This window comes from Nocardia vaccinii NBRC 15922, from assembly GCF_001613305.1.
Lineage (GTDB): Bacteria > Actinomycetota > Actinomycetes > Mycobacteriales > Mycobacteriaceae > Nocardia > Nocardia vaccinii.
The window spans coordinates 56,488-104,300 of the sequence record NZ_BDCC01000050.1 but is presented as its reverse complement, the minus strand read 5'-3'; the positions used below and the strand labels follow the sequence as shown (position 1 = coordinate 104,300).

The 47,813-nt window shown below is 66.5% G+C and carries 44 protein-coding genes, 1 tRNA gene and 3 pseudogenes; 25 read left to right on the top strand and 23 right to left on the bottom strand.

Annotated elements, in window-relative coordinates; all coding sequences use genetic code 11:
- Positions 1-429: 429 nt before the first annotated feature.
- Both NV1_RS28410 and NV1_RS28405 read left to right on the top strand, forming a co-directional pair.
- Positions 430-1,659 carry a fatty acid desaturase family protein gene (locus NV1_RS28410; protein ID WP_067897987.1) on the top strand — a complete coding sequence of 410 codons (1,230 nt, stop codon included), beginning with the start codon at positions 430-432 and terminating at the stop codon, positions 1,657-1,659.
- Between the two features lie 264 nt (positions 1,660-1,923).
- Positions 1,924-2,385: a DUF5994 family protein gene (locus NV1_RS28405; protein ID WP_067897984.1), complete on the top strand. Its 462-nt coding sequence runs from the start codon at positions 1,924-1,926 to the stop codon at positions 2,383-2,385.
- Positions 2,386-2,764: 379 nt separating this feature from the next.
- Here NV1_RS28405 and NV1_RS28400 read toward each other — a convergent pair.
- The 3 genes and pseudogenes from NV1_RS28400 to NV1_RS28395 all read right to left on the bottom strand — a co-directional run.
- A pseudogene (locus NV1_RS28400) lies at positions 2,765-2,959 on the bottom strand (transposase); the annotation flags it as partial.
- 201 nt (positions 2,960-3,160) lie between these two features.
- The gene (locus NV1_RS45190) at positions 3,161-3,322 is read right to left on the bottom strand and encodes a hypothetical protein (RefSeq protein WP_218027226.1); all 162 of its coding nucleotides are present in this window, start codon (positions 3,320-3,322) and stop codon (positions 3,161-3,163) included.
- A 19-nt stretch (positions 3,323-3,341) separates the two neighbouring features.
- Complete coding sequence (locus NV1_RS28395) at positions 3,342-3,668, bottom strand: DUF3467 domain-containing protein (protein ID WP_169813422.1); 327 nt, start codon at positions 3,666-3,668, stop codon at positions 3,342-3,344.
- A 53-nt stretch (positions 3,669-3,721) separates the two neighbouring features.
- Here NV1_RS28395 and NV1_RS43895 point away from each other — a divergent pair, with 53 nt between their 5' ends.
- On the top strand, positions 3,722-4,297 hold the full coding sequence (locus NV1_RS43895; protein ID WP_157117423.1) for a hypothetical protein: 576 nt from the start codon (positions 3,722-3,724) through the stop codon (positions 4,295-4,297).
- Positions 4,298-4,831: 534 nt separating this feature from the next.
- Positions 4,832-5,041, top strand: coding sequence for a hypothetical protein (locus NV1_RS28380; RefSeq protein ID WP_245713969.1), 210 nt, complete (start codon positions 4,832-4,834; stop codon positions 5,039-5,041).
- Between the two features lie 27 nt (positions 5,042-5,068).
- Here the strand turns inward: NV1_RS28380 and NV1_RS28375 are convergent, their stop codons facing one another.
- Entirely contained in the window at positions 5,069-5,314 is a 246-nt protein-coding gene (locus NV1_RS28375) for a diguanylate cyclase domain-containing protein (RefSeq protein WP_373864664.1), read from the bottom strand.
- 115 nt (positions 5,315-5,429) lie between these two features.
- Here NV1_RS28375 and NV1_RS28370 point away from each other — a divergent pair.
- A pseudogene (locus NV1_RS28370) lies at positions 5,430-5,722 on the top strand (transposase); the annotation flags it as partial.
- Here NV1_RS28370 and NV1_RS44670 read toward each other — a convergent pair.
- Both NV1_RS44670 and NV1_RS42525 read right to left on the bottom strand, forming a co-directional pair.
- Positions 5,692-6,108 carry a transposase gene (locus NV1_RS44670; RefSeq protein ID WP_067897966.1) on the bottom strand — a complete coding sequence of 139 codons (417 nt, stop codon included), beginning with the start codon at positions 6,106-6,108 and terminating at the stop codon, positions 5,692-5,694. The pseudogene NV1_RS28370 and the gene NV1_RS44670 sit on opposite strands and share 31 nt — an antisense overlap.
- A gap of 91 nt (positions 6,109-6,199) precedes the next feature.
- Positions 6,200-6,766, bottom strand: a pseudogene (locus NV1_RS42525) (helix-turn-helix domain-containing protein); the annotation flags it as partial.
- A gap of 83 nt (positions 6,767-6,849) precedes the next feature.
- Between NV1_RS42525 and NV1_RS42520 the strand changes: the two are divergent.
- The 4 genes from NV1_RS42520 to NV1_RS28350 all read left to right on the top strand — a co-directional run bounded on the left by NV1_RS42520 (position 6,850) and on the right by NV1_RS28350 (position 12,361).
- A complete protein-coding gene (locus NV1_RS42520) occupies positions 6,850-7,098 on the top strand; it encodes an integrase core domain-containing protein (protein WP_084525855.1) in 249 nt (82 codons plus the stop codon).
- Positions 7,099-8,166: 1,068 nt separating this feature from the next.
- A complete protein-coding gene (locus NV1_RS28360; RefSeq protein WP_218027225.1) occupies positions 8,167-10,209 on the top strand; it encodes a putative bifunctional diguanylate cyclase/phosphodiesterase in 2,043 nt (680 codons plus the stop codon).
- A 268-nt stretch (positions 10,210-10,477) separates the two neighbouring features.
- Complete coding sequence (locus NV1_RS28355) at positions 10,478-10,642, top strand: hypothetical protein (protein WP_157117421.1); 165 nt, start codon at positions 10,478-10,480, stop codon at positions 10,640-10,642.
- Between the two features lie 444 nt (positions 10,643-11,086).
- Positions 11,087-12,361 (top strand): cytochrome P450 family protein, encoded by a 1,275-nt coding sequence (locus tag NV1_RS28350; RefSeq protein WP_169813421.1) that lies wholly within the window; start codon positions 11,087-11,089, stop codon positions 12,359-12,361.
- Here NV1_RS28350 and NV1_RS28345 read toward each other — a convergent pair.
- The 5 genes from NV1_RS28345 to NV1_RS28325 all read right to left on the bottom strand — a co-directional run bounded on the left by NV1_RS28345 (position 12,309) and on the right by NV1_RS28325 (position 15,766).
- Entirely contained in the window at positions 12,309-13,304 is a 996-nt protein-coding gene (locus tag NV1_RS28345) for a helix-turn-helix transcriptional regulator (protein ID WP_067897953.1), read from the bottom strand. The two genes, NV1_RS28350 and NV1_RS28345, sit on opposite strands and share 53 nt — an antisense overlap.
- 425 nt (positions 13,305-13,729) lie before the next feature.
- Positions 13,730-13,963, bottom strand: a complete 234-nt coding sequence (locus tag NV1_RS28340) for a metallothionein (RefSeq protein ID WP_067897948.1) — start codon at positions 13,961-13,963, stop codon at positions 13,730-13,732.
- A 370-nt stretch (positions 13,964-14,333) separates the two neighbouring features.
- A complete protein-coding gene (locus tag NV1_RS28335; protein ID WP_067897946.1) occupies positions 14,334-14,834 on the bottom strand; it encodes a lipocalin family protein in 501 nt (166 codons plus the stop codon).
- Positions 14,835-14,890: 56 nt separating this feature from the next.
- A complete protein-coding gene (locus NV1_RS28330; RefSeq protein WP_067898020.1) occupies positions 14,891-15,220 on the bottom strand; it encodes a hypothetical protein in 330 nt (109 codons plus the stop codon).
- A 141-nt stretch (positions 15,221-15,361) separates the two neighbouring features.
- A complete protein-coding gene (locus NV1_RS28325; protein WP_067897943.1) occupies positions 15,362-15,766 on the bottom strand; it encodes a DUF7144 family membrane protein in 405 nt (134 codons plus the stop codon).
- Positions 15,767-15,982: 216 nt separating this feature from the next.
- Here NV1_RS28325 and NV1_RS28320 point away from each other — a divergent pair, with 216 nt between their 5' ends.
- A complete protein-coding gene (locus NV1_RS28320; protein WP_067897941.1) occupies positions 15,983-16,198 on the top strand; it encodes a DUF8691 family protein in 216 nt (71 codons plus the stop codon).
- A 236-nt stretch (positions 16,199-16,434) separates the two neighbouring features.
- Positions 16,435-19,071: a winged helix-turn-helix domain-containing protein gene (locus NV1_RS28315; protein WP_067897938.1), complete on the top strand. Its 2,637-nt coding sequence runs from the start codon at positions 16,435-16,437 to the stop codon at positions 19,069-19,071.
- Between the two features lie 33 nt (positions 19,072-19,104).
- Here the strand turns inward: NV1_RS28315 and NV1_RS28310 are convergent, their stop codons facing one another.
- From NV1_RS28310 to NV1_RS28300, 3 genes are all read right to left on the bottom strand, one after another.
- A complete protein-coding gene (locus tag NV1_RS28310) occupies positions 19,105-19,722 on the bottom strand; it encodes a hypothetical protein (RefSeq protein ID WP_067897935.1) in 618 nt (205 codons plus the stop codon).
- Complete coding sequence (locus NV1_RS28305; protein WP_157117420.1) at positions 19,719-20,081, bottom strand: hypothetical protein; 363 nt, start codon at positions 20,079-20,081, stop codon at positions 19,719-19,721. Before NV1_RS28305 ends, NV1_RS28310 begins: the two co-directional genes overlap by 4 nt.
- A 503-nt stretch (positions 20,082-20,584) precedes the next feature.
- Positions 20,585-21,157 carry a hypothetical protein gene (locus NV1_RS28300; protein ID WP_067897929.1) on the bottom strand — a complete coding sequence of 191 codons (573 nt, stop codon included), beginning with the start codon at positions 21,155-21,157 and terminating at the stop codon, positions 20,585-20,587.
- 251 nt (positions 21,158-21,408) lie between these two features.
- Between NV1_RS28300 and NV1_RS28295 the strand changes: the two genes are divergently transcribed.
- Entirely contained in the window at positions 21,409-22,425 is a 1,017-nt protein-coding gene (locus NV1_RS28295) for a TIGR03617 family F420-dependent LLM class oxidoreductase (protein WP_067897926.1), read from the top strand.
- 495 nt (positions 22,426-22,920) lie between these two features.
- The gene (locus NV1_RS28285) at positions 22,921-23,823 is read left to right on the top strand and encodes an NADP-dependent oxidoreductase (protein WP_067898018.1); all 903 of its coding nucleotides are present in this window, start codon (positions 22,921-22,923) and stop codon (positions 23,821-23,823) included.
- A 22-nt stretch (positions 23,824-23,845) separates the two neighbouring features.
- On the opposite strand, the gene leuS is transcribed toward NV1_RS28285, so the two are convergent.
- Complete coding sequence (gene leuS, locus NV1_RS28280; RefSeq protein ID WP_067897920.1) at positions 23,846-26,335, bottom strand: leucine--tRNA ligase; 2,490 nt, start codon at positions 26,333-26,335, stop codon at positions 23,846-23,848.
- A 308-nt stretch (positions 26,336-26,643) separates the two neighbouring features.
- On the opposite strand from leuS, the gene NV1_RS28275 reads away from it, so the two are divergent.
- Complete coding sequence (locus NV1_RS28275) at positions 26,644-27,750, top strand: NADH:flavin oxidoreductase (RefSeq protein ID WP_067897916.1); 1,107 nt, start codon at positions 26,644-26,646, stop codon at positions 27,748-27,750.
- Positions 27,751-28,028: 278 nt separating this feature from the next.
- Here NV1_RS28275 and NV1_RS28270 read toward each other — a convergent pair whose 3' ends face one another.
- Positions 28,029-28,505 carry a guanyl-specific ribonuclease gene (locus NV1_RS28270; RefSeq protein WP_157117419.1) on the bottom strand — a complete coding sequence of 159 codons (477 nt, stop codon included), beginning with the start codon at positions 28,503-28,505 and terminating at the stop codon, positions 28,029-28,031.
- 229 nt (positions 28,506-28,734) lie between these two features.
- Positions 28,735-28,929, bottom strand: a complete 195-nt coding sequence (locus tag NV1_RS43885; protein WP_157117418.1) for a hypothetical protein — start codon at positions 28,927-28,929, stop codon at positions 28,735-28,737.
- 56 nt (positions 28,930-28,985) lie between these two features.
- On the opposite strand from NV1_RS43885, the gene NV1_RS28265 reads away from it, so the two are divergent.
- Complete coding sequence (locus NV1_RS28265; RefSeq protein ID WP_067898015.1) at positions 28,986-30,218, top strand: FAD-dependent oxidoreductase; 1,233 nt, start codon at positions 28,986-28,988, stop codon at positions 30,216-30,218.
- 67 nt (positions 30,219-30,285) lie between these two features.
- Here NV1_RS28265 and NV1_RS28260 read toward each other — a convergent pair whose 3' ends face one another.
- Positions 30,286-31,290 (bottom strand): LacI family DNA-binding transcriptional regulator, encoded by a 1,005-nt coding sequence (locus tag NV1_RS28260; protein WP_067897911.1) that lies wholly within the window; start codon positions 31,288-31,290, stop codon positions 30,286-30,288.
- A 169-nt stretch (positions 31,291-31,459) separates the two neighbouring features.
- Here NV1_RS28260 and NV1_RS28255 point away from each other — a divergent pair, with 169 nt between their 5' ends.
- The 8 genes from NV1_RS28255 to NV1_RS28220 all read left to right on the top strand — a co-directional run bounded on the left by NV1_RS28255 (position 31,460) and on the right by NV1_RS28220 (position 38,371).
- Entirely contained in the window at positions 31,460-32,452 is a 993-nt protein-coding gene (locus NV1_RS28255) for a sugar ABC transporter substrate-binding protein (RefSeq protein WP_245713966.1), read from the top strand.
- Positions 32,449-33,444: an ABC transporter permease gene (locus NV1_RS28250; protein WP_067897905.1), complete on the top strand. Its 996-nt coding sequence runs from the start codon at positions 32,449-32,451 to the stop codon at positions 33,442-33,444. Before NV1_RS28255 ends, NV1_RS28250 begins: the two co-directional genes overlap by 4 nt.
- 9 nt (positions 33,445-33,453) lie before the next feature.
- Positions 33,454-34,269 (top strand): ATP-binding cassette domain-containing protein, encoded by an 816-nt coding sequence (locus NV1_RS28245; protein WP_067897902.1) that lies wholly within the window; start codon positions 33,454-33,456, stop codon positions 34,267-34,269.
- Positions 34,266-35,213 (top strand): ribokinase, encoded by a 948-nt coding sequence (locus tag NV1_RS28240; RefSeq protein ID WP_067897899.1) that lies wholly within the window; start codon positions 34,266-34,268, stop codon positions 35,211-35,213. Before NV1_RS28245 ends, NV1_RS28240 begins: the two co-directional genes overlap by 4 nt.
- A gap of 32 nt (positions 35,214-35,245) precedes the next feature.
- Positions 35,246-35,635, top strand: coding sequence for a D-ribose pyranase (rbsD, locus tag NV1_RS28235; protein WP_067897896.1), 390 nt, complete (start codon positions 35,246-35,248; stop codon positions 35,633-35,635).
- Between the two features lie 71 nt (positions 35,636-35,706).
- Positions 35,707-36,471, top strand: coding sequence for an enoyl-CoA hydratase (locus tag NV1_RS28230; RefSeq protein ID WP_067897893.1), 765 nt, complete (start codon positions 35,707-35,709; stop codon positions 36,469-36,471).
- Positions 36,472-36,616: 145 nt separating this feature from the next.
- Entirely contained in the window at positions 36,617-37,051 is a 435-nt protein-coding gene (locus NV1_RS28225) for a nuclear transport factor 2 family protein (RefSeq protein ID WP_067897890.1), read from the top strand.
- A 105-nt stretch (positions 37,052-37,156) separates the two neighbouring features.
- Positions 37,157-38,371, top strand: coding sequence for a DUF445 family protein (locus NV1_RS28220; RefSeq protein ID WP_067897887.1), 1,215 nt, complete (start codon positions 37,157-37,159; stop codon positions 38,369-38,371).
- Positions 38,372-38,499: 128 nt separating this feature from the next.
- On the opposite strand, the gene NV1_RS28215 is transcribed toward NV1_RS28220, so the two are convergent.
- The gene (locus tag NV1_RS28215; RefSeq protein ID WP_245713965.1) at positions 38,500-39,462 is read right to left on the bottom strand and encodes an alpha/beta hydrolase; all 963 of its coding nucleotides are present in this window, start codon (positions 39,460-39,462) and stop codon (positions 38,500-38,502) included.
- 228 nt (positions 39,463-39,690) lie between these two features.
- On the bottom strand, positions 39,691-41,724 hold the full coding sequence (locus tag NV1_RS28210; protein WP_067897881.1) for an ArnT family glycosyltransferase: 2,034 nt from the start codon (positions 41,722-41,724) through the stop codon (positions 39,691-39,693).
- 189 nt (positions 41,725-41,913) lie between these two features.
- Between NV1_RS28210 and NV1_RS28205 the strand changes: the two genes are divergently transcribed.
- Positions 41,914-41,986 (top strand) — tRNA-Gly (locus NV1_RS28205).
- 128 nt (positions 41,987-42,114) lie between these two features.
- On the opposite strand, the gene NV1_RS28200 is transcribed toward NV1_RS28205, so the two are convergent.
- The 3 genes from NV1_RS28200 to NV1_RS28190 all read right to left on the bottom strand — a co-directional run bounded on the left by NV1_RS28200 (position 42,115) and on the right by NV1_RS28190 (position 46,752).
- On the bottom strand, positions 42,115-44,139 hold the full coding sequence (locus NV1_RS28200; RefSeq protein WP_084525853.1) for an ArnT family glycosyltransferase: 2,025 nt from the start codon (positions 44,137-44,139) through the stop codon (positions 42,115-42,117).
- A gap of 86 nt (positions 44,140-44,225) precedes the next feature.
- A complete protein-coding gene (locus NV1_RS28195; RefSeq protein ID WP_084525852.1) occupies positions 44,226-46,070 on the bottom strand; it encodes a sensor histidine kinase in 1,845 nt (614 codons plus the stop codon).
- Positions 46,048-46,752, bottom strand: coding sequence for a response regulator transcription factor (locus NV1_RS28190; RefSeq protein ID WP_169813424.1), 705 nt, complete (start codon positions 46,750-46,752; stop codon positions 46,048-46,050). The genes NV1_RS28195 and NV1_RS28190 overlap by 23 nt, the downstream gene beginning before the upstream one ends.
- Positions 46,753-47,006: 254 nt before the next feature.
- On the opposite strand from NV1_RS28190, the gene NV1_RS28185 reads away from it, so the two are divergent.
- Complete coding sequence (locus NV1_RS28185) at positions 47,007-47,660, top strand: DUF5666 domain-containing protein (RefSeq protein ID WP_067897871.1); 654 nt, start codon at positions 47,007-47,009, stop codon at positions 47,658-47,660.
- Positions 47,661-47,813 lie beyond the last annotated feature (153 nt).

Sequence of the window (47,813 nt, the reverse complement as noted above, 5' to 3'; positions counted from 1 at the left end):
CGACGGTGCTGGCGGATTACGACGGCGCCGCCGAACTCGAACGGGGCCTCGACATCCTGCTCACCGGCCTGGCCACGGACTCGTCCGAGGGTGGCGCTTCCCAGCAACGATGACCTCGAAAGACATACGTCAACGGCGTAACTCTACGATGTAGACAGGCTGGATTGCCGAAGCTACGCTGAGGTGATAGCCGGTGCATGCGTCGAACGGTCGGCCGACTCGGCTGCCGTGGCCGAACCGCACATCCGGGGACGGGAATCTTTCCGATGACCCAGAACAAGATCGCGCACCGAATCCGGACTTCCAAGGAAGGCCTCGGGAGAAGCCTCCGCAACGTCGGTACCCGGGCCCCCACCGAAGGCCGGGTCGGGGGCCATGGCCCCTTCGACTGGCTGGAGCACAATCTGAGGGGCGTGTTCAAGCGCTGATATGGCCATTACACAGGTCGCTGTCTACGCACATTTGAGCACGGCCGACATCGAGGCGCTGGGACATGAGCTCGACGCAATCCGCCAGGACATCGAGGATCAGCGCGGAACGCGGGATGCGAACTACATCCGCCGCACCATCACATTCCAGCGCACTCTGGACGCCGCAGCCCGACTGACGATCGCGGTGAGCCGCGGCAGACTCGGGTGGATTCTGGGGGTTACCGGCTTGGCGGTGGCCAAGAGTGTCGAGAACATGGAGATCGGCCACAACGTCTGCCACGGTCAATGGGACTGGATGAACGATCCGGAAATCCATTCCACCACCTGGGAATGGGATATGGCGGGCCTGTCGTCGCAGTGGCGTCATGGCCACAACTATCGCCACCATGTGTTCACCAACGTCCTCGGCTTCGACGACGATGTCGGCTTCGGCGTGATGCGCGTGACGCGCGACCAGCGCTGGCGTCCGTACATGCTGGTGCAGCCGTTGCAGAATCTGGTGTTGGCGGCCACGTTCGAATGGGGCATCGCCATCCACGGTCTGGACGCCGCATGGGCCCGCGCGACCTCCACAGCGGAGAAACTCAGCCAGGCTCGCGCGTTGATCCGGAAGATCGCCCGGCAGGCCGGCAAGGACTACCTGCTATTCCCGATACTGAGCGGCCGACGGTGGCGACGCACCCTGATGGCGAACCTGGCGGCGAACATGCTCCGCAACCTCTGGGCCTATCTGGTGATCTTCTGCGGACATTTCCCCGACGGCGCCGAGAAATTCACCGCCACGGTGATCGAAGACGAGACCGCGCCCGAGTGGTATCTGCGGCAGATGCTGGGCACCGCGAACTTCGACGCCGGGCCGGTGCTGGCCTTCCTGAGCGGAAACCTGTGCTACCAGATCGAGCACCATCTGTTTCCCGACCTCCCCAGCAACCGCTATGCCGAAATCGCCGGACGGGTGCGGGCGCTGTGCGACAAGTACGACCTGCCCTATACGAGCGGCCCGTTACTGCGCCAATATCTGCTCACGCTGCGTACCATCCACAAACTGGCTCTTCCCGACCGCTTCCTGACCGCCACCTGCGACGACGCCCCCGAAACCGCATCAGAACGAAAGTTCAACGGCCACAACTTATCCCATGCCGATGAAGCGGACCGGTCACCCCGGCGACGCGGCCTGCGCACAGCGCTGCGCGTGCTGGCGGCTCCGAAGCAGGGGCGTTGGCAATGATTCGACAGCAGAGCCGACTCGGCATCGAGCCACCCCGAGTTCGCGCATCACGAGCGCGGCTGAATGTTCACCCACTGGAAGCCGGGTATGCCGACAGTAGGTGGTGGCCCCACAGCGCCTACCCCACCGGCGCGGACACGAATTTACCTTTGGCCGATCGCGGACGGCCGACACCCGAGAACACCCCGACCGCACCAGCAGAGCCGCCGCGCTGCGGCGACGGCGGATGAATTCGGCCCTCGCGCCGAGACGGGAGCATCGATCATGACCTCACAGCAGCCCCGATACGCTCCGACCAATTCCGCACATTCGCTTCGGCTGCTGGTCGACACCCAACCACCACACACCGGATGGGTCGACGGAGCATGGTGGCCGCACGGCCATGACCTCACCGCCGAGTTGCCGGCACTGCTCACGGTGCTGGCGGCCCGGCTCGGCCTCGTACACCGCGTGATCTACCACCTCGGCGATTGGGATCACGCACCGGACAGATTCACCGTCGGTGCCAGCTGGGTACGGCTCGGCGGCTACTACCGCAAACCGCCGCACACCCTCGACGTTGTCGGTCTCGCCGGTGCCAGGATCGCGCTACTGATCATCCCGCCGCGCACCACTATCGACTCCGCGCGCGTCACGATGACCGCCGCGGCCGCCAGGGGCAATGCATCCACCGTCACCGATCTGCTCAGGGCCGTGCGCAACGCCCCGGACGACGTTCCGACATGACCGCTGGACCTGCGCCAGCGGTGGCGAGCGCGCGGCCGCGAGCGCCACGGTTGGTGCTGCGCGAAGAAGACACCGCCACCGGATCAATCGACGGTGCCTGGTGGCCGCGAACCGGGGACCCGACGGTAGGTGTCCAGTATTCCGTCCAGGTATCCGCTGTGGCCCTCACCGAGGATCTCGGCCTCGGTCATGGCCGCCGCCAGGGTTGTCGCGGTGGCTAACTGACAGCCGCAATGGGTGCCTTCTGGGAGAGTAGTTCGAACTCGATCGGGGTGCGGTAGCCCAGGGACGAGTGGCGGCGTTGGCGGTTGTAGAAGATCTCGATGTAGGCATGGCGGATGATCGCGAGCTCGGTTTCGAATTCTCGTATCCGGCGGCGAGCCCCACGCAATTCCGCCGACTCCGCCGCCGGTTTACCGGGACGTAGTCCGTGGTCGATGTCATCCTGGCGCAACCATTTCGACGACGTGACCGGATGGATGCCCAGCTCGACCGCTGTCTGCTTGGCGGGTTCGCCTGCCCGGACCAGAGCGATCGCCCGGGTCCGTAACTCGGTGCGATAGGCGCGTGGCACGCGGGTCAGCCTTTCGGTAAGGCTGTCAGTTAACAACCTGAGTTGGAACCCAACCGGTGGGGCAGGTCACAGTGTCACCCACCCCTGCAGCAGCCCCGAATCCACCGCGCCGAGTCAGTGAGTACGGTTGCGGGGTTGGTCTGGCCGCTGGTGCGGTTCTCGGTCCAGGATCCTGTCCTTGCCTGTGGAGCAGGATGGGGTTTATTCGGTGGGTTCGGGTTGTGGGTGTGGTGCGATGGGGGTGACGAGGTAGTGGCGGCCGGGGATCGGGTCGGGCCGGTACCGGACGGCTGGATCGGAGATGACGAGGCGGTCGCGTGGGCAGGCGATGAGGGTGATGGGGCCTGATTTGGCGGTTTGCATGTTCTGTCTCCGGGCGGGGTTATTCACCGAGGTGGGTGATGGGGCCGAATTGTCGTTCGTAGTTGTTCATGCTGTCGTTGAGTGTCTGCATGAGCCGGAAGATCAGCGCGGGTGGGAACTTCACCCGGGAGGTGACCTGCACCGGTTGTCGCATCGCCGCTTGGCCGGTCTCGTTCACCCCGCCGGGTTCGCTGGGGAGATAGACCAGGAAATCGAGAGTGAAGTCCGTGCGGTTGTACCAGCAGGTGAACCCGTTGGCATACACCCCGGCACCGACTATCTCCGGCACGATGACCTCGACATGGACATCGGGTTCGTCTGCGGGAGGCGGAACTGGGGCGCTCACCGCGGATCCCCCATACGGCAGGCTTGGCGAACCGGCCATACCAGGTATCGGGTATGGCCGGTCGCCAGCGCTGCGATCACTGCGTCATCCTCGCCGGGTCAGCGGCCCTGTTGGAGGCGGGCCTGCTGGCGGATCTGGTGGAGTTGCATCTCCCACTGCCCGGCTCGGTCCTGGGCCCGACTGGCCTGGTCCTCGGCTTGCTGCGCCAGTTGGGTGGCCTGGTCGGCTTGATCCTGGGCGCTGCCGGCCCGCTGCTGGGACTGGTTGGCTTCACCTTGAGCCTGCTGGGCCTGGCTTTGGGCCCGGTCGGCTTCGCTCTGGGCTTGCTGGGCCTGGTTGGTGGCCAGGATCGCCTGCTGACGGGCCTGCTGGGCCTGCTGGTTGGCTTGGTTGGCGTCCTGCTGCGCATGCTGGGCCTGATGCTGCACCTGCCGGGCCTGTGCCTGCGCCTGGCGCGCGAGACCCGCTGCCTGCATCGCGTACTGGCGGGCGTTCTGCGTCTCTTGCCGGGCCTCGTCCAGCCGCAGCCGGAGCATTTCCACTTCTGCCTCTACGTCGATTTCCCGGCCTTGGGTCGTCGTACCGCTGCTTTCCTGTACTGCCATGGTCGAACTTCCTTCCAACGATGAGTGTGTGGATTGACACGGAGGTTGGTGCTGGAAGAACTGGCGTGCCGAAGCCATTCTCATCGAAGCACTACCAATGCGCAGCAACCGTGTCGCAACCGTTAGGAAATATTGGCGTAACGGGCGCACCTGGTCTCGGCCAGGCATTTGCGCAGACGCGGAGCGTGTTCCCCAGTTACCTGCCGATGCGCGCTTGGCTCGATGGCGAAGAAGATCACGACACCCTCCCGGCAGCGCCGACGAGGTGTTCGTCCAGCGCGCCCATACCGACTGAGCCACCGAGACGCTTCACCTTCGGGATGGCGTCACCGAAATGTTCACACCGCAGGATGTCCACTCTCGACCGCGACCCGCGCGCCCCCGGCCACGATCTCATCTGCCTGGACTGTGCCCTGGCGCCCCCGCGAACCCCGTGACAGACGCCGGACATCGGGCGGATATACCACAATCGGTTGGGAGAGAGCAGGTTCTGACATCGCGGCGGTGGGTTGGCCCTTAAAGTTGAACGAGCCGTGATCGACCGTTTCCTTCGAGCGAGTGGAGATCAGCGTGTTGGATACCGCGGAAGCCGCGACTGCGTACGTGATCGCCGAGCTGGAGGCCAAGGGCACGGCCACCCGCGAGGATTTCGACGTCGCCGCTATCGTCGCCGCCTCACACGCCACCAGCGAGAGCTGGGACTTCCGAGCGATCGGCCGCACCATGTTCGGGTGCCTCGCCGCCGGCAATCTCAAGCTCCAGGCATAAAACCGCCCGGGGGTTGCCGAACGCGGGTTACCGGGTCAGCGTTATCGCTCGGGCCCTTCCGATGCCCGGTGGCTGACCGGGACCGGTGTCGAGGATACCCAGGACCCAGCGGTCCTTGCTGCGGGTCTTGGCCTGATACAGCTCGCGGTCCGCAGCCTCGAGCAAGGCTACGGCGTCGGTGTCCGACGCGGTCGCGATGATCGCCCCGATACTGGCCGACACCCGCAACCTGCGCTCGTCCACGGTGACCGGGTAGGCCAGCGCCGAGAGCATCCGGTCCGGCAACCGCGGCCACGCGCCCGTCGTCGACCGGCGGTGCAAGCAGGGCCACGAATTCATCACCACCGATGCGAGCAAGCGTGCAGTCCAGCCCGGCCAGTATCGCGCGGTCGAGGTGAACACCCCACGCGACCGTAACGGCAGTTTCGAACCGAAGATCGTTCCGAAGCATGCGCGCCGGCTGGCCGGGTTCAACGAGCAGATCCTGTCACTGTATGCCCGCGGGATGTCGGTGCGCGATATCCGCTCTCACCTGCAGCAGATGTATGGGGTCGAGGTGTCCGGGGACGTGACCTCCCGGGTCACCGACGCGGTGACCGAGGAGATCACGATCTGAGGAGAACCGTCCTCTGGATCCGGTGGCCGATCGTCTATATCGATGCGCTGTGGGTGAAGATCCGGGCTTTGTCGCACTCTTCCTGATGCTCAGTTCTGTTGTAGCAGTGTGCGTTTGCGAAGCAGGTCGAGTTGGCTCGGCCGAACATCTGTCGTTTGAGCATGATGCGGTTGACGTGTCCTTCGACGGGACCGGAACTGTAGAGCAGGGTGCGGCCGTTGCGGACGGCGTCGATGTCGCGGCGGAGGTTGCAGGCGAAGGAGGCGACCGCGGTCAGGGTGTCCTTTTCGACCGTGCTGATCCAGGAGTCGAGGCGGTGGCCCTCGAGTCGGGTCATCATGACTGCGAAGTCTTCGACGTGGCGGGTGAGCCGGTTCAGGTCCTTGCTGGTCTTGTGGATCGTGGCCAGGGGGGTGGAGTGTTTCGGTTCGAGATTGTCCGGATCGGTCATGATCCAGCGGGTGATGTCGCGGACCGAGGGTGGCCGTGGTGGAGGCACGGTGATTTGGCTTGTGCTGGTGCGGAATCGCCGCAGGTAGCGTGTTGCGTCCCTTCCACTCCGGACCGACAGGACCGGCCACCACACGCCCGCTGGCATCCCGCACGACCCCGGAAAGCTTGTCCTGCACGTATTCACGCAGCCGTTCGTTGTCGACCAGTTTGGCGGTCTTGGGGCGCCTGGCACGGCGTTCGGCATGCCACTGCGCTGTCGAGGCTTTGTAGTCCAGCCAGTACGAACGGGTCGAGGCGTTGCGACGCAGCTCCCGCGAGATCGTCGACGGACTACGACCGAGCCGGCGAGCTATCTCACGGACCCCCGCGCCTTGGGCACGCCACAACGCGATGTCCTCCCGCTCCGATGACGAGAGATACCGGCCCGAAACAGTCTGGGACAAACGAGAATTCACGCCGCCAGCATGCCGGAACCAGCGGAAACCGACCGGCGAGGACACCCCCGCCTGGACCGCTGCGTCCTCGGTCATCACCCCACGCGCGATCGCCGCCCAGAACCGGACCCGATCCTCACGCCACGCCACCGTCGGACGGCCGGGTGACGGGATCTGCCCCCGACTCACGAACTTTCTTCCGGCCAGGACCAATGCCCACAACCACCTCCACGATCAGAGGTGTTGCGACGACCAGTTGAATCCGGCACTACACCAGCTACGATTTCGGCAAGAAGCTGAGGAGGATGGACCTTCGAAAATCCATCGGCCGTACCCGAGTATGCTGGGAAAACTGCATGGCGGAATCTTTCTTCGACGCCCTGAAGAATGAGTGGCTACACCGCATGACATTCCTCACCCGCAGCCAGGCACGGCGCGCAGTTGTAAAAGACCTCGAGACAACTTACAAGCAGAAACGAATCCACTCGGGGATAAACTACAAGACCCCGACACAGGTTCATGTCGATTATCTGAATCGGCAGGCAGCAGCATGAAACAACCCTTCAGGACACTGTCCGGAATCCGCCGAGTCCGTCACATTGAGCTGAACCCTTCTCTCCAAAGCCGGGATTCGGACAATCAGGCAGTTCAGAGAATGGTCGATCCTGCCAGGGCGATGGGTTTGGGCCGACTTGAAAGACCTCGGATGGGTGACAGACCCACTTCCGAACCTGGACCCGATCAAACCGAACGCCACTCTCGCCGTGCTCAAGCTTTTCCGGGCGCTATCATCCTTCGACCATCGGGGATCACATCCGCTGGTGAACAGTAGCCGAACCTGCCCTAGCCTGCGACGATCAGGCCGCAACCTGCTCAGCCAGCTCCGCTCTGGACGCTCCACACCCGGCGGGCGCTGCCCCTCTGCCGGCGCCCGCCCCCTCCAACGCAGAAATACCATCTGCAATCTCTCGAGAACGAACCCTCGGGCGCGGCGCCCCGAGCCAATCACGCACACCCGACAGCCCCGCCCCTAATCGAGTGAATGGGGTGAATCTGACTTCCTATAGACGAATCATGCTTCAATCGTCAGCGTTCCCCACGAAAACCGCTGTTCAGCGCCGGTCCCATCCCTATAGCGCCCTGCCGGGGGCACCAGCCTGCGACACCGTTTCCGCAGGCCAACGCGCTCCGCCACGTCGCAGGCACAAAACGGCTTCAGCGTTTTCGCAGGTCACACGTCGCTGGTTCGCACTCTCGGGGGTTGCTCACAGCTGACACCACAGGTCACACGCCGACCGAAAAATAGCCACGCGCGGTGCGCACCGAATATGGCCGATCACAGCCTACATTTCCGAGTACTCACTCAATGCCGCTCGACACGCGCCCGGCCGGAGCGCATTCTTATGCCGATCGATCACATTGCAGTACAGTAAGGTCGGCCTTTCCGGAGGACCGGAGGCTTCGTCTCGGCCAGGCATCGTCACAATAGGATCTCTAGCCTCTATGGCCCTCGATCGAAACTGCGATGATGAGGCTCGCAAGACCGAACATGTTGGGGTTACATGGAAAACGACCGTGATACCGGCTTCGTGCCCAGGGGAGGGCACGGCGGGATCGCGCGGTTGCAGTCGAAGACTGAGGCGCGACTTGGTCTGCTGGCTGCGGGGATGCGTGAGTACGCGATCTTCGTGCTCGATGCGGCTGGCCGTGTGGAGAGCTGGGATGACGGGGCAGAACTCATCACGGGCTATCGCGGCGAGGAGATCATCGGGAAACATATCTCGGTGTTTGCCCCGGCGGAACCCGGCACTGCCGGCCACGCGGACTGGCAGCTGGCTCAGGCCGCCGAGTTCGGCAGGCATGTGGACGAGGGCTGGTGCCTGCGCCGCGACGGCACCCGGTTCTGGGCCCATGTCGTGATCACTGCGCAGAAGTCGCTGGAGGGCAGGGTCCGTGGTTTCATCCAGGTCACCCGTGATGAAGCCGAAGCCGGCATCCGGCAGCAGCGGTCGAGTCGGCGGTTCACCGACCTGTTCGACCTCGTCCCGGCCGGTATTGCGTTGTTCGACGAAGCCGGCAAAGTACTGGACGCCAACGAGGCGCTGTGTAGCCTGCTGGGCTACCGGCTGCCTGAACTCAACGCCATGCCCGCCGCAGGCCTGCTGCATCCGGACGATCGTGGCCAGAGCCTCATCGCGGATGCGGCATCAGCGGAGGCGACGTTGAACCGATCCCGGGTGCATCAGCGGACGCTGCGGCGCTCGGATGGCCAGCCGGTGCCCTGCGATGTGCACAGCACGGCGTCGGTGGACGACGACGGAAGCCGATTCTGGGTGATGGTGTTCCAAGACATCACCGACCGTTTGCGGCAGACCGAAACATTGCGCTTCCAGGCCACCCACGACGATCTGACCGGGCTGCTCAACCGCTCCGGCCTCAACGAGCTGCTCGGCAGCCTACTGCACGGTGGCGCTGCACGGGTCGCCGTGCTGTTCTGCGACATCGACAACTTCAAACGGGTCAACGATGCGCTGGGCCACGACGGCGGCGACGAACTGCTGAAGGCGCTGGCATGGCGCCTGGCGAACGGGTTGCCGCCAGGCTGCACCCCGGCCCGGCTCTCGGGTGACGAGTATCTGATCATCTGTCCAGATGTTGACGCCGTCGGCGGCCTGGAGCCCTTCACGACCTGGGTGGCGGGACTGCTGTCCACGACCGTGCCCGTGCGCGGGCGGCCGGTGGTCGTGTCGGCTTCGGTCGGCGCCGCGATGCTCGACCAGCACACCGTCGGCTCGGATCTGCTGCGTTACGCCGACGCGGCGATGTTCCATGCGAAAAGCCTGGGACCCGGCCGCGTGTCGCTGGCCACCCCCGCCCTGATCGCCACTGTGGAGGCACAACTCGGCCTGGAAGAGCAACTGCACGCGGCAATAGACACCGACTCCCTCGTCCTGCACTACCAACCGATCATGACTCGCGACCATTCCGTCGCGATGGCCGAGGCGCTGGTGCGCTGGCCGCATCCCGAACGCGGCCTACTCTCACCAGAGGTGATCCTGCGTGTGGCCGAGCAAGGGAACATGCTGCGCGCATTGGACCTCTGGGTGCTGCGCACCGCCTTACACGAGGCATCCAGCTGGCCCGCGTCGGACGGGCACCCCGTGGCCATCGCGGTCAACCTGTCCGATCTGCTGCCCCACGATCCTGAATTCGTCGACACGATCACCGCGGCCATCACCGAATGTGGCATCGATTCGCACCGGTTGGTCCTGGAAATGGTAGAAACATCCCTGGTCGAACTGCCCACAAGGTCCCGGGAAGCCATGGTCGAGCTGGCCGAACGTGGCGTGCGCTTCGCCCTGGACGACTTCGGCACCGGCTATTCCTCGCTGGCCCGTCTCAAAGACCTACCTACACAGATCATCAAACTGGACCGCCAGTTCGTCGCCGGCGTGGAAACCGATGCCGGCGACCTCGCCATCGCCCAAGCCATGACCGGCATCGGCCGCGCGATGGGACGCAGCTGTGTCGCCGAAGGCGTCGAAACCACCGGCCAGTTCCAGGCCCTCGACCGACTCGGAATCGACCTCTACCAGGGCTGGCTGTTCTCCTACCCACTCCCAGCCAACCGGCTCCGCGCCTTCCTCGAAAACCCACGGGGATAGAACACACCAGCACACACCGTATGCGGAATGCGGACCCGCTTCGGTGCGACCGCGATCAGCTCGCTGCCAGCTGCAGGCACTGTGTCTGCATGGCCGCACCGCCGTCGCTACCGCCACCTGCGGGTACCAGCAGACACCGCGCCCGAACAAGCCACCACCCGGATGCGGTGGGCGACCGGACAGCCTCTCTCGAACGACCGATACCCCAGGCAAGCGCAGCACGAACATACGCGAAGTGGACGACTGCCTTCAGCGCCCGGAGCGGCAGATGCCGGAAGTGAGTGAAAAGGACTACCTGGAACCGATGCGCGATCTCGCCGCGCTCCGCAGAACACGAGCCGCCACAACCGATCCCGCGATCCACCGCCGACTCGACCACACCATCGAGGAACACGACGGGGAGATACGCAAGCGGGATCGACACGGACACTGACCGTTTCCTCTGCGCACCGCACAGCACTACTCGACGAAAACACCAACCAACCTCGGCAGAGGTAACAATCATTCAGCATTCCAGCAAACGCTGGTCACGCCGATTCCATCCTTATCGGCCTCCGCCGGGGCACTGTCAACACGGAAACGATCGACGGACCGCGTACGCCCGTTACAGCCCTATGTTGGATACGAACCGACGATGACCAGACGTTTCCCGGTTGCCCATGTTTTACGTGTCCTGCCGGGGGCGCTGGTCCGGGGCCGCTTCTTACCGACGGTCCCGACCCTGTACCCGTAAACGTCGTGAGTCGACGAAGCTCACGCCGTCGTTGCCGGGATGGGGTCCTTCCGGCGCTGCTTCCGCACCCGGCGTTATGTTCCGAAGACTGCGGAATTCCGTTGCGAGGCAGAGAAATGGACTCGTTCCGCCACGGTTGCGGTGGTGATCGACACTGAGCGAGTACGGACCGGAAAGGTCCGGCTCTCGTTCGATCAGACCATGGGAGACACCATGACGGATTCGGTCATCCAGCTACCCACCGCTGGAGAAACAGTCCTCGAGACCTACGAGCGGATCGCTCGGCGCGGACCGCTGGTTCCAGTCCAGCTGACCGGCGGTGTCGCGGCCTGGACAGCGGTGAGCTATCAAGCCGTGAGCGAAGTGCTCGCGGGCGACGGCACCGTTTTCAGCAAGAACGCTCAGAAGTGTCCGGCCCTGCACGACGGCACCATTCCCGCCGATTGGCCGATGCGCGCGTTCACCGACATCGACCATATGTTGAACAAAGACGGCGAAGACCATCGACGGCTACGCAGGACGATCAGCGCCGCGTTCACGCCCGCCCGGGTCGCCGCGCTCGAGCCGCAGATTCAACGGATCGCCGTGGAACTCATCGACGGCTTCGCCGACGAGCAGGGCGAAGTGGATCTCATTCAGCGTTTCACGCTTCCGTTTCCGGTGCGGGTGATCTGCGAACTGTACGGGGTCCAGGACGCGGATCAGTCGCGGTTGCGCGATTGGGCTGCCATCCTCATGTCGCACACCAGCACCGCTGAGCAGATGCAGGCGGCCATGGGAGAGATGCTGGCGTTCCTGGGAGATTTCCTCGAGGCCAAACGGCGCGAACCGGGCGACGACCTGACTTCGGCCATGCTGGCGGCCAACACCGACAACCTCACCACCGACGATATGGTCAACATGTTGTGGCTGGTGATCATGGCCGGACACGAGACAACCGTGCACCTGCTGGCCAACGCGATCACCGCGCTGAGCGACAATCCCGAACAACTGGACAAGGCGCTGACCGAGGACCGCTGGGCGGATGTGGTGGAGGAGGCGCTGCGCTACCGGTCGCCGGTGTACAGCGCCAATCTCCGGTACGCGCAGCAGGATGTCACGATCGCGGGTGTCGACCTGCCGAGGGGGGCCATCGTCATCTGGAACGGCAACGTCGGACGGGACCCGGAACATTATCCGAAGGCCGATGTTTTCGATATCGATCATGACCACCGTGGTCAGCTGGCCTTCGGGCGTGGCCCGCACGTCTGCCTGGGTGCTCCGCTGGCCCGGCTGGAGGCGCGTATCGCGTTGTCGGCCCTGTTCAACCGCTTCCCGCTGCTGCGCCTGGCACAGGAGTCGGCACTGCTTGCGATCAGTCCGCAGATCATGACCGCGGGCCCACTCGCCTTGCCGGTGCGGCTGTATCCGGCTGACTGACCGGCGGCGCCGGCCGGCCGGGCACCTCGGCGAGCCGGCGCTTACGGAATTCTCGTGGTGTTTCGCCGTATCGCACCTTGAACGCGGCCGAGAACCAGGTGACAGTGAATCCGCTGCGCACTGCGATCTCACCGATAGTCATTGTCGTATCCAGGTTTTCGAGCAAATCGCGCGCGACGCGCAGTGATTCGTCCTGGCGCACTTCACGATACGTGGTCCCGGCTTGCTGCAGGGCAATGCGTAACTGTCGTGGCGACCAGCCGAGCGCCTGCGCCACCGCAGGCATCCGCAGGTCCGCGATTCCGACATTGGCGCGCACGTACCGGCGCACGGTCTCGGCAATCTCCGCCAGATGGGCCGATCGCAGGCCGTTATCGCCCACGGCCATCATGCACACCAGTTCGGTGATCCGATCGCAGACCGCGTTGAATTGACGGCTGGTGAGCCGCGAGCGTTCGGCCTGCAGGTCGCGGATCATGCCGTGCACAATCCGGCCCAGACCGGAGCTCAGATCGAAATGCGGCCGCCGCGTTCCGATCGGCGAGATCGCGTGGTCGACATCGGTGCGCGGGATCTGCATGGCATAGGCCATCGAGCCCGGCACCCGCAGCCGACAGGCTCGGTCCAATCCCAGCAGCAGCGCCTGCCCCGGTGCGATGCTATTGATTTCGTCGTCATCACCGACGGAGAACCCACCGCGTTCCGGGACGACCAGCCAGTAGAAGTCCTCGGCAGGCACCCGGCGAATATGCGAGGGCGTGCGGAAAGCGACACGGTCGCCCGGTTGATCCCAGCGCAGCAGGCTGTAGGTAGCCGACCATTGCATGATCAGATCGACCTGCCACTGATCCCGGTCCCGGTATCGGTGATCCATCGGGACGATACTGTTGGCCAGCTCGGTCCACTCGACGGCACCGGTCACATGCCATTCGTCGTAGTTCAATGCGAAACCCCGATCGGCTCAGCAGATTCGGATGAACACGGATACTGCGCTGATTATTTTGCCCGACACCCGGATTCACGCATTACCGGTGCTGGAACGACGTGTTTCCGTCCTGGCAGAGCCAATCGGCGAACAACAGCCCGGAGTCGGCAGCGGAGAACGCCGCCGAAGTCTTGGCAGCCAATCCATTTGCCGCCTCGGCGCAGCCAGCCGATCGGCGCTCAGCGGCAACAGCGCTCGCGCCGGCGACGGGCGTTCCATGGCGACGGTCGAAGCCAGCACAGCCTCGCCGTGTCAGCGACCGCGGTCAGCCGCGACAGCTGGTCAGGGAACCCGCGATGTCGGTATACGAGCCGATGGCACCCTGTTCGCGGAACAGGGTGCGAAGCTCCAGCGACGGACCGAACGCTGTTGGCCGTCAGCCGTCAAATATGGTCGACCAAACCCTTCGCGCCTTCGGACAACGCGCAGTGCGCGCAGCAGAAGAAGCGCCCGTCCGCCTCCACACCGTGGCCGATGATCCGGCACTGACAGTGCTCGCAGATAGGTGCCAGCCTATGAATGGCGCATTCGAAGCAGTCGAATACGTGCCGGGCGCCCTGCGCCTCGACCGTGAATGCCATCGAGTACTCGTTGCCGCAAACCTCACATTGGGCCATTCAGCAATGATATGCGCCAGCTACCGCTCCGCGATCGAAAACGACGTGCCCGTTCACGATTCTCGTCGGATACCGGCCGGACCGGGGAGTAATATCACGACGTCCGAAACCGACAGAAACTCTCGCCTTCCCATAAAGCGCCACCGCCCAGATTCTGTCGTCATCGGCAGTTGCCCCGCGGCGCGCACCAGATTGTCGAACGGCGCTTGGCTCTCATGCGTTGCGCTTTCGCTGCGCACCACAGCAACTGTCACAACCTCGCTGAAAGCTACCTGTGGGCAAACTCGCTTCCTGTCCGCTCGCAACTGGTCGGCCGGTACGGTCCCCGGTATGAGCAAGGTGGTCGTGAAGCTGTCCCTTTCACCATCGGTCAGCGCAGAGCCCTTCCCCGGCCCGACTGCCTCGTTTTGATCCACATTTCGAGATCGAACCCCTGCCTGGCCGCTTCGGCGAGGTAGGCCGCTTCCGTGTCGTGGTCGATGTGCGGTTCGCGGGCCAGAAGCCACAGGTTCTTGTGATCGGGCGTACCGACGAGGGAAACCGTGTAAGCGCCATCGATCTTCAGCACCCAATAGTCACCTTTCGTGAACGGGATCCACCGCAGGAATTTCGGCAGGAACGAAACCTGCAACCGTCCCGCTCGGCCGTGCACCAGCGTTGCACGGCCGATCGACTGCGACGGCGCGCCATTCTTGTCGATGCACCGGTTGTCGACACGCACACTTCCGCCGTCCTCTGGCGTGTATTCGGCGGTGACGTCCGCGGCGGCGTCCTCCCATTTGAACGGGAGCCTGCCGATCTCATACCACAGGCCGCTGTAGCGGTCGAGGTCGAAAGATCCTACGGAAGTGACAGCGGACTGTTGATTCATCGTGACCTTCTCCTGTCAGCAATCCACCGATCGCCCCCCAGGGAGGGGCAGCGCGACTAATCATCACCTCGCTTTGCGTCGTCCTGCTTTTTCAGCGTCTCGCTCGCGCTGCGGACGACCTTCCGGATGAACTCGTATTGCGTCTCGACGAGCTTGTCCGCCATATCCAGGGCGGCATCGACAATGGCATTGCGTCTCGACGGATGGTCGTCGCCGTGCGCCGGCATCGACTCGTCGACGGCACCGACGAACTTGCGCACGGCATCGATCGCGGTCCGCTGTCCGGACTCGACCGACTCGAGCACATCGTCGGACAGCCCTGCTACTCGTTCCGTCAGGTCTGACACTCGTCCCGACCCCGTCTTCTTCTCGGTAGTCTCCACCACGATCACTCCTCGACCGGTTGTTGAATGGCTCGCATCAAGATTGCGCTCAGACCTCGGGGTTCTATAGGGCCGATGGTCCTGGCCGGTCCCGATGATCACGGCACGGCCTGGCCGCGCCCGCGCCACATCCGAGCGCTCGGGTCAGACTTGCGGCCGCCAGGTGGCCACCGCCCAGATCACCACGATGTCCAGGGCGATGACCAGAATCGACCACAGCGGGTAGTACGGCAGCCACAGGAAGTTCCCCAGCAGCGACAGCGCCGCGATGATGATCGCCGTGACCCTGGCCCACGTCGCGCCGGTCATCAGACCCAATGCGCTCAAAATCAGCAGGATGCCGAGCACGATGTGGATCCATCCCCACGCGGTGATGTTGAATTCGTAGGTGTAGTTCACCCCGACCACGAACAGGTTGTCCTTCACCGCCGCCGAAATGCCCTGAAGCAGCGACAGCAGACCGACGGTGAGCAGCAGGATCGCCGCGCCGAACGATGCGCCCGCCGCCACCCCCTGCCGTACCGGATGGTTTCCCCGCGAGGTTGTCATATCCGACTCCTTTCGTGCACGGACTGTGCGACGACGGTTCCGCATCCGGCGCGAATTCACCTCACCCACCGGGGGTGAGCGCACCCGTGACATCCGGCGAGCGAACTCACCCCGAGCGGATGACGTGCCGTCACGATCGGCGAGCGAATCTGGATGCCGACAATGTCCGGGTCGGCCCGCGACGAGACGCATCAGCCCACGAGAAGGTGAGGGTGCATGGCGACTGCCGTTCGGTACCGGTTCGTCATCGAGGGCGATCTGTCCGAACGCGCACAGGCCGCCTTCCCCGAACTGACGCGCAGCGACCGCTCCACGCCGGGCACCACCACCCTGTACGGCACCGTGCCGGACAGCACCGCGCTCCGCAGCGTACTGGCCCGCATCGACACACTCGGCCTCACTCTGCTGGAGATGTCCCGCCTGCCGGACTGACGCCTCGGCCGCCCACCGCGAACGAGCGACCCGCGCCGCCGCCGAACGCCGTATCGCCGACCAGCGCGCTCACCCAGCGCAGGAGTCTCCGTGTGTGCCTCGCCCTTTCGAGATGAATTCGATCCGGTCAAGAGATCAGCTACCCCCTCGTATCCAGCAAATCGCTGGTATACGTTCGAATCCAGACAGATCAGACCCTCGACAGCGGCTCGGACGGACAAGCTCACGGAGGCGTTATGGTCGCACCCGAACTATCCCCTCTGCTCACCAGTGGAAACCGGTACCGCTCGACCAATGCGGCGGCTTCGGCGCACACACCGCCGATCCTGTCGTTCACCCCGCTGCGGATGACTGACGCACAGGCTCGGATGAACCAGGCCAGACAAGCGGCCAACGGCCACACGATACTGATGTGCGCCCCGGCGGGAACCGGCAAGACCGTCCTGGCGGCCGACTGGGTCCGGCGACAGCTCTCCCCGGCCGCTCTCGCGTGGGTCGGCCTCGCGGAACTCGGCGAAACCCAACTGTGGCCCGCCGTCGCCGCGGCCCTGGGCCTGCCGTCGAGCACCGGCGGCGGCTCCGTCCCGGACACGCCGAACGACGAGGCCGCGGCACTGGTATCCGCGATCGGTGACGCGGCCACCGATACGGTGCTGGTCCTCGACGACGCTCACCTGATCACCGATCCGCTGGCGCTTTCGGGCCTGGAATACTTCCTCGAACACGCCCCGCCCACGCTGACCATCGTCGTCGTCGGCCGCTACGAACCACCCGTTCGGTGGCACACCCTGCAGATGACAGGTCGGCTGACCCGCATCGGCGCCCGCGACCTCGACTTCGACATCGAGCACACCGCGGCGCTGCTGGCCCAGCACGACTGCCGGCTCACCGAATCCGAGCTGGCCGCCTTCCACGAACTCACCCGCGGCTGGGCGGGCCTGGTCCGAATCGGCGCGATCCACCTGGCCTCGCACACCCGCGACCGCGCCACCGCGCTCGCCGCGCTCGAACACGGTTCCCACGCGGTGGCGGATTTCCTGGTCGGTGAGCTGTTGTCGGCGCTGAAACCCGAGATGCTGGATTTCCTGCTCGCCACCGCCATACCGGACTCCTTCTCGGTGGATCTGGCCGAAACGCTGGCGGGGCGAACCGCGGCCCGAACACTGGAATCGCTGTTGCGCGGCAACTTTCCGCTCGAGGCGGCCGCCCGGCGCGGCAGCCTCTGGTACACATACCACCCGATGCTGCGCACCCATCTCCTCGCGGAGATCGCGCGGACCGAGCCGGACCGCGCCCCCGCACTGCACGATGCCTGTGCGCGCTGGTTCATCGCCGCCGGGATGCTGCCCGAAGCGCTGGACCACCTGCTGGCCACGCCGGATTGCCACGGGCTGACCGAATTCGTCCGCGATCACGGCCCTCGCATGGTGTTCGACGGCGACGGCGCGGCGCTGTTCCGCCAACTCGATCACCTCGGCACGGCGACCGACGCCTTCGTCGTATTGCTGCGTACCGCCGAGGCGATCGAACGGGGCGACCTGGTCCATGCCGCGGCGCTCGGCGACCTGGTCCGACAGCTCCCGCTCCCGGACTCCGTGTTCGCCACGCCCGAACTGCTCCGGCTGCTGGCCGATGCGGTCGGATCCGACGTCGACATCGCGACCGGTCGGCTCACCGAGACCACGCCGCGCGGCCTGCCCACACCGACGGGGCATCCGGAGCTGGACTGCTATATCGCCTTGCAAGCGGCCAGCACTCACCTGTTCGGTCCGCACCCGCGCGACAAAGGCGAATCGGAGTTGCGGCACGTCCTCGCACTGGCCGAGCACGCCCGACTGGACCGGCTGACGATGCACGCCCTGACCCGGCTCGCCGTCGCGGCCGGACTGGGCGGATCGCTCACGCTGATGCGCGAACGATCCCTGCAAGCGGTCGCCTTCGCCGAGAGCCACCATCTCCAGGAGAGCACGGCGCTGACGCACGCGCGAACCATGGTCGCGCTCATCGCATATCTGCAAGCCGACGAACCGAATCTGCCCGCCGAGCAGATCGCCCCGCTCACCCGCCGGATGGACGGCTCCATCGCCCCGGCGCCGGGTCGGCACGCCCAGGTCCTGGCGTTGCTGTTGAACTCGGATTCCGCCGCCGATCGGCACACTCTCGCCGACACGATGCGCACCGATATGCACACCCTGCTCGAGCAGACCCCACTCGTCGCCACCACCGGCGGATTGCTGATCCAGGTCACCTGGGCGCTGTTGCGCGTCCGCTGGCCCGATACCGCGCAACGACTCCTCGACCGAGCGGTCGCCACACTGGGCCGCATCCCCGAGACGATTCTCGCCCAGGCCGCCCTCGCCGAAACCAAGCACTGCTCATCGGTCACCCTCGAACTGGTCACTCCACTGCTCGGCCAGGACGACCGGCTGCACCCGATCCCGGCGATCCAGGCGTGGCTGTTGTACGCCTCGGCCTGCCACCGGCTCGACCGGCACGTCGCGGTCTACGACGCGCTACACCGTGCCGCCACGATCGCGTACGCCGACCGGCTGATCCGGCCCTTCCTGGACGTACCCGGCACCATCGAACTGCTCGACCAGTACACGGGCCGGTTCGGCTACCTCGACGACTTCGTCGACACCATCCGACGCCACCGCCGCGCCGACGCCACCCTGCACGCCCCACATCTGACCGACGCCGAGGTCGCGGTCCTGCGTCAGCTTCCCTCCGGTATGACCACCAACGACATCGCCGGCGACATGGGCGTGTCGGTCAACACCGTCAAAACCCATTTGCGCGGGATCTATCACAAACTCGGCGTCCGCACCCGCGCCGACGCCATCACCCGAGGTCGCGCCCTGGGCGCCATCTGACCGACGCGGGCCCCGCCGGAACCGATTCGGCGCTCAGCTGCCGATGCCGTCCAGCCGCATCACCATCGGCCCGAACAGCTCCGGTTCCGGGACGGGCGTAATGGCCTCGACCTCCCGGCGCGTCCGGTTGGCGAGATGCGACCGGGTCAGGAGCATCGTCGACGCGGACCGGTAGGTGACGACCCCCGCGGTGGCGATGGTCACCCCGACGAGGTCCTGCGCCAGCACGAGATCGTCGGCGGGAAGGGCGAACAGGGAGATCGTGACAACGGGCGGGCGACCGGCATCTGCGGTGCGCAGCGAGCCGGTGACGAATGCCGGGCACCCCGACAACAGCATGATCGCGGTGGCGAAATCGGCCGGAGCGGTGCCGGGTGTGCGGACCCCGGCCGCCGCGGCGGCCACCGCGCTGCCCAGTGTCGGATGCCCGGCAGGCCAGTGCGGCGGTTGAATCCGATTCCATCGCCGCAGCGCCGGGCAGGTATCCGGCTCGGTGCGGCCGAGCCAGCGGCGCCGACCGCACGCGAGTACGCGGCCGACTCGGGATTGCAGACGTGCCGTGTCGTCGATGACAGCTCGAAACTGGACCTTCTCACAGGAGACGAATGAGCGTCCTGCCGTCATCGCCATGTCCGGGTGCGTCTGGGTCATGTCGCCCTCCGGCGGTTCATTCGAATTCCGTTGCCCCGCAACGAAGTCCCCGCACGCATCCGCGGCGTTTTCGGATGCCGCGATCTACGCCGGGCGACGGCGAACGCGAGGCACGCGACGACGATCAGCACAACGCCGGTCGCCACGGTCGCCACCAGCAGGGCGGCACCCACGGCGGCGCCGTTGTGCTGCCGGAGCAGGATCGCCGCGCCCACCGGACCAACCGATACGAGCGCCGGAATCAGCAGAATCAGGCCGACGGTCAGCGGAAACACCGCAGAATCTGTCCCGACCACCCCGCTGTCCCCGCGTCCCGGATTGTGCCGCTCCCACCTGCCAGGATGAGGTTTCTCGCTCATCGGAATCTCCATACGTGCCGACCGATCTCGATGACCGCTGACGGAAGCTCTCGGAGCACGAGTCTGCACCCGCCGGTCACGAACCCGACTCACCCGACCGGGATGATCTCCGTCCGGCGAAACCACTGTCACCGAACGGGCGCGCCGCGCCGGGTCGACCTCGACGATGCCGACGGGCCGGCCGTCGGGGCGTAGCACGCGACCTCCGCGCCGTAGAGAGGTACCAGCGGCGACGCGTCTCCAGCGCGAACCACCTCACCGGTCGCGAGTGAACCGCCCGGATGCCCTGCCGTACCGGGTGTTCGCGTATCGGCGAACCCGCGTGCGAACCAGCGGGCGGCGCATTTCACCCACGGCGGGTGAAGACCTTCGCCATCGTGACGCCATAGCCCGCGGGCCCGGCCTGCCGGATTCCCCTCGGCCGCACCCGAACACCGGACGGGACCACCGCAACAGCGGTGACCTGCCCGGCCGAGGGTGCGGCGATCACTCGATCGGAGCGATCAGGGCACTACCCACCCGATCGGTCCGTCCGAGTGGAAGCCGTGCGCGACGAGCCCGGCCTGCCCGGGCGAGGTGTCGATGGCCGCGGCCCAGCGGTTGTTGTAGCTGTAGCGCAGCAGCGGGTGATCACCGATCTCCGGGGCGTTGTCGATCCAGCCGATCACGCCCTCGTCGGCGACCGCGGGGTTCTTGATGTCGCGGTCCGCGATCGCCAGCAGGTACGACGGATGCTCGCTGGACTGGAGCCGCAAGCGGTGCACCGCCACCCGGTTGGGGCCGGCGGTGGTGTGCAAGCGGCCGAGATCCTCGACCTTGGTGAAGCGATACTTGCTCACCGCGGCCGACGCCTCGGACGGGTTGGTGGTGAAGAAGAAACCGGTGTTCCGCGGATCGCGCGACCCGTCGTTGACGGTCGCGAACTCCTGCAGGGTGACCAGGCGGTCCGCCACCGGCGCGGCAGGAGCGGCATCGGCCTGGGGCAATGCACCGGGCGTCGAGTACGTCATCGACGCGAAAGCCAGTGCGGCCGCGAGACCTCCGGCCAATCCGATCCGAACAGTGAACCTCTTCACGTGAAACCTTTCGTCCGACCACGGAAACAATTCAGGCACAGTGTAATTGCCTCAACCGTTCATACCACTGCGGATGAGGCCGAAACTGGCGTCGGGGCATATCCGAAACAACTGGTCAGCGAGGTTCGGCAGTAGTTTCTTGTAGGACCGCCGCTCCCGAACCGCCGATGGCGGCGACGACAGCCGATAGGGTCGTCTCCATTCGGGCGCACATGCGCCGTGTGGCACCGATGCCGCGAGGGAGTGTTGTCGTGAAAGTGCATCTGCAGGTGGATGGTTCGCCGGAGAAGGTATCGCGGCACGCGCGGGATATCGCCGAACTCGGCGCGGACGGGCTGTTCACCTTCGAAGGGCCGCACGACGCGTTCTTTCCGCTGGTGGTCGCCTCGGGAAGCACGAGTGTCGAGCTGATGACCAATGTCGCCATCGCCGGACCCCGGAGCCCGATGCATCTGGCGCACGCGGCATACGATCTGCAGTGCTACAGCCGTGGCCGGTTCCGGCTGGGCCTGGGGTCACAGATCAAACCGCATATCGAGAAACGGTATGGCGCTACCTGGGACAGGCCGGTCGCGCGGATGGCGGAAACGGTCGCGGCGGTGAAAGCGATCTTCGCGGCATGGGAGGGTGCGGAACGGCTGAATTTCCGCGGGGAATTCTTCACACATACGCTGATGCCGCCGAACTTCGACCCCGGCCCGAACCCGTACGGCCCGCCGCCCGTTCTGGTCGGTGCGCTCGGCCCGCGGATGACGGCCATGGCTGCGGAGACGGCCGACGGCCTGCTGGTGATGCCGTTCAATTCCACCCGCCATTTCGCCGAGCGCACTGTCCCGGCCGTGCAGACGGGACTTCGGCGAGCGGGGCGGGACGCCGACGACTTCCGGATCATCGCCCAGGTGATGGTCGCGGTGGGTCGCACCGAACAACAGCTGGCCGCGGCGGTCGAGGGTGTGTCCGGGCTGATCGCCTTCTACGGGTCGACCCCGGCTTATCTTCCGGTGCTCGAGGTCGAGGGCTGGGCCGAATTGATGCCCGAGTTGAACGCGCTGTCCAAAACCGGACAGTTCGCGCGGATGCGCGCCCTGATCACGCCCGAGATCGTGACCACGCTGGCCGTGGTCGGCGACCCCGAGGAATGCGCCGACCAGATCCGCGCTCGATTCGCCGGACGTGCGAGCGAAGTGTGCTGCTATTTCCCGGGTTACCGAGAAGCACCGGCCGACGTCGCCGACCTCGTCGCGGCGCTGCACGCCGGCTCGGCGTGAGCGGACCCGCGAATCACCGTGGTTCAGGGAGCGATGCCCCGTGATCCGACGAGACGCTCGGCCTCTTCCTCGGACTGGGCGGCCGGGGAAATAGGCGTAGACGCCGAAGTCGTACCACTCGGTGATGTTGCCGATGCTCGCCGCGCCGATGGCCCGGCGGATGATCGGCGGATCGGTGACGACGATGTCGTCGAGCGACCACCGCCTCGGACGTTCGCGCGGGATCAGCACATTCACCGGACACGACCTCCTCGGGCTCACAACCGACCATCCCGATTCTCGACCGCGCGGCGCCCGCCGAGCACATCCACACCTCTCGGCGAATACTGTCCGGCCGGGATCAGCTTTCCCGGGCTAGGTGATCGCCAGCGATTCGCGAGCGAACCTCCCCGGACCGGACATCTGTTGTCCATGCGGCCCGACGACCACGACGGCGGCTGGCAGACTGTTCCACGCGCGGCGAACGCGCGTCCCGAGTCGAGATCGGAGCGAACGATGCAGGCGATTCGTTTCAGCCGGTTCGGCGGTCCGGAGGTGCTCGAGGTCGTCGAGTTGCCGGATCCGCATCCGGGGGCCGGCCAGGTTCGGATCGCGGTGCGCGCGGCCGGGATCAACCCGAGCGATTGGAGGAAGCGGGCGGGCCTGATGGATCAGCAGCTCCCGCAGACCATGGGCTACGAGGCGGCGGGCGTGGTCGACGAACTCGGCGAGGGCGTCACGGACGTGTCCGTCGGCGATCGCGTCTTCGGCTTCGCCGCCCGGGAGGGCACCCAGGCCGAACTGGCGGTGCTGTCCCACTACGCGCCGATCCCGGCGGCACTGGACTTCACCGGCGCCGCCGCACTCCCGGCCGCCATCGAGACGGCCACCCGCGCGCTCGACCAGCTCGGCGTCACGGAAGGTGTGACGCTGCTGATCAACGGCGCGTCCGGAAGCGTCGGCAGCGCCGCGGTCCAGCTGGCGGTCGCGCGGGGCGCGCGGGTGATCGGCACCGCTGGTCCGGCCAATCAGGAATACGTCCGCTCGCTCGGCGCCGAACCGGTCGGCTACGGCGAGGGCCTCCTGGACCGGGTGCGCGCACTCGCCCCCGCCGGCGTCGACCTCGCACTCGACGTCGCCGGCCGCGGAACCCTACCCGATCTCATTGAAATCACCGGTGGCGCAACACATGTCATCACGATCGCCGATTTCGCCGGAGCCCAGGAACACGGCGTGCGATTCAGCCGCGGTGATTCCGGACGCGCGCTGCACGTCATCGACGAGATCGGCGAACTGATCGACTCCGGCCGCTTCGCACTCCCGGTCGCCCGCGCCTTCCCGCTGACCGAGGTCGCCGAAGCGCATCGGCTGGGTGAACAGGGCGCCGTGCGCGGGAAACTGGTGCTGCTGGTCGACTGAGTTCCGCTCGATTCGTGACGACTCATTTCGTGACGACGTTCACCAGTCTCGGCGCGCGCACGATCACCTTCGTCATCGGGCGACCGGCCAGCGCGTCGACGACGGTGGCCGAGGCCAAGGCGAGTGCGCGCAGTGCCGTCTCGTCGATGCCGGTGGGCACCCGCAGGCGGTCGCGCAGTTTGCCGTCGATCTGCACGATGCAGGTCGTGAAGTCGCGTTCGAGCAGCGCTGGATCGGCCGTCGGCCAGCCCGCATCGGATACCGAGGGTCGGTGTCCGAGACGTTCCCAGGACTCCTCCGCGGTGAAGGGCGCGAAGCACGAGGACATCCGGACCAGCGCCTCGACGCCCTCGCGGACGACCGGATCGGCCGGTCCCGGACCGCTGTCGACGGCCTTGCTCAGCAGATTGGTCAGCTGCATGAGCTGAGCGATCGCGACATTGAGACGTTTTCGCTCCATCAGCGCGGTGGTGCCCGCAACCACCGCGTGCACATCTCGACGCAGCGCGGCGCTCGCCGCGGAAGGTTCGGGTGCACTCGAAGCGGACCCGATGTCGACAGCCAGTCGCCATATTCGCGCGAGCCATCTGACCGCGCCGTGCGGGGAGACATCGGCCCAGTCGACATCGTCCTCGGGCGGCCCGGCGAAGATCATGGTGACCCGCACGGCGTCCGGGCCGTACTGCCGGATCTGGCTCTGCAGGTCGACCAGATTGCCCAGGCTCTTGCTCATGGCCTTGCCGTCCATGAGCACCTGCCCCTGATTGGTCAGGCGGGTCATCGGCTCGGTGAACGGCAGCAGCCCCAGATCGTGCAGCGCCTTGGTGAGAAAGCGCGCGTAGAGCAGATGGCCGGTGGCGTGCTCGCGACCGCCGATGTAGTCATCCACCGGCAGCCACCGGGCGATCTCGGCGGGGTCGAACGGGCCCTCGGTGAAATGCGGATTCGGATAGCGCAGGAAATACCAGGACGAGTCGACGAAGGTGTCCATGGTGTCGGTGTCACGCCGAGCCGCCGCGCCGCATCGCGGGCACGACACCCGAACCCAGTCGTGCGCACTGGCCAGCGGTGCGCTGCCGTCCGCCGGCCGCAGCTCGTAGCCGCTGTCCGGCAGGCGGACCGGCAACTGGTCCTCGGGCACCGGCACCTCACCGCATTCGCCGCAGTGGATGACGGGAATCGGTGTGCCCCAATATCTCTGCCGGGACAGCAGCCAGTCTCGCAGCCGATAGGTGACCGCACTCCCGCCGATACCCCGCTCGGTCAGATCGGCGACGATCGCCGCGCGGGCCTCGTCGCTGGAGAGTCCGGTGAAGCGGCCGGAGGACACCATTATCCCCGCACCATCGGCGGCCACGCCCGTTCGCGCGGGATCCGCGGCGCCGGTGTCGATCACCGTGCGAACCGGAATCCCCAGTGCCCGAGCGAAATCCAGGTCGCGCTGATCATGTGCGGGCACAGCCATGACCGCGCCGGTGCCGTAGGTCGCCAGCACATAGTCCGCGGCGTAGATCGGAATCGGTTCGCCGGTGGCCGGATTGATCGCGTACCGGCCCAGGAATACGCCCGTCTTGGCCCGATCCGTGGCCAAACGCTCGATATCGGTACCCGCGGAGACTTGGCGGACGTAGGCATCGAACGCGTCGCGGCACTCCGGTGCGCACAACCGCGCGGCCAGCGGCGCGTCGAAGGCGATCACGAAAAATGTCGCGCCGAACAGAGTGTCGGGTCGCGTGGTGAATATGCGCACCGGCTCATCGCGACCCTGGACGGTGAAATCGATGTGCGCGCCCTCCGAACGTCCGATCCAATTGCGTTGCATGGTCAGGATTTCCGCGGGCCAGCCCGGCTCGAGCTGGACCATATCGTTCAGCAGCCGCTGGGCGTAGTCGGTGATCTTGAAGAACCACTGAGTGAGCGCGCGTTTGACCACCTCGGTCCCGCATCGCTCGCAACGTCCCCCGACGACCTGCTCATTGGCCAGCACGGTCCGATCGCGCGGACACCAATTCACCAGGGCGTCATCGCGATACGCCAGACCGCGCTCGTACAGCCGCAGGAACAACCACTGGTTCCACCGGTAGTACTCCGGATCGCTGGTGTGCAGACGGGTACTCCAATCGAACGAGATACCCAGCCGCCGAAAGGAATCCGCCTGCGTCGCGATATTGGCATAGGTCCATCCGCGCGGGTCCAGGCCCCGCGCCAGAGCGGCGTTCTCGGCCGGAAGGCCGAAGGAGTCCCAACCGACGGGGAACAGCGTGTCGTAACCCCGCATCCGGGCGAACCGCGCCATCGCGTCGCTGATCGAGAACACCTCGGCGTGCCCCATGTGCAGATCACCGGACGGGTAGGAGAACATACTCACCACGTAACGCCGCTGCCGGTCCCGCTCATCGGCGCGCCGATCCACCGCGAAGGTGCCGAGTTCGTCCCACACAGCGAGCCATTTGTCGATCACGGCCTGCGGATCGTAGGTCTCATCGCTATCAGCGGTGTCGAAAGTGTTCATCGCTCGGGCTCCGCTCGGGAATCACATCCGGGTGAGACAACTCGATCACAAGCCGCGGCCGCGGCGCCACCGGATATCTCGCGAGGCATCCGCCCATCTCGCCGTAACCCTTGCTCCGGTGACGAGCGGCCATGTCGTGACGCGTTCGTACTCCCGATTCCGGACCTCGAAAGCCGCCGGACCGGACGCACGCGGTAACGGTCGCCACCCCGATCACAGCCGGGCTGGAATGGCTGGGACATCCCCGGTGTTGTTCGGGCGACCGGATTTCGACAATCGAATCGCCGAATCGGAAGGGAATATGCTCCATGTCACAAGAATCGGTCGGTGATCCCTCGATCCGCCTCGACGGATTGTTCACCGAGTTCGACACGGGATCGCTGCGGCTGCGGAACCGGTTCGCGATGGCCCCGATGACACGGGTGAAATCGCCTGGCGGAGTGCCTAATTCGGAGAACATCGAGTACTACCGGCAACACGCGGCGGGCGGTGTGGGGCTGATCATCACCGAGGGGACCTACGTCCGCGGCCCGGCGGCCGGACCGCTCTCGAGTGTGCCGCGGTTCTACGGCGAGGACAGCGCGGCGGGCTGGCGGGCGGTGGCCGACGCGGTGCACGCCGAGGGCGCGGCCATCGTGCCGCAGCTGTGGCATACCGGCGTCGACCGAGGCAACGAGCCCGAGTTCGAACCGGAGACCCGGTCGGTGAGCCCGTCGGGAATCGACCACACCGGAGCGCCGGTGGGGCGGGCACTGACCGCCGATGATCTGGACACTCTCATCGCCTCGTATGTGGAGTCCGCGGTACTGGCTCGGCGGCTCGGCTTCGACGGTATCGAGATCCACGGCGCGCACGGCTATCTGCTCGACCAATTCTTCTGGGCCGCAACCAATCACCGCACCGATGACTACGGCGTGACCCCGCGTCGCCGCGCGGCGTTCCCGGCCCGCGTGGTCGCGGCCGTGCGCGAGGCCGTCGGCCCCGGCTTCCCGATCATCTACCGCTATTCGCAGTGGAAGGGCGTCGACTACACGGCCCGGATCGCCGAGGGCCCGGGCGAGCTCGAGGAGTTGCTCACCCCGCTCGTCGACGCCGGAGTCGACATCTTCCACACCTCGCTGCGACGGCACTGGTTGCCCGAATTCACCGACTACGCGGAGGATTTGAGCCTTGCCGGGTGGACCAAGAAGATCACCGGCCGGCCGGTGATCACGGTGGGGTCGGTGGGCGTGGACAGCGTCTTCCGTGGCGACGAGATCGACGAGACCCAGGCCGAACGCTTCCGCTTCCTGAACGAACAGTTCGAGCGCGGCGAATTCGACGTCGTCGCCCTGGGTCGTGCGCTGCTCGCCGATCCGGAGTGGGTGAACAAGGTTCGCGACCAACGGCTTTCGGATATCGTCCCGTTCCGGTAGTTCGCGGCGTCGGTCTCGGCCGAGTACGCGAGCCCGGAGCGACGCCGACCGCTCGACGTATCCGACATCGACGCCGTCGGGATGGTCGTGCTGATCACTGGCGCAACGACTTTCAGCTGGCTGCCCCGACGGCGCACGTCTGGCCGGCCCGGGATCTCGGGCCCACCGGCCGCGCATATCGGCGGCCGCCGCGAGACCGCGGGAATGAACGAACCGCGCGCCCGATCCGGTTGGAGCGGGCGCGCGGATTGTTCCGGTCGACCGGAAGTGGTTGCCTATCAGCGCATTCGACAGAAGGTGACGTAGTGGTCGCCGGTGTACCAGGCCGATCCGTCGTCACCGGTGACGATGCGCTCGGCGTCGCGGTTGTGACCGGACACCTTGCGGTTCACGTCCCACTCCTGATAGCGAATGGTCTTGCCGCTGCCGTCGGTCTTGGGAAGGTTTCCTTCGCGATCACTCCAGGTGGTGCCGCCCTTGGTGCCCGAACCGTCGTTCGGCGGCCACTGACCGGCGTCGATCAGACTCAGCGTCCGCCGGGCCTGATCGGGGATCGAGCACGCGATCGGGCGCGGGTCGGTGGCGCTCTGAGCGGCAACCGGGGCGGTACCGGTCCGGTGCGCAGTACCGAGGCCGCCCAGCAGTACCGACAGCGCGACCAGTGTGGCCATCGTCGCCGCCGCGAGCATCGAGAGAGGTCTGGTCCACCCTTTTTCGGGCGACGGGGTGTCCGGCGATATCGGGTCGTTCGTCATCAAATACCTCGCAATGGTCGTCGATACACCGGCGCCGCTCCGACACCCCCGCACCGAATGTACTGGCGGCGCAATCCGCATCGGACGACGCGCAGCCGAGCAACCGGACAACAATAGATGTCGAATTCGCATATCCGGCCTCCAGCGAGCCGCCTGGGTGCCGCGAGCGTACCGCGTAGTACACCGAACAGGACCGGCTCGACCCGCGCGCCGAACAACGCGATATCCATCAGCGGCTCGCCGATGCCATGCGGGCGGGCACCCCGACCGGCGATCCGGCCTCGTGGACCTCGCCGAACGCCACCGGCCCCATCTCGAACGCTGGTTCCACGACTGCGATTACGACGTCCACCGGGAGCCGGTCCAGGACCACCGAGCCAACCGCCGCCTCGGCCACAACCAGGGATAGCGGTGCACATCGCACTGCGGCGCAATAACATCGAATATCGAGCGCAAGGCCGTGACACCGTGGAGGGCCCGATGGATCGAACCACCTGTCTCATCGCCGGTGGAGGTCCGGCGGGAATCGTGCTGGGACTGCTGCTGGCCCGCGCCGGAGTCGAGGTCACCGTGCTGGAGAAGCATGCGGACTTCCTGCGCGACTTCCGCGGCGATACCGTGCATCCCACCACCCTCGACCTGCTCGACGAGCTCGGGCTGGGCGAACGCTTCGCGAAACTGCCGCAGCGCCGGTTGACTTCGGTGCAGCTGCCGATCCGCGGGCAGATGTTCACCGTCGCCACCATGGACCGACTACCGGGACCGCACCGGTACATCGCGATGGTGCCGCAGTGGGATCTACTCGATCTCCTTGCCGGAGAGGCGAATTCGGAGCCGACGTTCCGGCTGCGAATGAACACCGAGGCGACCGATGTGATCCGCGAGGACGGATGCGTGGTCGGCGCCCGATATCGCACCCGCGACGGCGACGTCGGCGAGATCCGTGCGGACCTCACCGTAGCCTGCGATGGGCGGACCTCCGCGTTGCGGGCGGCGGCGGGGCTCGGATCACGGCGCTGGTCAACGCCTTTCGACGTGTGGTGGTTCCGAATTCCGCGCCACGGCAGCGACCCCTCCGGCGCCGTCGGATTCCTGACGCCGCGTCGGGTCGCCCTGCTGTTCGACCGTGGCGAATACTGGCAGTGCGCGACATTGATCGGCAAGGGCAGCGATCCCGCGTTGCGCAGCGGCCCCATCTCGGAGATCATGCGTCCGCTCACCGACATCGTGCCCTGGCTCTCCGATCGCACCGATGCCCTGTCGAGCTGGGACGAGGTGAAATTGCTCGACGTCCAACTGGATCGCCTGGACCGTTGGTACACCGACGGCCTGCTGTGCCTGGGCGACGCCGCACACGCCATGTCGCCGGTCGGCGGCGTCGGCATCAACCTGGCCGTCCAGGACGCGGTAGCGGCCGCGAGAATCCTTGCCCCCAAACTTCTTTCAGGTCGACTGAGCACCGCCGACCTGGCCCGCGTGCAACGCCGCCGCCGTCTCCCCACCGCCGTAACCCAGGGCCTGCAACGTTTCCTGCACGCCCGCGCTATAGCCCCGGCCCTGCAAGGCCGCCTGAACATCTCCGATAACTCCAACCCCCCACTCCCCCTCCGCCTTTTGCGCCGCACCCCCTTCCTCCGCGACCTCCCACCCCGCCTGGTAGCCCGGGGAGTCCGCCCCGAACACGCCCCCGGATTCGCGCGCCGCCCGTCCTGACCAGTTCCGGGGGACGCGAGATCGCCGGGCCGTGCAGCCGGCGATCGTACGGGGTTCCTGATTCCGGTCAGAAATCGTCGGCACATCCGCACGAGCCGCGCGTGCGCAGGCCGGCTTCCAGCGATACCACACCGGGATCTGTTGTGCCGGTGTCGATCTGGTCGAGCAATAGTTGTATCGCCAGTTCGCCCATGCGGCGGGTGGGCTGGACCATGGTGGTCAGACCGGGGCGGGTGTAGCGGGCGTATTCGATGCCGTCGAAGGCGACCACGGCCAAATCGTCGGGGACGCGCAGTCCGGCGTCATAGGCGGCGCGGAGCATACCCATCGCCTGTAGGTCGCTGGTGACGAAGACCGCTGTGGGGCGGCGGGGTGCGGCGAGGAGTTCGGACAGGGCGCCGTACCCGGCCGCGCCGCCGAAATCCGTCCGGACGATGGGACCTTCGGGTAATCCACCGGCGGACAGGGCATTTCGGTACCCCTGCACGCGATCCTCGGCCGTGGAGACGTGCGGTCCGCTCAGACAGGCGATCTCGCGGTGCCCGTGCTCGATCAGATGGCTCACCGCCGCCCGCGCACCACTCACCGAATCGCACATCACGTGCGTGAACCGGGCCGGATCGATGATGCGGTCCACGGCCACCAGGGCCATCCCGGCCTCGGCGCACGCATCGCCGACGCCGGTCTCCCAGGACGATGAAATAGCGAGCAGCCCTTCGACTCTCCGATCGATGAACGTCCGCACATACGCCTGTTCGCGTTCGGAATCACCCGCGGCATTGCCGACGAACAACGGATACCCGCGTGCGAACGCGGCCGCCTCGATGACCGCGGACAGTTCGGAGAAGAACGGGTTCGCGCCGTCGGGGATCACCATGCCCAGCGCGTGTCCGCGATTCATCCGCAGGCTGCGCGCGGACATATTGGGCCGGTAGCCCAGTTCGGCGATGGCGGCCTCGATCCGCGCCCGGGTCGCCGGTGCGACCTGACGCGGCCCGCCGTTGAGCACGTAGCTCACCAACGCGGGCGAGGTACCGGCCAGACGCGCTACATCCGCGCGTGTCACTGCCATTCGGATCTCTCCTCGTTCTCGGTCACGGTCCGATTCCACGCTATTGCGCCCAACCCCTTGACAGTCGGTGACTCAGGTCACAGACTACTCATCAATTCGTGTTGATCAACACGAGTTGATCAATTGAGTGATAGGTCGAACACCCATGAATGCTCGATTCAGGCGTGCGATGGCGCCGCTTGTTCTCGTCGGCGCGCTCGCCGCGGCCGCCTGCGGGCGTGGCGATCACAGCAGCTCCGGGGATTTCAAGATCGCCATCGTCACCCGCAACTTCACCAACCCCTACTGGGCGGCGTTGCGCGACGGGGCCATGGCCGAGGCGGCCAAGCTCGGCGTCAAGGTCACCGTGCAGGCCGGGCAGTCCGAAACGGACGCCGACGGGGAGAACGCGCAGATCTCCACCATGGCCGCGCAGGGCTTCGGCTGCTTCGGGGTCGTGCCGGTGAACGGCACCAACGTCATCACCCCACTCACCGCGGTCGCCCGCAAGAACATCCCGATCCTCGATCTGGACACCCAGATCGACCCGGCCGCTTCCAAGGCCGCCGGGGTCTCCTACGCGAGTTTCATCGGTTCGGACAATGTCGAGGCCGGTAGGACCGCGGGCCAGAAACTGCTCGAAGCCCTCGGCGGCACGGGCAAGGTCGCGGTTCTGCAGGGGATCGCCGGTGAGCAGAACGGCATCAACCGCGACAAGGGCTTCGCCGAGGCCGTCGCGGGCAAGCTGGACATCGTCCAGGAGGCGCCCGCGGATTACGAGCAGGACAAGGGCCTGCAGGTCACCGAGGCGATCCTGAAGGCGCATCCGGATATCACCGGCATCTTCTCCGCCAACGACACCATGGGCCTGGGCGCGGCGCAGGCGATCAAGAACGCGGGCCGCACCGGGCAGATCAAGGTGATCTCCGTCGACGGCATCCAGGCCGCGCTGGACGCGGTCAAGGCGGGCACCCTCTACGGCACCGTCACCCAATACCCTTATGCCGAAGGGCAACTCGCGGTGCAGGGCTGCCTGGCACAGCATCAGGGGAAGAAGCTGCCCGACCGCGTGGTCTCCCCGATCGCGTTCATCGGCAAGGACAATGTGGATCAACAGATCACGGCGTTCCCGCGGCCGATCGTCACCTTCGACAACCCGCTGGAAGGACTCCTGAACAAGTGAGCTCCACGGCAGATATCGCACCCGCCGATCCGGGCGGCGCCGCGGAAGTCGGTACGCGTGAGGGGCGCACCGAAATCCCGGCCAAGCTCGCCGAATACGCGGCGCCGATCGCGCTGGTCCTGCTCTGGGTGGCCTTCTTCATCGCCACGCCGGACTTCCTGACCCTGGCCAATATCGGTGACCTGCTGGTGTCCGCGTCGATCCTGACCGTGCTGGCGCTGGGGCAGCAGTTCGCGGTCACCGCCGGCGGCATCGATCTGTCGGTGGGCGCGAATCTGCCTTGGGCCGCAGCACTATTGGGCTACACGACCAGCCACGGCTATCCGATCGCGGTCGGCATCGTCGTGGCGATCGTGGGCGGACTGGTCGTCGGCGTGATCAACGGCGTACTGGTCGGACGGCTGCACATGACCGATTTCGTGGTCACCCTGGGCATGCTCAGTGTGCTCAGCGGCTTGACATTGCTACTGACGCACGGCAATACCACGGCGGTCAATTCGGCCTTCCTGCAGAAACTCGCGCTGGACGGCATCGGTCCGGTGCGCTGGTTCTGGCTGCTGGCGCTGATCGCGGCACTCGTGGTGGCGGGCATCATCTTCCGCACCCGGATCGGCACCCATCTGCTGGCCACCGGCGGACGTCTGGAGGCCGCGCGCGATACCGGTATCGCGGTGAATCGCATCCGGCTGTTCGCCTACGCGATGTCCGGACTGCTGTGCGGGGTCGCCGGGGTGATGCTCGTGGCGCGCAACGGCGGTGCGGATCCCTCGCTGCAGACCACCTATCTGCTGAGTTCGATTGCGGCGGTGGTGCTCGGCGGATCGTCGCTGGCCGGCGGAAAGGCGTCGGTGCTGGGCACTGTCGCGGGTGCGGTGCTGTTCACCTCGCTGATCAATGGGTTCACCATCCTGGGCATCTCGCAGTACTACCAGCCGGTCGCGGTCGGCGCGGTGCTGCTGCTGGCCGCCGGGATCTCCCGGTTCCGAAAGTAGGCGCACCCCATGAACATTCAGTCCGTTCCTCTACTCGAGGCCAGGGACCTGACCAAATCCTTCGACTCGGTACGCGCGCTGGGCGGGGTGTCGCTACGCATCCCGGAAGGCGAGGTCACCGCGCTCGTCGGCGACAACGGAGCCGGGAAATCCACGCTGGTGCGCTGCCTGACCGGCGTGCAGTCCCCCGACACCGGTCAGATCCTGTTCCGCGGCGAACCGGTGCGGCTGCGCTCCCCCGAGGATGCGCGCAAGATGGGGATCGAAACCGTCTACCAGGATCTGGCCCTGATCGATGATCTGACGGTGTGGCAGAACCTGTTCCTCAATCGGGAACTGGTGTATCCGCTCGGAATCGTCAACCGCCGCGGCATGATCGCGCGCAGCGGGGAGATCATGCGCGAGTTGGACGTCGACGTGCCCTCGGTCCGCACCACCGTGCGCCGGATGAGCGGCGGCCAGCGCCAATCCATCGCCATCGCCCGCGCGGTCGCCTGGGGCAAGGCCATGGTGATCATGGACGAGCCCACCGCCGCACTGGGCGTCCGGGAAACCGCCGCGGTGGAGAAACTGGTCCGAGGATTGCGCGATCGCGGCGTCACGGTGCTCATCATCAGCCACGACCTGGCTCAGGTGATGCGCGTCTGCGATAACGTCGTGGTCCTGCGCCGGGGCAGAACCGTTGCCTCACATCGGATCTCGGAAGTCGACGGGGATCGGCTCGTCGGTCTCATCACCGGCGCGATTCCCGGAGATCCGGCAGCCTCGCGGGACGGGGACGTCCGGGTCGACGACATCACAACGGCCTCCGAGGCGGCATCGTGACCGTTGTCGTGGTGGGTTCGGTGAATGTGGATGTGGTGAGCGAGGTCGAACGGTTGCCCGCGCCCGGGGAGACGGTGCTGGCGTTGCGGTCGCGAACGAATCTGGGCGGCAAGGGATCCAATCAGGCCGTCGCCGCCGCACGGGCCGGAGGCCGGGTGGAATTCGTCGCCCGGGTGGGTGCGGATGCCGATCCCGGACTGTGGAAGTCGTTGCTGGAGTATGGCATCGGCCTCACGGCGGTTCGCGAGGTGCCCGACAGCCGGACCGGCACCGCGTATATCACCGTGGCCGGCGGGGAGAACCAGATCGTGGTGGATCCCGGGGCCAACTTCGGTTGGGAGAGCGAATCCGGACTGGACGGACTGACCGTCGAGGCCGGACTGCTCGAGACGGCGCAGGTCGTGGTGGCACAACTGGAAATCCCTGTGCGCGTGGTCGATTGGATTTCCACACGGGCCCGGCGGTTCATTCTCAACGCGGCGCCCGCGATGCGGCTGTCCGAAGATCTGCTACGCCGCTGCGATCCGCTGATCGTCAACGAATCCGAATTGGCGGCGGTGAGCGGTTCGGTCCCCGAAACTCCCGAAAAGGCATTCGCGCAGGTCCGGGCACTGTGTCTGCGCGGCGTGCCATCGGTGGTGGCGACGCTGGGCGCAGCCGGTTCGGTATGGGCGCAGAGCGTGGCCGGATCGCCGGTGATCGGCGCCTATCAGCCTGCGCCCCACGTGGATACGGTTGATTCGACCGGCGCCGGCGACGCCTTCGTCGGGGCCCTGGCCACCGCCCTCGCCGAGGGCGCCGAACTCGGCGGGGCCGTCGCCTTCGCCACCGCCGCGGGCGCCCTCGCGGTGCAGTCCCCCGGCACACACGCCTCGTATCCCACCGGTGACCGGATCGCGGCCGCACTCGCGGCGGTACCGCGATCCAGCCCGCTCACTTCGTGATCCGAGCACCCGCCACGCAGACCAGGAGACCCATGCGCACCACCGGAATCATCCACGCCGAACTGGCCGCGGCCCTGACCGGCCTACGCCACACCGATTTGTTCGCGATCAGCGACTCCGGCCTCCCGGTACCCGCCACCGTCCCCGTCATCGACCTCGGCATCTCCTACGGATTCCCCCGCTTCGAGCCGATCCTGAATCTCGTCCTGCACGAGGTGACCGTCGAAGCCGCCTGGGCCAGCCGCGAGGTCACCGCCGAAAACCCGGACGCCGCAGCCCTTCTCACCGAAAATCTGCACGCCGAGCTGCTCGACCACGACTCCTTCAAATCCCGCATCGCCGACTGCCGCTTCGTAGTACGCACCGGCGAGGCCCGGCCCTACGCCAACGTCCTGTTACGCGCCGGGGTCCCCTGGTCCTGACCACAGCATCCCGGACATGCCGGGCACGGGCTGGATGCCCGAACGACGTTCGCGTCGCATACGATCCCCGAATGGCTGAGATCCTGGTGGAACGGCAGGGCAAGGTTGCTGTTGTCACGGTGCATGATCCGGAACGACGCAATGCGTTGACCCGGGAGCTGTCGGCGGGATTGGCGACCGCGGTCGCGGATGCGGAGCACGACCGGGACGTTCATGCGCTGGTCGTCACCGGAACGCCTCCCGCGTTCTGCGCCGGGGCCGATCTCACGGTGCTGGGTGCGGCACGGGAGCAAGGTCTGCGGGAGGTCTACGCGGGATTCCTCGCCGTCGCCAACTGCGCGTTGCCGACCATCGCGGCGGTCGGGGGCGCGGCGGTGGGCGCGGGGCTCAACCTCGCGCTGGCGGCCGATGTCCGCATCGCTGGTCCCCGCGCCCGCTTCGACGCCCGCTTCCTGCAGCTCGGACTTCACCCCGGCGGCGGTATGACGTGGATGGCGCAGCGGGCTCTGGGCCCCCAGCGCACCGCCGCCATGACCCTGTTCGGCGAGATCCTCGACGCCGAAGCCGCCCAAACCGCCGGACTGGTGCACCGAGTCGTACTCGGCGATCACGAGGCTCTCGTCGCCGCCGCCGTCGCCTACGCCCAGCCCGCCGCCGACGCGCCGCGCGACCTGCTCATCGCCACCAAACGCACGCTCCGGACCACCCGCGAACTGCCCGCCCACGCCGACGCCGTCGACGCCGAGATCGCGCCGCAACTGGAGTCACTGGATTCCCCGGAGTTCGCCGACCGCCTCGCCGCGATGCAGGCTCGAATCACTCGCTCACAGTCGTGAGGCACCGCGCCCGAGACAACGCCGCGGCGGAAATCCCGTCCACCCGCCGGTGATCCGGCCCCGCAGCACGTAATTCGCCGAAACCGGCACCGCGGAGCACGATCGCTGATGACATGTTCACACTCGGCGCTACCCGGAGGTAATCATGTTGTCGCTGCAAGAAATTTCCGATCGGCTGGAGATCCAGGATCTGATGGTGCGGTATTCGCACGCCGTCGATACCCGGCAGTGGGATCTGCTGGACGAGGTGTTCACCCCGGACGCGTACATCGACTACAGCGCGATGGGCGGTTCCGCGGGAGATCTGGTGTCCACCAAGGAGTTTCTTGCGACCATGCTGCCGAATTTCCTGGCTTTCCAGCACCTGATCAGCAACTCGTCGATCAGCGTCGACGGGGATACCGCAACCGGACGCACGCTGTGCCACAACCCGATGCTGGTCGCCGATGCGGCGGGTAAGCAGAGCCTGATGCTGTGCGGGCTGTGGTACCTGGACACCTTCGTCCGGGTCGACGGGCAGTGGCGGATTCGACGGCGCGAGGAGGAGAAGGGCTACATGTTCGTCGCGCCGTCGGCGTGATAGCACTCGCCCGCGCATCACCCGGCCGTCTCCCGGCCCATCGTTAGAAACCTGTTACTGTTCCGCCGTGGGCTCAGATTCATCCCTCGCGCTCGGAGCGGTTGCGTGATCGACGATTTCCTCCAGCACTGGACGCTGTACTGCTCGATACCGATCGTTGCCGCACTCATCGGGTGGACCACCAAACTGGTCGCGGTGGAAATGCTGTTCCGGCCACTGGAATTCATCGGCATCCGGCCGTGGCTGGGCTGGCAGGGCGTGGTTCCCAAAGCCGCGCCGCGGATGGCGACCGTCGCGGTGGATCTGATGTTCACCCGGCTCATCGATCCCCGGGAACTGCTGAGCCGCATCGATATCGCCGAACTCACCACTACGCTGCGCGAACCCCTGAACGAGTCCGTAGCGCACATGGTGCACGAGCTGATGATGCGCTACGAACCGCGAATCTGGGTGACCATGCCGGAGTTCGCGCGCACGGCCATGATCGCGCGCGTGCAGCGTGACGTGCCCGCCCTGATCGACGACATCGCGACCGATCTGCGCGTCAACCTCGAGCACGTGATGGACCTGCGCGCCATCGCGATCGATACGCTCGTCAACGACAAGGCGTTGCTGGTGAAGTTGGTGCGTGACATCGGGACCAACGAACTGCGGTTCATCGTGCGCTCGGGGCTGCTGTTCGGCACGGTGCTGGGTTTCGTGCAGATGTTCACCTGGGCGTTCACCCATTCGCCGATGTTGATGCCGCTGTTCGGTGGCATCACCGGGCTGAGTACGGATTGGCTTGCGCTGCAGATGATCTTCCGTCCGGTGAACCGGCGGTGGATTCTGGGCATCGTGCCGTGGCAGGGCCTGTTCCACAAACGACGCGAAGAGGTCTGCAACGACTACGGCAACCTGATCGCCACCGAAATCCTCACTCCCGCAAGAATGCTGGAATCGATCCTGGACGGCGAACGCGCCGACCGGCTGGCCGCGATCCTGTCCCGGCGGATGGGCGAATTCATCGACGCCCAATCCGCCCCCGCCCGGCCGCTGGTCACCCTGGTCGCCGGCGACACCATCGCCGCACTCAAACGCGATACGGTCCCCGAGATGCTCGCCTATATCCGCAGCGCCGCAGCCGGTTTCGAGGAACAGGCCATGCGCACCCTGGACCTGCGCAACCTCGTCGTCGAGAAAACCCGCGACCTCACCGATTCGGAATACGAGGGCCTGCTGCGCCCGGCATTCAAACAGGACGAATGGAAGCTCGTGGCCATCGGCGGCATTCTCGGCTTCCTGGTCGGTGAACTCCAGGTTCACCTCCTGCTCAGCTGATCGTCCCGTCGTTATCGCAGCGGGTCTCACTGAACTGCATTACATTTCAACCAGCGGCGGCCCTGCGTCCGATGGGGGACACAGGGCGCCGTGCGGGCAGTTACAGCGGGGGCATGTGTCGTGCGCGATCAGACCCCCAGACCGGCTGCCAGGGTCGGCCAGGACTTGGGCAGGGCGTCCTTCCAATAGGGCCAGGAATGGGTGCCGATCGCGTTCCAGTCGACCTGGGGATGTAGGCCGACCAGTTTCATCGCCGCCAGGATCGAGATGGTGCAGTCGTGCGCGGCCTGCTCGATCGCGATCGATTCGGTCAAGGTGGCCGGGTACGTGAAGCTGGGGTCGAAGTTGGCGTCGGCGGGCCCGACCACCCCGGTACCGGTGTAGACGAAGACCGGTTTGCCGCGCAGTTGGTCCAGGTGCGCGCTGGGGTCGTGCGCTTTCCACTGCGGGTCGGTCGCGGGGCCCCACATGTTGTCCGGATTTCCGCCGTCGGAGATGACCACCGGGCGCACCGACAATTGCCCGGCGTTACTCGAATACAGGCAGCCGCTGAAGGTGGCCAGTGCCCGGTACAGGGCGGGATTGCGGACGGTCAATGTCGCGGCGGCCTGTGCGCCCATCGAGACACCGCCGATCGCGTTGACGCCGTTGCCTTTCAGCAAGCCGTTCACCAACGGCGGCAACTCGACGGTGAGAAAGGTTTCCCACTTGTTGTGCCCCAGTTTCGGGTCGTCCTTCTCCCAGTCGGTGTAGAAGCTTCCGGGTCCGCCGACCGGCATCACGACGTTGACGGGCTTGTCGGCGAAGAACTGCACGGCGCCACCGCGCATGGCCCAGGTGCTCTGCCCCTCGGTATTGGACGCACCGTTTCCGTCCAGCAGATACAGGGTCGGGCGGGACGACCCCTGATTGGCGGGCAGCAGCACATCGAGCTGGACGATCCGCTGCATCGCCGGAGACTGCACGTATATCTCCTCGCGCTGCGCGGAGATTCGAGTGACGTGGTCGACGGTGGCTTGTGCGTTCGCGATCGATGGAGATGCGCACAACGGCACCACCACCGCCACGACCAAGGCAACGACATACGCCACAGATCGACTTCTGCGAACCGATCCGGCCGCCGAAACAATATTCACGCCAGGCATCGTAGAGAGCGCAACGTCGAAGCAACCCCTTTTCGGCCAAACGGCGCACCGCGAAAAGCGCACGCGCGAGGGCGGTCCGGGCGCGGCCTGTCGGGCGGACCTGGAACGGGCCCGGAAACATCAGGTGAGTGCCTGTGTTTCCGGGCCCGCGTGAAGGGACCACCGACGGATCGGTCAGGAGATCGGCTCGGTCAGGTCGTAGACCGTGGTGCCGCCGACCGTTGTCGCGGTGTAGTGCTGTTCGACCCAGGTCGTGATCTGGGACGCCACTCCGGAGTCGCCGCCGGGGCCACCGTGGCCGCCCGCGATGAAGTAGTGGATGTCGCCCTCGGCCACGTACTGCTCGAACTGCGCCGGCGTCGGGGAGTTGTCACTACCGGTGAAGCCGCCGATCGCCATGACCGAAGCGCCGGTGGACAATTCGAGGCTGCCGGCCGACTGGGAGCCGATCGTGGCCGCGGCCCAGCGGTAGCCGGTGCTGTTCCGCATCAATCGCTGCAGTGCGGTGTTGTTGTCCGTGCCGCCGCCGGGGCCGCCGCCCTGCCCGCCGAACTGCGGAGTCTGATCCGAATTCGTACCGGTCGAGGTCCCGGATGGTGCGCCACCCGAGGATGCCGGGCCCGACGGAACCGCGCTCGGCGCATTCGAACCCGTTGTGCCCGAGGGCTTGTGCGAGCTGCCGCCGCCGAAGCCCCGTCCTGAGTCGGGACCCGAGGTCGGGATGGAACCGGTGTGCACGGTGGCCACGGTGTCCACGGTGTAGGCCGCCGAGCCCGCGATTCCGAACAGCAGGCCCGCCGCCGCGACGATCACCGTGAAGCGGCCCAGCGCATGAGCTCCGACGATGAGCACCGCCGCGATCAGGATCGAGCCCACCAGCACGATCCAGCGCAGCGCCGGATACCAGTCGGGCGTGCGGTCGAGCAGGACGTAGTTCCAGACTCCGGTGCCGGCCAGCATCGCGCCGAGCACCACCCGGGCCGCGAGATTATCTCTGCCGCGCCACAATTCGACCACCGACATGCCGACCAGCGCGGCCACGGCCGGCGCCAGCGCGATCATGTAGTACGGGTGGATGGTGCCCTGCATGAAGCTGAACACGATACCGGTGACGAGAAGCCATCCGCCCCAGAGGATCAGGCCCGCCCGGGTGCGTCCGGTGCGCGGGGTGCGGCGAGTGAACCACAGACCCGCGATCAGCCCGATCAGCGCGGCGGGCAGCATCCAGGAGATCTCGGTGCCGAAGGAGTCGCCGAACAGCCGGGTGATGCCGGTGCTGCCGCCGAACATGGTGCCACCGCCACCGCCGCCCCCGCCGCCGTTGCCTGCACCGCCCAGAACACGCCCCAGGCCGTTGTAGCCCAGCGCCAGCTCGAGCAGGCTGTTGTCGGTGGATCCGCCGATGTACGGCCGGGAAGCGCTGGGCCACAGGGCGACCAGGGCGACGAACCAGCCACCGGAGATCACCATCGTGACACATGCGCCGAGCAGTTTCAGAATGCGCTCGCGCAGGGTGATCGGCGCGGCGACGAGGAAAACCAGTCCCAGCGCGGGCAGCACCAGGAATGCCTGCATCAACTTGGCGAGGAAGGCGAATCCGACCGCGACACCGGTCAGCGCCAGCCAGCGCCCGCTGCCCCTCTCGGTCGCGCGCACCGTGCAGTACGCGGCCGCGACGAGCAGGAAGACCAGCAGCGCGTCCGGGTTGTTGAACCGGAACATCAGCGCGGCCACCGGAGTCAGCGCGAGCGCGCTACCCGCGAGCAGACCCGCCGCCGGACCGCTCCAGCGCCGCACCGCGGCATACACCAGGGCCACCGAGGCCACACCCATCAGCGCCTCGGGCAGCAGCATCGAGAACGAGCTGAACCCGAACAACCGGCCGGACAGGGCCATCACCCACATGGCGGCGGGTGGCTTGTCGACGGTGATGGAGTTACCCGGATCGAGCGAACCGAACAGCAGCGCCTTCCAGCTCTTGGTGCCGGATTGCACTGCGGCGGCGTAGAAGTCGTTGGCCCAGCCGTTGCAGGTCAGGCCCCGGAAGTACAGGAACGCGGCTGCGACCAGCAGAACCCACAGGCTCGGTCGCACCCAGCGCGGTTGGCCGGGCGGTCCGTAGAGCCGGCGATGCCACGGCGGTCGCGTGCGCGGCTCGTCGGGCTCAGCTGGTGCGGCCCGGTGGACGGGCGCGGCGGTGATCGTCATCGGAAGGTCCTCTCCTCGGTCCCTACCATGTTCGGATTGGGCGATGGGCCGGATATTGGTCCGCCCTGTGCGCATCCTGTGAAGTCGAGGCCCGCACCCCACGCACCAACGGCACCCACCCTGACCTGCTGATTCGGCATTTTCCCGGTCGGTGGGCTAAGGTTTCTACTCGCCGTGGGAACACGGTATGCGGATGTAGCGCAGCTGGTAGCGCATCACCTTGCCAAGGTGAGGGTCGCGGGTTCGAATCCCGTCATCCGCTCAGTATTTTCTCCGGCCCAAGATTTCTTTCCCGGCCCAGGACTTCTTCCCCGTGCCCGTCTTCGAGACAACGATTCCGCGCGCCTTCCGGATGTGGAACGGGCGCGGAATCGTTGTCTCGGCCTCCGATCAGCGGGTGGTGGTCAGGTCGTAGACCGTGGTGCCGTCGATGGTCTGGGCGGTGAAATTGGCCCCGACCCACGCGGCGATCCGGGTGTCCGTATCGCTGCCGGTGCTGGTGGAGCCGCCCCGCATGCCGCCCATCACCGAGGCGTCGATGTAGTAGTGGATCTTGCGCTGGGCCACATAGGTTTCGAACTGTTGCAGGGTCGGTGACGGGTCGGTGCCGTTGTAGCCGCCGATGGCCATGACGGGAGAACCGACCGCGAGCTGATATCCGGCGGCGTTGTCCGAGCCGATGGTGGCCGCCGCCCAGGTGTAGTTGCTCACGTTGTTCTTCAGTGCCGCAACGATATTCGCACCCGGATCGGCACTGCCGAACGGGCCGCCGTGCATACCGCCGGGATTTCCGGTCCGAGAGGCGCCGACCGCGGCACCTGCGCCGGGGGCGTTCTGCGCTTGACCGGCGGCCGAATTGCCCCGACCGGCTGCGGCATTCGCACCGCGGTCGGCCGTCGCGCCGCCGTTCCAGTGCCCGCCTCCCGGGCCACCATGGCCGCCGCCCGGGAAGCCTCCCGTGTCGTCCGGCCCCGCCGACGGCATCGCGCCGCTGTGCGTTGTCGACACCGTCGCAATGGAATACGCGGCAGGCGCGGCAAGACCGGTGATCACGGCCGACAACAGCGCCACCGTCGCGACCGCTTCGGGCAGCCGGTCGACCACCAGGATCAGCACCGCCGCGAGCACCGCGGCAACCACGATGGCGGGCGCCAACCACGGCATCCAGCCCGAGGTCCGCCGCAACAGTGTCCAGGCCAGTGCGGCGGTCACGAGCAACGTGCCCGCCAGCACGACGCGAGAGCGAATATCGTTGCGGCTGCGCCACATCAGCGCCGCGCCGATACCGACGGCGCCGCCGATCGCGGGCGCGAGAGCCACGGTGTAGTACGGGTGCAGGATCCCGTTCGCGAAGCTGAACACACCACCGGTGATCACCAGCCAGCCCAACCACACCAGCAGCGACGCGCGAGTGCGGTCCGTGCGCGAAGCGCGTCGGATCACCCACAGGCCGGCCACGCCCAGGATCATCGCCGCCGGGATCAGCCAGGCGATCTGACCGCCCATCGAATCGGCGAACAGCCGGTTCCACCCGACGTCGTAGTTGGTATTGCCCAGCCCGCCGGTCTCATCGCCGGTCAACCGGCCGACGCCGTTGTAGCCCAGGGCCAATTCGAGCACGCTGTTGTGCTGCGAGCCGCCGATATAGGGCCGCGAATCCGCGGGCCACAGCGCCACCAGGGCCAGATACCACCCCGCGGACACCACCATCGCCAGCGCCGCTGCTCCCGCCTGCAGCAGCCGTCGAGGCCACGACCGTTGTGCGGCAAGCAGATACACCACCAGCAGCGCGGGCAGCACCAGGAACGCCTGCAACATCTTGGCCAGGAAACCGAAGCCGATGAACGCACCGGCCAGCGGCAACCACCATGCGGCAGAGCCCTTCTCGACCGCTCGCAACGTGCAATAGGCGGCCACGGTCAGCATCAGGACCAGCAGCGCGTCCGGATTGTCGTAGCGGAACATCAAGGCGGCCACGGGAGTCAGCGCCAGCACGGCACCTGCCAGGATCCCGGCCCAGTGCCCACCGGCCCGCCGCACCGCGGCATACAGCACCGCGACCGCCGCGACTCCCTCGAGCGCCTGCGGTACGAGCAGACTCCACGCATTGAAGCCGAACAGCCGGGCGGAGATGTCCATCACCCACAGCGCGCCGGGCGTCTTGTCCACGGTGATCGAATTCGCCGCGTCACTGGATCCGAACAGCATCGCCTTCCAACTCGACGACCCGGCCTGTACGGCCGCGGCGTAGAACTGGTTCGCCCAGCCGCTCGCACCCAGATCCCACAGGTACAGCACCGCCGTCGCGACCAGAAGGGCCGCCGGACTCAGGCGACGAATCCGCCGCGGACGCCGCGATCCGGCGGGCAGCGGCGCCGTCGGGGCGGGTACAGGTTCCAGCAATGTCGAGGTCACGCCGTAATTCTTCGGATCATTCGTGGCTCCTGACTTGGTCACCGCTGTGCACTGGCTGTGAGCCCGGGTGAGCGGTGTTCCGCACGTCACCAACGACGATGACGCGCCGAGCGGACGTGACGAATATCCGCGGGTGAGGTGCGAGCTGTCGAGGGACGCCGCCCAGAGGTCTTCGTCTCGCACGTTGCGAGTCCTGAACCAGGCCGGGCGATCGGCGGCGCACCCTGGACCAGCGGCAGCCGAACGGTGAATTCGGTACGGCCGGGCACGCTGTCCACGGCGATCTCGCCGTCGTGCGCCTTGACCACGGCGGCCACGATCGCCAGACCCAGCCCGGTGCTGCCCGCATGACGCGACCGCGAGGAGTCACCACGGGCGAACCGCTGGAACACCTCGGGTTGCAGCGCGGCGGGGATGCCGGGCCCGTCGTCCCGCACGGTCCACACCGCCGAACCAGCGGCGGCATCGATATCCAGCGCGGCGACGACGGTGGTACCCGGCGGGGTGTGCACGCGGGCGTTGGTGAGCAGATTCGCCAGCACCTGATGCAGCCGCGCGACATCGCCGACGACCATCACCGGACGATCCGGCAATGACAGATCCCAATGGTGATCCGGGCCCGCGACGTGGGCATCACTGACCGCGTCGACGGTCAGCGGGGTCAGATCGACCGGCTGGCGTTCGAGCGGGCGGCCCGAATCCAGCCTGGCCAGCAGCAGCAGATCCTCCACCAGACCGGACATCCGATGCGCGGCGGCATCCACCCGGCCCATGGCATCCGCGACGACCGGCGGCACATCGTCCCGATTCCGTTGCGCCAGTTCGGTATAGCCGCGGATCGCGGCCAGCGGAGTACGCAACTCGTGACTGGCGTCCGCGACGAACTGTCGCACCCGCGTCTCGCTGTCATGCCGGGCCGACAGCGCTCCGGCGATATGGTCGAGCATCCGGTTCACCGCCGCGCCGAGCTTCCCGACCTCGGTTCCCGGATCGGAGTCCGACTCCGGAACACGTACGGGCAGTTCGACTTCCCCACGATCCAGCGGCAACCGGGCTACCCGCGCGGCGGTCGAGGCGACCCGATCCAGCGGCGCCAGGGCACGACGGATCACCCAGACGCCCACGGTGATCGCGACGGCCAGCGCTACGATCGTGACGATCACCGAAACCGCCAGTCCCCGCACGAGTGTCGCGTTCACCGAAGCCATCGGCAGGCCGCTGACGACGGTGGTGTGCTCGAAGGTCTCACTCGCCACGACCCGATAGCTGCCGACCCCGTCCAGGTCCATCGTGACCGGCTTGCCGTCGACCGCGAGATTCGCCAGCTGACTCTTCGCGGTGTCGCTCAGCGATACCTGACTGCCGTCGGAGCCGATTTTGCCTGCGGCCGTGACCTTTCCGCCAGCAACCACGGCACCGATGGAATCGGGCTGGATGCCGCCGCGATCGAGGAAGGTCGGGCCCGGCCCGGAGGTCTTGGACTCCGGCGGACGCGGCGGCGGATGCGCGGCGATGTCATCCGGGAGGTGACCGACGCTGGGACCACCACCGGAATCGAACAGGGCGTGGGTCTCGGTGTCCATCAGCTGCGAATCCAGCTGGTGAACCAGGAACTGTTGCAGCGCAAGCTCTGTCGCGGCCCCGATGCCGACGACCACGAGTACCAGCAGCAGCACCTGGCCGACCAGCAGCCGCAGTCGCAGCGACCAGCGTCGCGGGGACCAGCGGCCGGAGCGGGGGTAGGGGTCCTGTTCTCCGGCGGATTGCTGCGCCGAACCCGCTGGAGAACGCCGCCGCAAAGTTCTGGAGCGATCGGAATCGACTGTCTCCCTGCCGGATTCACGAGATCCGAAGCCGGTGCCGGACAGCCGCCGCAATGGCGCCGCCGCCGCGCCGGAAGCCGGTGGCTCAGGTTGCGGGTTTGAGGACATAGCCCGCACCCCGGAGCGTATGGATCATCGGCTCGCGGCCGTTGTCGATCTTCTTACGCAGGTAGGAGACGTACAGCTCGACGATATTGGAGGTGCCGCCGAAGTCGTAGTTCCAGACCCGGTCCAGGATCTGCGCCTTGCTCAGCACACGTTTGGGATTGCGCATGAAGAAGCGCAGCAATTCGAATTCGGTGGAGGTCAGGTTGATCGGGTCGCCGCCGCGGGTCACCTCGTGGCTGTCCTCGTCCAGGACGAGATCGCCGACGACGATCTGAGCGCCGCTGTCGTGCATCGTGATTCCGGTACGCCGCAGCAGAGCACGCAGCCGCAGCACGACCTCTTCGATGCTGAACGGCTTGGTGACGTAGTCGTCGCCGCCGGCGGTGAGTCCGGCGATGCGGTCCTCGACCGAATCCTTGGCGGTCAGCAGGAGGACGGGCAGGTGGGCGATCTCCGCACGCATCTTGCCCAGCACCTCGAGTCCGGTCATATCGGGCAGCATGACGTCCAGGACGACCACGTCAGGGCGGGTCTCGCGGGCGCGGGCGATGGCGGTGCGGCCGTCACCGGCGCTGTGCACCTCCCAGCCCTCGAACCGCAGCGCCATCGACAACATCTCGGCCAGCATCGGCTCGTCGTCGACGACCAGCACGGTCACGGGACTGCCGTCGGCGCGGCGCATCACGGGGCGTTCGGTCGGGGTATTGACACTGGTCATAGCGGTCACCTCATCATGGTCACGCCCGCCGCTCGGAGCGGGCTTTGTCCCTGCTGTGCGCTACCTGTGAAACGTACCCCACCCCGGAAAACCGCCCTGACCAGCGCACACATATCCAATGCTGACTCCGTGCACAGCCCGCACCCAGCTTCGCCGCACACGGTGGAGCGAACACCGACGACCCTGTCGGGCCCTCGTACCCAAGGAGTACCTCCCTCATGACCGCTCCCGAGCAGCCCCCGCGCCCCGAGCAGCCCGATCACACCGAGCCGATCCAGGCCGAACCGCCCCGGACCGAGCCGACCTGGGGCGGGCCGCAGACCACCCCCTCGACCTGGACCACCCGCAAGACCATCGCCACGGTCGGCATCGCCGCGGCGATCGCCGCCGTGGGCGGCGGCGTGATCTACGCGGCCTCGGGCAATTCGTCCGAGCACGGCGGATTCGGCGGCCCGGGCGGCGGCCCCGGCTGGAGTATGAACGGACCCGGCGGCCAGGGCGCGGCGAATGCCTCCGGTCCGGGCGGAGCCGACTCCGCACCCGGTGACGCGATCGGCGCACCAACCCTGCACGGACAGTTCGTCATCTCCGACGGCGACGGCGGATACACCACCGAACTCACCCAAACCGGTACCGTCACAGCGATTTCCGCCGATTCGATCACCGCGAAGAGCACCGACGACTACACGCACACCTATACGATCAACACCTCGACACAGTCCGAGTCCGGCTTGAAAGTCGGTGACACCGTGAGTATCCGGGCCACCGATGCGAACGGAACGTCCACGGCTACGGTCATCACCGAGCCCAGCGCCGATCAGAACAGCAACAATTCGAGCAGCCGCAGCAGCCGCATGTTCGGGGTGCGTTGACGATCATGTCACCCGGTACATGAAGCCGCGGTGGGCCTGGTAACCGCAGGGTCACTCATGTTCGGGCGTCGGCGTGAGGTAGCGGTGACGCTTTCGAACCGACAACAGGAGACTGTACTAGTCTAGTAGTTTCAGTAAGAACTGAAACTACTA

Coding starts and splice junctions, on each gene's coding strand:
- NV1_RS28410 (WP_067897987.1), top strand. CDS start 430: ATGGCCATTACACAGGTCGCTGTCTACGCACATTTGAGCACGGCCGAC.
- NV1_RS28405 (WP_067897984.1), top strand. CDS start 1,924: ATGACCTCACAGCAGCCCCGATACGCTCCGACCAATTCCGCACATTCG.
- NV1_RS45190 (WP_218027226.1), bottom strand. CDS start 3,322: ATGCAAACCGCCAAATCAGGCCCCATCACCCTCATCGCCTGCCCACGC.
- NV1_RS43895 (WP_157117423.1), top strand. CDS start 3,722: ATGGCCGGTCGCCAGCGCTGCGATCACTGCGTCATCCTCGCCGGGTCA.
- NV1_RS28375 (WP_373864664.1), bottom strand. CDS start 5,314: ATGCTCTCGGCGCTGGCCTACCCGGTCACCGTGGACGAGCGCAGGTTG.
- NV1_RS44670 (WP_067897966.1), bottom strand. CDS start 6,108: ATGACCGATCCGGACAATCTCGAACCGAAACACTCCACCCCCCTGGCC.
- NV1_RS42520 (WP_084525855.1), top strand. CDS start 6,850: ATGGACCTTCGAAAATCCATCGGCCGTACCCGAGTATGCTGGGAAAAC.
- NV1_RS28355 (WP_157117421.1), top strand. CDS start 10,478: ATGCCGGAAGTGAGTGAAAAGGACTACCTGGAACCGATGCGCGATCTC.
- NV1_RS28340 (WP_067897948.1), bottom strand. CDS start 13,963: ATGGCCCAATGTGAGGTTTGCGGCAACGAGTACTCGATGGCATTCACG.
- NV1_RS28335 (WP_067897946.1), bottom strand. CDS start 14,834: ATGAATCAACAGTCCGCTGTCACTTCCGTAGGATCTTTCGACCTCGAC.
- NV1_RS28325 (WP_067897943.1), bottom strand. CDS start 15,766: ATGACAACCTCGCGGGGAAACCATCCGGTACGGCAGGGGGTGGCGGCG.
- NV1_RS28320 (WP_067897941.1), top strand. CDS start 15,983: ATGGCGACTGCCGTTCGGTACCGGTTCGTCATCGAGGGCGATCTGTCC.
- NV1_RS28315 (WP_067897938.1), top strand. CDS start 16,435: ATGGTCGCACCCGAACTATCCCCTCTGCTCACCAGTGGAAACCGGTAC.
- NV1_RS28310 (WP_067897935.1), bottom strand. CDS start 19,722: ATGACCCAGACGCACCCGGACATGGCGATGACGGCAGGACGCTCATTC.
- NV1_RS28305 (WP_157117420.1), bottom strand. CDS start 20,081: ATGAGCGAGAAACCTCATCCTGGCAGGTGGGAGCGGCACAATCCGGGA.
- NV1_RS28285 (WP_067898018.1), top strand. CDS start 22,921: ATGCAGGCGATTCGTTTCAGCCGGTTCGGCGGTCCGGAGGTGCTCGAG.
- leuS (WP_067897920.1), bottom strand. CDS start 26,335: ATGAACACTTTCGACACCGCTGATAGCGATGAGACCTACGATCCGCAG.
- NV1_RS28275 (WP_067897916.1), top strand. CDS start 26,644: ATGTCACAAGAATCGGTCGGTGATCCCTCGATCCGCCTCGACGGATTG.
- NV1_RS28270 (WP_157117419.1), bottom strand. CDS start 28,505: ATGACGAACGACCCGATATCGCCGGACACCCCGTCGCCCGAAAAAGGG.
- NV1_RS28265 (WP_067898015.1), top strand. CDS start 28,986: ATGGATCGAACCACCTGTCTCATCGCCGGTGGAGGTCCGGCGGGAATC.
- NV1_RS28260 (WP_067897911.1), bottom strand. CDS start 31,290: ATGGCAGTGACACGCGCGGATGTAGCGCGTCTGGCCGGTACCTCGCCC.
- NV1_RS28255 (WP_245713966.1), top strand. CDS start 31,460: ATGGCGCCGCTTGTTCTCGTCGGCGCGCTCGCCGCGGCCGCCTGCGGG.
- NV1_RS28245 (WP_067897902.1), top strand. CDS start 33,454: ATGAACATTCAGTCCGTTCCTCTACTCGAGGCCAGGGACCTGACCAAA.
- rbsD (WP_067897896.1), top strand. CDS start 35,246: ATGCGCACCACCGGAATCATCCACGCCGAACTGGCCGCGGCCCTGACC.
- NV1_RS28230 (WP_067897893.1), top strand. CDS start 35,707: ATGGCTGAGATCCTGGTGGAACGGCAGGGCAAGGTTGCTGTTGTCACG.
- NV1_RS28225 (WP_067897890.1), top strand. CDS start 36,617: ATGTTGTCGCTGCAAGAAATTTCCGATCGGCTGGAGATCCAGGATCTG.
- NV1_RS28210 (WP_067897881.1), bottom strand. CDS start 41,724: ATGACGATCACCGCCGCGCCCGTCCACCGGGCCGCACCAGCTGAGCCC.
- NV1_RS28195 (WP_084525852.1), bottom strand. CDS start 46,070: ATGTCCTCAAACCCGCAACCTGAGCCACCGGCTTCCGGCGCGGCGGCG.
- NV1_RS28190 (WP_169813424.1), bottom strand. CDS start 46,752: ATGCGCCGCGCCGACGGCAGTCCCGTGACCGTGCTGGTCGTCGACGAC.
- NV1_RS28185 (WP_067897871.1), top strand. CDS start 47,007: ATGACCGCTCCCGAGCAGCCCCCGCGCCCCGAGCAGCCCGATCACACC.